The sequence below is a fragment of the Pseudomonas delhiensis genome (assembly GCF_900187975.1).
In the GTDB taxonomy this organism is placed as follows: Bacteria; Pseudomonadota; Gammaproteobacteria; order Pseudomonadales; family Pseudomonadaceae; genus Pseudomonas; species Pseudomonas delhiensis.
The window spans coordinates 109703-166820 of the sequence record NZ_FZPC01000007.1 but is presented as its reverse complement, the minus strand read 5'-3'; the positions used below and the strand labels follow the sequence as shown (position 1 = coordinate 166820).

Here is a 57118-nt window from a genome sequence, read left to right as displayed (position 1 = left end):
CGCGATATCCCTCATCACCGTAGGTTAGAGCTTGAATTTGAAGACGGCAGGACGCTGAAGGTCAGGTTCGACCAGGGGGTCGCCTATTGGCAGGTTCGCTTCAGTTCGCATAGCGACATGTGGTTTGACTTTAACTTGGCTGTCCAAGATCAGCTAATGCACATGGCCAGAGTGGTTGAAACGGCTCGGATACAAAACTCTGAGCAGAAGTGGGCGACGGACGTGCTGGTGGAGCTAAAGGCCTGATAAGAATATTATTTTAGGATGTCAGCTAGTTTACGGTGAGGAAGTAGGCTTGCTGCCTAGATTTGTTCGCCTGAATAGCCTCGTCTGGTGGGAGCTGGTCAGATGGTTGCTGAACGAAGAGAGCTCTGTGTCTTGGGCGGTCGAGCCATCTCTAATCGATATCTTGGACATTAGCCTGGGTTCAAGTGGGGGCGCTTTCAGAAGGTATCTTCTTAGCTGCCTGCTCAGCCAGAACCTCTCGAGCCTGCTCCTCGATGAAATCAAACACCTCTTCCGGGACGCTGTACTGGAACTGCTTGCGGCGATTGCGCGAGACGATGCCGTTGTTGCTCAGGCACATCATCACCAGTTGCGCCAGGTCGCTGCCACGGACGTCGTAGTGTGCGTCGACGGCCTTGAATACCAGGTCGTAGGCCTGGAGGCATTCGGTTTCTTCATGGAGTTCGACTTCCAGCGCCTGCCTGGCCATCTCCAGGGTGAAAGCTACGCACGGTGTCGCGTCCCAGTAGCGGTAAATCCCCTCATTTCCGGTGAACTCGAAGCTCAGGTCATCCGCATCGAGCCACAGTACCCGCCAGAATTCGCGGGCGGGGCGCGAGAAGCTTTGCAGTGCTTCGAGATAGCGCTGTTCCTCGCGCTTCATCGCCACCGAGACGGGTAGCAGCAGGCCGTGGCTCATGGCGCCGCTTCGGCATAGCGCCTGATGGATCAGGAAGCGGGACAGGCGTCCGTTGCCATCCATGAAGGGGTGCAGGAAGACGAAGCCGAACGAGATGATGCCGGCAGCGACCAGTGGATCGATTCGCATGGGGGCTTCGTTGGCGAACTGCATCAGTTCGCCCATCAGGTCTCGGCAGAGCTCGGGAGGTGGGGGAACATAGGTCACGCCTGCAGCGCCACGCAGACCGTTGCTCAGGTGGTTCTGTTCGTGGCGAAAGGCGGCCGCCCGGTTGAAGGGATTGCTGATCGTGCTGTTCTGCAGAGCGACCAGGTAGTCCTCGGTCAGCGGTTGACGCTCATGGGCTTGCCGCAGGAGCTGGACGAAGCGCTCGGCCTTGTCCGCGTTGGGGGCTTCGCGCTCGATGGCGAACGAGTCCTGGGTTTCGTACAGGTAGGCCCAGCTCAGGACCCTGTCCATCATGCCTGCCGGCAGCGATCCGATGAACTCCCGCGACTTGCCGAGAATGTCCAGTTCCAGCAGCGCCTTGATCTCGGGTGTGCGCTCGACCGTTGCGCAGTAATGGAGTGTACCGAGGCCATTGAAGTCCACCCGCCAGCGGGCATTGCGCTGCGCAGGGCCGGTGACGTAGCGGGCTGGGTCGAACAACGGGGTTGTTGCACCTTTCGGACTCGCATCATGGGGTAGCCGGGTTCCGCTGAAGGCCTCCCAGAGGTAGCAGGCCTTGCGGATATAGGCGCCGCTGGGAGCCTTGCGAAGCTCGGCCAGCATGGTGGCGGCTTAAGGCCTGGGCCAGTACGCCCAGGTTGATTCCCTCGTGCTTCAGGGCGAACAGTACGTGGGCACAGCAATCGCCTGGCGGCGGAGCGAGGCGTTGGGGAACTGCGAGTTCGCGGCCCAACGGTTCGATCCGTGTGACAGGCCTGATCGCCGCGGGACGCTGAATCGGGAAGACTTTCAGCTTCAGGGCTTCGACCAGAAAGGCATAGCCGACGAACTGGCTCTCCATTCTGTGCTCCTGGCTAGAGATTTTTTAACTGCATGAACATTATTTGAAATGCAGGTGCCTGGATAGACAAAATTTTACGAATGCCAGGGGGGAGGCTTCCAGGCAGGCCCGACCATTTCAGCACAGCCCAAAACGAAAAGGCCCAGGTATTCACCTGGGCCTTCGTATATGGCGCATCCGGCGGGATTCGAACCCACGACCCCTGCCTTCGGAGGGCAGTACTCTATCCAGCTGAGCTACGGATGCGTATGGCCGCGCCTGGCGCGGCAGGCGGCAATCATACGCATCTGATCGGGCGGCGTCCATCGCTTGGCAGGTGCGCCGGCGATTTCGCGAATGGCCTGCCGCCCGTCGGCCGGGGCTGGCCTGGAGGCGCCGGGTGGCATGTACTTTCGTTGGTTTTTTCGAACGACCCCTTGCCCTTTGGGGGATGGGGCCCTAGGATGCGTTTGACATTTCAAACGCCCACCACAACAACAGGAGACAGGGGAATTGGCGTCACAGTACCCGGCCTCGTGCCAGTGGGATGACCGACTTCCGTACTGCCTGGCGAATGCACGCGATGCCGTGCAGCAGCCGACTCCTGCAGTGGTGGCGTTTCCGCAGCGTATCCCGTCCATGGACCTCCCGGTTGACCCGACCGGCTACGGCTACCGCCGTGGTCCGTTTTCGCGCGCCCGTGCGCGACGATCGGTGACCGTGCGCTAGCGCCGGTGCCGTCCGCCAGGCGGGCGGCGCGGCGGGACGATGGAACGGGTGGGGCGAGCGCCCCTCCAATGCTTCCCGGACAACAAGAGCAGGCGGGTGTAGTCGAGGTAGACCCGCTGCTTATGGCTTTCCTCGAAGGAGACTGGTCATGCAACTCAATGATGCCAAGCTGTTCCGCCAACAGGCCTATATCGACGGTTCCTGGGTGGACGCCGACAGCGGTCAGACCATCAAGGTCAACAACCCGGCCACCAACGAGATCATCGGCACCGTGCCGAAGATGGGCGCCGCCGAAACCCGCCGCGCCATCGAGGCTGCCGAGAAGGCCCTGCCGGCCTGGCGTGCGCTGACCGCCAAGGAGCGCGCCAACAAGCTGCGCCGCTGGTTCGAGCTGATGATCCAGAACCAGGACGACCTGGCCCGCCTGATGACCATCGAGCAGGGCAAGCCGCTGGCCGAAGCCAAGGGCGAGATCGCCTACGCCGCCTCCTTCCTCGAGTGGTTCGGCGAGGAAGCCAAGCGCATCTATGGCGACACCATTCCCGGCCACCAGCCGGACAAGCGCATCATCGTGATCAAGCAGCCGATCGGCGTCACCGCGGCCATCACCCCGTGGAACTTCCCCTCGGCGATGATCACCCGCAAGGCCGGCCCGGCCCTGGCCGCCGGCTGCACCATGGTGCTGAAGCCCGCTTCGCAGACACCGTACTCCGCCCTGGCCCTGGCCGAGCTGGCCGAGCGCGCCGGCATTCCGAAAGGCGTGTTCAGTGTGGTCACCGGCAGCGCCGGCGAAGTTGGCGGCGAGCTGACCAGCAACCCGATCGTGCGCAAGCTGACCTTCACCGGTTCGACCGAGATCGGCCGCCAACTGATGGCCGAATGCGCCAAGGACATCAAGAAGGTCTCCCTGGAGCTGGGCGGCAACGCGCCCTTCATCGTCTTCGACGATGCCGACCTGGACGCCGCCGTCGAAGGCGCGCTGATCTCCAAGTACCGCAACAACGGCCAGACCTGCGTGTGCGCCAACCGCCTGTACGTGCAGGACGGCGTGTACGACGCCTTCGTCGAGAAGCTCAAGGCCGCCGTGGCCAAGCTGAACATCGGCAACGGCCTGGAAAGCGGCGTGACCACCGGCCCGCTGATCGATTCCAAGGCCGTGGCCAAGGTCGAAGAACACATCGCCGATGCCGTGGGCAAGGGCGCCAAGGTCGTCGCCGGCGGCAAGCCGCATGCCCTGGGCGGCACCTTCTTCGAGCCGACCATCCTGGTCGACGTGCCGAAGAACGCCCTGGTGTCCAAGGACGAGACCTTCGGCCCGCTAGCGCCGGTGTTCCGCTTCAAGGACGAGGCCGACGTCATCGCCATGTCCAACGACACCGAGTTCGGCCTGGCCTCCTACTTCTACGCCCGTGACCTGGGCCGCGTGTTCCGCGTGGCCGAGGCCCTGGAATACGGTATGGTGGGCATCAACACCGGCCTGATCTCCAACGAGGTCGCCCCCTTCGGCGGCATCAAGGCCTCGGGCCTGGGGCGCGAGGGTTCGAAGTACGGCATCGAGGACTACCTCGAGGTCAAGTACCTCTGCCTGGGCGGCATCTGATTTCCCGTGGACGCGCGGGTGGCAGGCAAGAGCCGGCAGCCACCCACGCGTCGGCGTTTTCCGGTGGTGGCACCGGACAACCCACCCGGCGGGCCGCAAGTGCCGCGACAGTCGATCATCGTATGCTGTCGCGAGTGGCTTCTCCCCGTCTTCATCCTTTGACCCGGCCGCCCGATGAGCGGCCACTGAGGAAGCTATGAGCAAAACCAACGAATCCCTGCTGCAACGCCGTCAGGCCGCCGTTCCGCGCGGCGTGGGCCAGATCCACCCGGTCGTCGCCGAGCGCGCCGAGAACGCCACCGTGTGGGACGTCGAGGGTCGCGAATACATCGACTTCGCCGGCGGCATCGCAGTACTGAACACCGGCCACCTGCACCCGAAAGTGGTCGCCGCCGTTCAGGAGCAACTGACCAAGCTGTCCCACACCTGCTTCCAGGTGCTGGCCTACGAGCCCTACATCGAGCTGGCCGAAGAGATCGCCAAGCGCGTGCCGGGCAACTTCCCGAAGAAGACCCTGCTGGTCACCTCCGGCTCCGAAGCGGTCGAGAACGCCGTGAAGATCGCCCGCGCCGCCACCGGCCGTGCCGGCGTGATCGCCTTCACCGGCGCCTACCACGGCCGCACCATGATGACCCTGGGCCTGACCGGCAAGGTGGTTCCGTACTCCGCCGGCATGGGCCTGATGCCGGGCGGCATCTTCCGCGCCCTGGCGCCGTGCGAACTGCACGGCATCAGCGAAGACGAGTCGATCGCCAGCATCGAGCGCATCTTCAAGAACGACGCGCAGCCGCGTGACATCGCCGCCATCATCATCGAGCCGGTACAGGGCGAGGGTGGCTTCTACGTCAACTCCAAGCCGTTCATGCAGCGCCTGCGCGCCCTGTGCGACGAGCACGGCATCCTGCTGATCGCCGACGAAGTGCAGACCGGCGCCGGCCGCACCGGCACCTTCTTCGCCACCGAGCAGCTGGGCATCGTCCCGGACCTGACCACCTTCGCCAAGTCCGTCGGCGGCGGCTTCCCGATCTCCGGCGTTGTCGGCAAGGCCGAGATCATGGACGCCATCGCCCCCGGTGGCCTGGGCGGCACCTACGCCGGCAGCCCGATCGCCTGCGCAGCGGCCCTGGCCGTGCTGAAGGTGTTCGACGAAGAGAAGCTGCTGGAGCGTTCGCAAGCCGTTGGCGAAACCCTGAAGGCCGGCCTGCGCGACATCCAGGCCAAGCACAAGGTGATCGGCGACGTCCGTGGCCTGGGTTCGATGGTCGCCATCGAGCTGTTCGAAGGCGGTGACGTGAACAAGCCGGCTGCCGAGCTGGTCAGCAAGATCGTCGTGCGTGCTCGCGAGAAGGGCCTGATCCTGCTCTCCTGCGGCACCTACTACAACGTGATCCGCTTCCTGATGCCGGTAACCATCCCGGACGCCCAGCTGCAGAAAGGCCTGGCCATCCTGGCCGAGTGCTTCGACGAACTGGCCTGACAGGCTCGTTCGGCAGTACCGGAGAGGGCCCGCGCAAGCGGGCCCTTTCTTTTATCCGGGCCTGCGCCGCGGCTGCGTCGCCGTGCCGCATCTACCCCCTTGGTCGTATCGGAGAGCGCCGCGGCGTCAGCTATCCTGTCCTGCGCGCGATGCCGTCCGGCCCGCCCTCTGGCAGGCGCCTTGCGACTCGGTTAAGGTGCGCGCGCATCTGCGAGAGGATCTCCATGACAGCACTCAGCGCAGCGCCGGCCGTTCTGGTCGCCGCCGCCGACCCCTGGAACCGCGAACTGCTCGGCCAACTGGTACTGAGCGTGCGTTGCGACGCGGCCGTCGAATACTGCGAGGACGGCGACCAGGCCGTCCAGGCCTGCCGGCTGCGCGCCTTCGGCCTGGTGCTGGCCGAGCAGGAACTGGCCGGCACCGATGGCATCGACCTGCTCCGCCACCTGCGCCGCAGCCGCCGTGGGGCGGGTGCGCCGGACTTCATCCTGATCAGCGCCAAGGCCGATGCGGCCAGCGTGCGCGCGGTGCTGCCGCTGGCGCCCAGCGCCTACTTGGTCAAGCCGTTCAATGCCGAGGACCTGCGCCAGCGCCTGCGCAGCCTGCTGCTGGAGCCGGGGCAGGAAGTCAGTTGCGCCGTGCCCCGGGGGCTTACCGGCAGCCTGGCCGAGTTCCTCGCCGAGGCGCGCGACGCCGCCGAGGGCGCGCCTCTGCTGGCTGCGGTGGGCGAGGCGGCGAGCCGCTGCCTGAGCTGCGAAGGGGCCAGCCTGGAGCAGATGGAGGAAGAATTCGGCCGCGACCCGCAGATCACCGCCTGCCTGATCGCCGCGGCCAACAGCGCCGCGCGGCACGTCGGCATGCCCTGCCTGACCCTCGCCCAGGCGCTGGCCCGCCTCGGCCTGGCCCAGGCCTGCAACCTGGTGCTGGGGCTCAGCCTGGAGCACGCCGCGCAACTCGCCGAGCCGCGCCTGAAGGAGCGCGCCGCGGCATTCTGGGCGCTTTCCCAGCGCACCGCCGATGCTGCCCAGGCTCTGGCCGAGAGCCTCGACGTCGACGCGCCGCGCTGCTACACCGCCGGCCTGCTGCATTGCCTGGGCGACCTCGCGGTGCTGCGCACCCTGGAGGAATGGTGCCGGCGCGGCGGGGCGCTGGAGGACCAGGAGATCGACGACAGCCTCAAGGCCTTCGGCGCCAGCTTCGGCTCCACGCTGCGTGCACGCTGGCGCCTGCCGCTGGAGCTGCGCGGGCTGGTCGCCGCCTGCTACGGCATGGGCAGCGGGGTGTTCTCGCGCAAGGCGCTGGTGCTCAACCTGGCGGCCAGGGCGGCACGCCTGCCGGCGTCCCAGTCCGGGCTGCTGAAGGAGGAGAAGGCGCTGCGGATGCTCGGGCTGGGGCCGATGGAGCTGCAGTTGCTGCAGAAGTTCTGTGGGGCCGAGGAGCCAAGCGCTTCGTAGGATCAGCCGTTTCCGGCTGCACGAGGTGCTCTTCGTAGGAGCGGAACTTTTCCGCGATAGCCGGAGGTTTCGGCGCGATTCGCGGATGAGATCCGCTCCTACGCTGCCCCACCCACGCCATTTCCTTGTAGGAGCGCGCCCTGCGCGCGAAATCGCGGGCAGGGCCCGCTCCTACAGGCTGCCCCGAGGCATGGCGTTCCTACTCGTAGGAGCGGAACTTTTCCGCGATAGCCGGAGGTTTCGGCGCGATTCGCGGATGAGATCCGCTCCTACGCTGCCCCACCCACGCCATTTCCTTGTAGGAGCGCGCCCTGCGCGCGAAATCGCGGGCAGGGCCCGCTCCTACAGGCTGCCCCGAGGCATGGCGTTCCTACTCGTAGGAGCGGAACTTTTCCGCGATAGCCGGAGGTTCCGGCGCTATTCGCGGATGAAATCCGCTCCTACGCTGCCCCACCCGCACCATTTCCTTGTAGGAGCGCGCCCTGCGCGCGAAATCGCGGGCAGGGCCCGCCTACCGTTCACAGCAAGGCATGGACCGCGCGCGGACAATAAAAAACGCCGCTTCCCCTCGCGGGAAGCGGCGTTCCTTTGTGGCTGACGCGCTAACGCCTCAGCGCTTGGCCAGCAGCTCCCTGCCACGCGCCACGGCGGCGCGGACCTGGGCCGGGGCGGTGCCGCCGATGTGGTCGCGGGCGTTCACCGAGCCTTCCAGGGTCAGCACGGCAAACACGTCGTCGTCGATCTGGTCGCTGAACCGGCGCAGCTCGTCCAGGCTCATTTCGGCCAGGTCCTTGCCGCTGTCCACGCCGTATTTCACCGCGTGGCCGACGATCTCGTGGCAGTCGCGGAAGGGCAGGCCCTTGCGCACCAGGTAGTCGGCCAGGTCCGTGGCGGTGGAGAAGCCGCGGCGGGCCGCCTCGCGCATGATCTCGCGCTTGGGCTTGATGGCCGGGACCATGTCGGCGAAGGCGCGCAGGCTGTCGCGCAGGGTGTCGGCGGCGTCGAACAGCGGTTCCTTGTCTTCCTGGTTGTCCTTGTTGTACGCCAGCGGCTGGCCCTTCATCAGCGTCAGCAGGCCGGTGAGGTGGCCGAACACCCGGCCGGACTTGCCGCGCACCAGTTCCGGCACGTCGGGGTTCTTCTTCTGCGGCATGATCGAGGAGCCGGTGCAGAAGCGGTCGGGCAGGTCGATGAACTGGAACTGCGCGCTGGTCCAGAGCACCAGCTCCTCGGAGAAGCGCGACAGGTGCATCATCGCCAGGGAGGCGGCGGCGCAGAATTCGATGGCGAAGTCACGGTCGGACACGCCATCCAGCGAGTTGCCGGAGATCGCTTCGAATCCCAGCAGTTCGCAGGTGATTTCCCGCTGGATCGGGTAGGTGGTGCCGGCCAGCGCGGCGCTGCCCAGGGGCATGCGGTTGGTGCGCTTGCGGCAGTCCACCAGGCGCTCGTAGTCGCGGCTGAGCATCTCGAACCAGGCCAGCAGGTGGTGGCCGAAGGTCACCGGCTGGGCGGTCTGCAGGTGGGTGAAGCCGGGCATGATGGTGTCCGCCTCGGCTTCGGCCAGGCCCAGCAGGCCCTGCTGCAGGCGGGTGATCTCGGCGAGGATGGTGTCGATCTCGTCGCGCAGCCACAGGCGGATGTCGGTGGCCACCTGGTCGTTGCGGCTGCGGCCGGTGTGCAGCTTCTTGCCGGTGACGCCGATGCGGTCGGTCAGGCGCGCCTCGATGTTCATGTGCACGTCTTCCAGGTCGACGCGCCAGTCGAAGCTGCCGGCCTCGATCTCGACCTGGATCTGCTTCAGGCCGTCGATGATGGCGTCACGCTCGGCGTCGGTCAGCACGCCGGCCCGGGCCAGCATGGTGGCGTGGGCGATGGAGCCCATGATGTCGTGGCGGTAGAGTCGCTTGTCGAAGTCGACGGAGGCGGTGAAGCGGGCGACGAAGGCGTCGACGGGTTCGCTGAAGCGGCCGCCCCAGGACTGGTTGGTCTTCTCTACGCTCATGGATCTCTCTCGCGGAAACAGGGAGGCGCGTGCGGCGCCTGCAGGAAGGGCAAAGTCCGACGATAATAGCAGGCTGAAGGTCAAAAACGGCGTGCGCTTCGACGGGTGTGGCGGGGGGAGCCAGGGTGGCCGCCCCAGCCGGGCGCGGCGCAGTCGACATTTCGGTGCTCGAATTCGCCCGGCGGGCTGCGATCCGCTTGCCGAGGCGCGGAGGCTTGCGGAAACTTCGGCGATGCCAAACCAAGCCAAGACCGGCGCCCAGCCGGCAACCCACGACGATTTCTTCATCCCCGAACTGTGCCAGAGCGAGGCGCTGTTCAGCCTGGTCCTGCTGGCCGAGCTGCTGGTGCTGGTGCTGGTGCTGGCCGAGCCGATGACGCCCAGCTTCAACTGGGTGCGCCTGGCCCTGGCCTCGCTGTTCGTGCAGTGGATAGTGCTGCTCTCGGCCGGCCTGCTGTGCCGCCTGCGGCCGCTGTTGGCGCGCTGGCCGGCGTGGGGTGCGGGGCTGGCCAGCTGCCTGCTGGTGGTGCTGCTCACCCTCGGCTGCACCGCGGTGGCCGACTACTACGCCCTGGGCGGGCCGTTGTCGATCAAGGGCGAGGTCAACCTGTACCTGCGCCATGCCTTGATCGCCCTCATCATGTCGGCCTTGTTGCTACGCTACTTTTACTTGCAGAGCCAATGGCGCAGGCAGGAACAGGCCGAGCTGCGCGCGCGCATCGAGTCGTTGCAGGCGCGCATCCGCCCGCACTTCCTGTTCAACAGCCTGAATAGCATCGCCAGCCTGATCGAGCTGGACCCGGGCAAGGCCGAGCAGGCGGTGCTGAACCTGTCGGACCTGTTCCGCGCCAGCCTGGCCAAGCCGGGGACTTTAATTTCCTGGGGGGAGGAACTGGAGTTGGCCAGGCGCTATCTTTCCATAGAGCAGTATCGCCTGGGCGACCGGCTGCAACTGGACTGGCAGGTGAGCGGCGTGCCCGACGGCGTGCCCATCCCGCAGTTGACCCTGCAGCCACTGTTGGAGAATTCATTGATCTACGGTATCCAGCCGCGCATCGAAGGCGGCCTGGTGAAGGTTGAGGCGGACTATCGTGACGGTGTGTTCCAGTTGTGCGTGAGCAACCCTTACGACGAGTCGACGCAGACGCTGCCCACGAAGGGGACCAAGCAGGCGCTGCAGAATATCGCAGCGAGAATTGCGGCACTTTTCGGGCCAAAAGCGAGTCTCAGCGTCGAACGCCGTGACGGACGGCACTACACCTGTCTACGCTATCCATGTGCGCGTCTCATGCAGGAAGCCTGAGCTTATGAATGTCCTGATCGTCGATGACGAACCCCTGGCGCGCGAGCGCCTGGCCCGACTGGTGGGGCAACTGGACGGCTACCGCGTCCTCGAACCCTCCGCCAGCAACGGCGAAGAAGCGCTGGCGCTGATCGACAGCCTGAAGCCGGATATCGTCCTGCTGGATATCCGCATGCCCGGCCTGGACGGGCTCCAGGTCGCCGCCAAGCTGTGCGAGCGCGAAGCCCCCCCGGCGGTGATCTTCTGCACCGCCCACGATGAATTCGCCCTGGAGGCCTTCCAGGTCAGCGCGGTCGGCTACCTGGTCAAGCCGGTGCGCGCCGAGGACCTGGCCGAGGCCCTGAAGAAGGCCTCCAGGCCCAACCGCGTCCAGCTGGCGGCGTTGACCAGGCCGCCGGCCGCCGGCGGCCCCGGCCCGCGCAGCCACATCAGCGCGCGGACGCGCAAGGGCATCGAGCTGATCCCCCTGGAGGACGTGATCTTCTTCATCGCCGACCACAAGTACGTGACCCTGCGCCACGCCGGCGGCGAAGTGCTGCTGGACGAACCGCTGAAGGCCCTGGAGGACGAGTTCGGCGAGCGCTTCGTGCGCATCCACCGCAACGCCCTGGTCTCGCGCGAGCGCATCGAGCGCCTGCAGCGCACCCCGCTGGGGCATTTTCAGCTTTACCTCAAGGGCCTGGACGGCGACGCCCTGACCGTGAGCCGGCGGCATGTCGCCGGGGTGCGGCGGTTGATGCATAACTTGTGAGGCTGCAGGCTTCAGGCGGCAGGCTGCAGGCATAGGCGCAGCTGGTTTGCAGGCTGCGCCGAGTTGCTTTTCGTAGGAGCGAGCTTGCTCGCGAACCGCATGGCGCCGTTTGTTCGCGAGCAAGCTCGCTCCTACAGCGGTGATGTAGGCGCGGGCTTGCCAGTGAACCCTGATCCCGGGGATGGCCCGAGCGGGGTGGGCTGAAAGCCTGCCTTGGCGTCGCAGGGGGGAAAGCCTGGGGGCCGAAGCCTGTTATCATCCCCCGCAGTCCCTTGTCCCGGAATTGCCCATGTCGTCCCGCGAAATCCGAATCGCCACCCGTCAGAGCGCATTGGCCCTGTGGCAGGCCGAGTACGTCAAGAGCCGCCTTGAGCAGGCCCACCCCGGCCTGCGCGTGAGCCTGCTGCCGATGACCAGCCGCGGCGACAAGCTGCTCGATGCCCCGCTGGCGAAGATCGGCGGCAAGGGCCTGTTCGTGAAGGAACTGGAGACCGCCCTGCTGGAGGGCGCGGCCGACATCGCCGTGCACTCCATGAAGGACGTGCCCATGGACTTCCCCGAGGGCCTGGGCCTGTACTGCATCTGCGAGCGCGAGGATCCGCGCGACGCCTTCGTCTCCAACACCTACGCCAGCCTCGCCGAGCTGCCCGCCGGCAGCGTGGTCGGCACCTCCAGCCTGCGCCGCCAGGCGCAGCTGCTGGCCAGCCGCCCGGACCTGCAGATCCGCTTCCTGCGCGGCAACGTCAACACCCGTCTGGCCAAGCTCGACGCCGGCGAGTACGACGCCATCATCCTCGCCGCCGCCGGGCTGATCCGCCTCGGCTTCGAGGCGCGCATCCGCTCCGCCATCGGCGTGGAGGACAGCCTGCCGGCCGGTGGCCAGGGTGCCGTGGGCATCGAATGCCGCAGCGCCGATACCGAGATCCACGCGCTGCTGGCGCCGCTGCATCACGCCGACACCGCGCTGCGGGTGACCGCCGAGCGCGCGTTGAACAAGCGCCTCAATGGCGGCTGCCAGGTGCCCATCGCCTGCTACGCCGTGCGCGAGGGCGAGCAGCTGTGGCTGCGCGGCCTGGTCGGCCAGCCCGACGGCGCGCAGCTGCTGCGCGCCGAAGCCCGCGCGCCGCTGGCCGAGGCCGAGGCGCTGGGCGTGAAGGTCGCCGAAGACCTGCTGGGGCAAGGCGCGGCCGACATCCTCGCCGCTGTCTATGGCGAGGCCGGCCCGCAGTGAGCCACTGGCGCCTGCTGCTGACGCGGCCGCAGGAAGAGTGCGTGGCCCTGGCCGCCAGCCTGGCCGAGCACGGCGTGGCCAGCGCCAGCCTGCCGTTGCTGGCCATCGAGCCCCTGGAAGAAACCCCCGAGCAGCGCAGCCTGCTGCTCGACCTGGACCGCTACTGCGCCGTGGTGGTGGTCAGCAAGCCCGCCGCGCGCCTGGGCGTGGAGCGCATCGACCGCTTCTGGCCGCAGCCGCCGGCGCGCCAGGACTGGTTCGCGGTCGGCGCGGCCACCGCGGCTATCCTCGATGACTACGGCCTGCGCGTGCACTACCCGGAGCACGGCGACGACAGCGAGGCGCTGCTGGCGCTGCCGGCCCTGGCGCGGGCCCTGGAGGTGCCGGGGCCGCGGGTGCTGATACTGCGCGGCGAAGGTGGCCGAGAATTCCTCGCCGAGCGCCTGCGCGGCCAAGGTGTGGCCGTGGATTATCTGGAACTCTACCGCCGCGTCCTGCCGGCCTACCCGGCGGGCGAACTGGCGCGGCGGGTGCGTGACGAAACGCTGAACGGCCTGGTGGTGAGCAGTGGCCAGGGCCTGGAGCACCTGCTGCGCGTGGCCGGGGAGGACTGGCCGCAACTGGCCGGGCTACCCTTGTTCGTGCCCAGCCCGCGGGTTGCCGAACTGGCCCGCGACGCCGGTGCGCGACGCGTGATCGATTGCCGCGGGGCGAATGCCGCGGCCTTGCTGGAGGCGCTCAGGGGCGCCGACGAAGAATAATTTCCGAGCGAAGGATGGACCTGTGAGCGAAGCCGTCACTCCCCAAGACACCCCGCAAGATACCCCCGTCGAGCCGACCCCGCCCGCTCCGGCCCGGTCTGGCAACGGCCTGGCCCTGCTCGCCCTGCTGGTCGGCGTCGCCGGCCTCGGCGTCGGTGGCTGGGGGCTGTGGCAGACGCAGCAGCTGCAGGCCCGCGACCAGGCCCGCGCGCAGCAGCTGGAAGAGGCCCGCAGCCAGGCCCAGAGCCTGCTGAACCACAACGGCGCGCTGGACAAGCGCCTGGACGCGCTGCCCAGCGCGGACGAGCTGGAAGCCCGCCGGCGCCTGGTGGTCGAGCTGCAGGGCGACCAGCAGCAGCTGGCCCAGCAGTTCAAGCAGGTCCTCGGGCAGAGCCGCCAGCAGTGGCGCCTGGCCGAGGCCGAGCACCTGATGCGCCTCGCCTCGCTGCGCCTCTCCGCGCTGCAGGACATCGACAGCGCCACCCAGCTGGTGCAGGGCGCCGACGACATCCTCCGCGCGCAGAACGACCCGGGCGCCTTCGCTGCCCGCGCACAACTGGCCAAGAGCCTGGAGGCACTGCGCAGCCTGCCGCAGCCGGACCGCACCGGGCTGTTCCTGCAGCTCGGCGCGCTGCGCGAACAGGCCGCCCAGCTGCAACCGCTGGAGCCGAGCTTCAAGGAAGGCCCGGGCAAGGTCTCGACCACCGCCTGGGGCGATGGCAGCAGCACTCTGGACCAGTGGTGGGAGCGCATCTCGCGCTACGTGCGCATCGACTTCAACGCCGGCCAGGACGTGCGCCCGCTGCTTTCCGGGCAACAGCTGACGCGGGTGCGCCTGGCCCTCAGCCTGGCCCTGGAGCAGGCGCAGTGGGCCGCGCTCAACGGGCGCCAGGAAGTCTACGAGCAGGCGCTGAAGCAGGCGCGGCAGATCCTTGGCGACTTCTTCAACGCCGACCTCGCCGACAGCCGCGCCCTGGGCCTGCGCATCGACGAACTGGCGCAGCAGCCGGTGGCCGTCCAGGCGCCGGACCTGAACCCGGCGCTGAGCGCCCTGCAGGCCTACGTGGTGCGCCGCGACCAGGCCGCCGCCGACCAGCAGCAGGCGCCCGCCGCGCCCCAGGCGGAGGGCAGCCAATGAGCCGCGTCTACCTGCTGGTCCTGGCCCTGGTGGTGGCCGCCACCCTGGTCGGCCTGGCCATCGCCGAGCAGTCGGGCTACGTGCTGATCGCCTACAAGAGCTTCCGCTACGAATCCAGCCTATGGACCTTCCTCGCCCTGCTGGCGCTGGTGTGGCTGCTGTACCTGGCGGTACGCCTGGTGCTGCGCCTGCTCGGCGTGTCCGGGCGGGTGGTCAACCCCTGGTCGCGCTTCAACCGCCGGCGCCGCGCCGAGATGGCCGAGGAGCACGGCCAGCGCGACCTCGCCGAGGGCCACTGGGCCCCGGCCCTGCGCCACCTGCGGCGCGCCGCCGAACTGAGCGAGCGCAGCCTGCCCAGCTACCTGGGCGCGGCCCGCGCGGCCAACGAACTGGGGCGCTTCGAGGAGTGCGACCAGGTACTCGACCGCGCCCTCGAACGCCAGCCCGGCACGGCCCTGGCCGTGGGCCTGACGCGCGCGCAACTGCTGATCAACCGCGGCGCCTTCGAGCCGGCCCGCGCGGTGCTGGTGAAGCTGCACGAGGAACACCCGCGCCACCCCACGGTGCTGCGCCTGCTCCAGCAGCTCTACGTCAGCCTGCAGGACTGGCGCCCGCTGCTGGCCCTGCTGCCGGAACTGCGCAAGGAGCGGGTGCTGGAGAACGCCCAGCTCAGCGATCTGGAGCGCCGCGCCTGGATCGCCGCCCTGGAAGCCGCCGGCGAGCAGGGCCTGGGGCAGGGCGAGACGGCCCTGCAGCCGCTCACCCAGACCTGGCAGAACCTGCCGGCCAACCTGCGCGCCCAGCCACTGCTGGTCGCCGCCTATGCCCAGCAGTTGCTGCGCCTGGGCGCGCCCGAGGAGGCGGAGAAGGTCCTGCGCCAGGCCCTCAAGGAAGGCTACGACGAGCGCCTGATGCTGCTCTACGGCAAGGCCCGCGGCAGCGACCCGGCGCGCCAGTTGCAGAACGCCGAGGCCTGGCTGAAGAAATACCCCGACGACCCCGTCCTGCTCCTGTCCCTGGGCCGCCTGTGCCTGGCCGACAAGCTCTGGGGCAAGGCCCGCGACTACCTGGAGGCCAGCCTGGCCCGCCAGCACAGCGCCGAGACCTGCGCCGAGCTGGCGCGGCTGCTGGCGCACCTGGGGGAGACCGAACGCAGCAACAGGCTGTTCCAGGAAGGCCTGGGCCTGTTCGGCGCGCCCGTGGGCAGTGCCGTCCAGTTGCCTGCGAAGGTGTAGGAAGGTTCGGATGAAACGCGGCGCCCTGGGGCGCCGCTTTCGTTTGTAACTGACAGCGACCGCCTACTTGCCGACGTAGCGGATGCGGTAGATCGCCCCGGCCATGTCGTCGCTCACCAGCAGCGAACCGTCCCTGGCCACCAGCACGTCGGCGGGCCGCCCGAGCACTTCCTCGCCGGGCTGCAGCCAGCCCTCGGCGAACAGGCTCTGGCGCTTGAGCGAGCCGTCGGCGTTCAGCTCCACCCGCACCACCCGGTAGCCGACCTTGCGGCTGCGGTTCCACGAGCCGTGCTCGGCGATGAAGACGTTGCCGCGGTACTCGGCGGGGAACTGCCCGCCGCTGTAGAAGCGCATGCCCAGGGCCGCCACGTGGGCGCCGAGGCCGGCCACCGGCGCCACGAAGGCCGAGCAGGGGCGCTGGGCGAATTCCGCGTCGGCGATGCGCCCGGCATGGCAGTCCGGGTAGCCGAAGTCGTCGCCGGCCCTGGTCACGCGGTTCAGTTCGTCGTCGGGCTGGTCGTCGCCGAGCAGGTCGCGGCCGTTGTCGGTGAACCACAGCCGGCCCCGGGCATCCCAGTCGAAGCCCACGGTATTGCGCACGCCGTAGGCCACCACCTCGCGCTGGCTGCCGTCCACCGCCATGCGTTGCAGGTTGGCGTAGCGCTCGCGGTCCGGACGGCAGATGTTGCAGGGCGCGCCCACCGGCACGTAGAGCTTGCCGTCGGGGCCGAAGGCGATGAACTTCCAGCCGTGGTGGGTTTCCGTGGGGAACTCGGGGGGCAGCGCCTCGGGTGCCGGCGGCGCGTCCAGGTGCGTCTCGATGTCGCGCAGCACGTAGAGGCGGCTGACGGCCGATACGTACAGGTCGCCCCGGTGGAAGGCCACGCCGCTGGGCATCTTCAGGCCGCTGGCGATCACTTGCGGACGCCGCTCGCCGGGGCGCAGGGCGTACACCTTGCCGGCTTCGCGGCTGCCGATGAAGAGCGTGCCCCCGTCGCCCAGGGCCATGGCGCGGGCGTTGGGGACCTGGTCGCTGAGCACCTCGATGCGGAACCCCTCGGGTACCTTGAGTCGCTCCACCACCGAGGCGGCGAATGCGCCGGGGAGGGGGACGAGCAACAGCGCGGCGAGTAGGATCAACTGTCGACGCATGGTAGGAATTCCCTGATGGCTGTCCGGCCCAGTCTAGCCCGCCGCCTTGAAAGCCCCGCGGAATTTCCTCTACCGTAGCGGCCTTTCCGAAAATGCCGTGCCACTGGAGCCGCCATGAACCTGGCCAGCCCGCGTTCCCTGTTCTTCCTCGCCTTCCTCGCCTGCGCCGCCATGCTCGGCGCCGGCTTCTACCTGCAGTACGTGGTCGGCCTGGAGCCCTGCCCGCTGTGCATCGTGCAGCGCATCTTCTTCGCCGGCGCCGGGCTGTTCTCGCTGATCGCCGCCCTGCACGGCCGCGGCCGGCGCACCTACGCGGTGCTGGTGCTGCTCTGCTCGCTGGCCGGCGCCGGTACCGCGGGCCGGCAGATCTGGCTGCAGACCCTGCCGCCGGACCAGTTGCCGTCGTGCCTGCCGCCGCTGGACTACATGATGCAGACCATGCCCTACGCGGACATCCTCTGGACCATGTTCCACGGCTCGGCCGACTGCGCCGAGGTGACCTGGACGCTGCTGAGCCTGAGCATCCCGGAGTGGAGCCTGCTGGCCTTCGTCGGCTTCGCCCTGTTCGCCGTCTACCAGTTCCTGCGTCGCGGCTGATTGCCGCGGGGCGCCACGACCCACCGCGGCGCGAAGCCAGCGCCGCCGCGGCCTGCCGATTAAACGCTCGTATGAATTTTCCCGCGAAAGGTGTCTTGAAGCCGACATCCCACGGGCATACTCTGGTCTTCCGCACCGCCGGAATCCCGCCATCAGAGCGCTAGAAGGCCGGCGAGTGCATGCATTCGACAGAGAATTGTCCCGGGGTGGAACCCGCCGGGACAGGCCGAGGGAAGCGAGGACAAGATGCTCGAGAGCTGCCGCAATGCCCAGGAACGTTGGGGAGGCGTCCACCAGCTGATCGACCGCTGGTTGCGTGACCGCCAGGAACTCATCCAGGCCTTCGATTCGCTATCCGGCACCCAGGCGCCCGCGGTCAATGGCGAGGGGCTGGAGAACTTCTGCCAGCGCCTGGTCGACTACGTCTCCGCCGGCCACTTCGAGGTCTACGAACAGCTGATGGACGAGGCCAAGGCCTTTGGCGATGCGCGCGGCCTGGAACTGGCCAAGCAGATCTACCCGCGCCTGGAAGCCATCACCGCCGCCGCGCTGAACTTCAACGACCGCTGCGACAACGGCGATTGCCGCGAAGGCACTTGCCTGACCAGCGCATTGAAGACCCTGCGCCAGGAATTGCACGAGCGTTTCGAGCTTGAGGATTGCCTGATCGAGGTGCTGCACAACGCCCACGAGCAGCGCACGGTCAACGCCTGATTCCCGCGGGCGAACGAAGGGGCGCGGTCCTTGCAGACGCGCCCTTTTTTCATGCCTGGAAAAAACCGTTGGAGCGGCTGAAAGCCCCGTGCCATGCGGCTTACGGCTCTTCTGGAGTTCGCCTCCGGGGGCTTCGCGGCGGCGGCATGCGGCGGCGTTGACGAGGGTGTCGATGGGGGAGGCGCGCCCGAGGCGGGTTGCCCAGCCTGTGGAAAAACGGCTGCAGATTGTGCCTGGCGCGGGTTTCAGCTTTATGGGGGCGTTGGCGAGAGGGGCTGTGCGGGTCTAGTATGGGCGCAACCACGTACGCCAGGAGGCACGTCATGTCGGCCAACAAGAAACCTGTCACTACTCCCTTGCATCTGCTGCAGCAACTTTCCCACAGTCTGATCGAGCATCTGGAGACCGCCTGCAAGCAGGCCCTGGTGGACTCCGAGAAACTGCACGCCAAGCTGGAAAAACAACGCGCCAAGGCGCAGGACAAACTGCACAAGGCACGCACCAAGCTGCAGGAAGCGGGCAAGTCCGGGAAGGCCAAGGCACAAGCCAAGGCCAAGGCCGGTATCGCGGAGCTGGAAGAGGTGCTGGAAACCCTGAAGGGCCGCCAGGCGGAAACCCGTGCCTACATCGCCAGCCTCAAGCGCGACGTCCAGGAAAGCCTGAAGCTGGCCCAGGGCGTGAGCAAGGTGAAGGAAGCGGTCGGCAAGTCCCTGGCCGCCCGCAAGCCGGTTGCCGCCGCCAAGCCCGTCGCCGCCAAGCCGGTGGCCAAGGCTGCCGCTGCGAAGCCCGCTGCCAAGGCCGTTGCCGCCAAGCCGGCTGCCAAAGCTGCTGCTGCGAAGCCCGCCGCCAAGCCGGCTGCCAAAGCTGCTGCTGCGAAGCCCGCCGCCAAGCCGGCTGCTAAAGCTGCCGCTGCCAAGCCCGCCGCTAAACCGGTCGCCAAGGCTGCTGCTGCCAAGCCTGCCGCTAAACCGGTTGCCAAGGCTGCCGCTGCCAAGCCGGCTGCCAAAGCTGCTGCCAAGCCCGCCGCCAAACCGGCTGCCAAAGCTGCTGCTGCCAAGCCTGCCGCTAAACCGGCTGCCAAGGCTGCTGCTGCCAAGCCTGCCGCTAAACCGGTTGCCAAGGCTGCCGCTGCCAAGCCGGCTGCCAAAACTGCTGCCGCCAAGCCCGCCGCGAAGCCGGCTGCCAAAGCTGCTGCCAAGCCCGCCGCCAAACCGGCCGCCAAGCCCGCCGCTGCCAAGCCTGCCGCCAAACCGGCTGCCAAGCCCGCCGCTGCGAAGCCCGCCGCGAAACCGGCTGCCAAGCCTGCTGCTGCGAAGCCCGCCGCCAAACCGGCCGCCAAGCCCGCCGCTGCGAAGCCTGCCGCGAAACCGGCCGCCAAGCCCGCCGCTGCGAAGCCTGCCGCGAAACCGGCCGCCAAGCCCGCCGCTGCGAAGCCCGCTGCCAAACCGGCCGCCAAGCCCGCCGCTGCGAAACCCGCCGCAGCCAAGCCTGCAGTGCCCGCTGCCGCCCCGGCTGCTGCTCCCGCAGCCCCGGCCGCGTCGACCGCTCCGGTCGCCAGCGCAGCACCGGCTCCGGTAGCGCCGAGCGCTCCGGCCGCCACGCCGAGCAGCGCTTCCTAAGGCGCCGCTCGCGAAGCCGCCGCGGTGCGCAGCTGTTGCAGCGCGCCGCGGCGTGCCTTCCCCGCTTCGCCGGCGCAGCCCTGCAGCCAGGCGTCCAGTTCGTCCCTGTCTTCTTCGGCCCAGTCCCGTCCCGCTTCCGCCAACCGCTCCAGTTGCAGGCGTTCGGCGCGCAGCTCCAGGGTTTTCAGGGTTTCCCGCAATTCTTCCAGATGGGCGTCGTTCCTCGCTCTGGCCTTCCATTGCTGGCGCAAGGTACGCAGGGGCCTGACCACCTCGTTCTGCCAGCCGGCGGAGGCCTTCGCCAGGGCGTCCAGGCGTTGTTCGCCGCAGGCCACGCCACGGGCGCCGAACCAGGCCCCGGCCAGCAGCAGGCAGACGTCGGCGCCGGCCTCCTGCAATGCCAGGCAGGCCGCCTCGCAGTCCGGTTGCGCATAGAGGTCCAGGGCGAACGACCAGATATCTTCTGTCATAGGGCTCCCACAGCGGTTGCGCGGCGAAGCTGATAAACTCCGCCGCCATGATTCGACTACAAAATCTTACGCTACAGCGTGGCCCCCAGCGCTTGCTGGAAGGTGCCGAACTGACCTTGCATGCCGGCCAGAAGGTCGGCCTGATCGGCGCCAACGGCGCCGGCAAGTCGAGCCTGTTCGCGCTGCTGCGCGGCCAGCTCGGCCAGGACGCCGGCGACTGCCGCATCCCCGCCGACTGGCGCATCGCGCACATGCGCCAGGAGGTGGACAACCTCGAGCGCCAGGCCGTGGACTACGTCCTCGACGGCGACGTGCGCCTGCGCGAGATCCAGGCGCAGCTGGCCACCGCCGAGCACGCCCACGATGGCGCCGCCGTGGCGCGCCTGCACACCGAGCTGGACAACGCCGACGGCTACACCGCCGACGCGCGGGCGCGCAAGCTGCTGGCCGGCCTGGGCTTCTCCGCCGAGCAGATGGAGCGCCGCGTCGGCGACTTCTCCGGTGGCTGGCGGATGCGCCTGAACCTGGCCCAGGCGCTGATGTGCCCGTCCGAGCTGCTGCTGCTCGACGAACCCACCAACCACCTCGACCTCGACGCCATCCTCTGGCTCGAGGAGTGGCTCAAGGGCTACCCGGGCACGCTCGTCCTCATCTCCCACGACCGCGACTTCCTCGACGCCGTGGTCGACCACGTGGCGCACCTGGAGCAGCGCAAGCTGACCCTCTACCGCGGCGGCTACTCGGCCTTCGAGCGCACCCGCGCCGAACGCCTGGCGCAGCAGCAGCAGGCCTACGAGAAGCAGCAGGCGCAACGCGCCCACATGGAAAAGTACATCGCCCGCTTCCGCGCCCAGGCCACCAAGGCGCGCCAGGCGCAGAGCCGCATCAAGGCCCTGGAGCGCCTGGAGGAGCTGGCCCCGGCCCACGTCGACTCGCCCTTCGACTTCGTCTTCCGCGAGTCGGACAGGATCTCCAGCCCCCTGCTCGACCTCGCCGAGGCGCGCCTGGGCTATGGCGACAAGACGGTGCTGGAGAAGGTCAAGCTGCAACTGGTGCCCGGCGCGCGCATCGGCCTGCTGGGTCCCAACGGCGCCGGCAAGTCGACGCTGATCAAGACCCTTTCCGGCGACCTGCCGCTGCTGGCCGGGCACCTGGCGCGCGGCGAGAACCTCGCCATCGGCTACTTCGCCCAGCACCAGCTCGACTCGCTGGACGCCAAGGCCAGCCCGCTGCTGCACCTGCAGCGCATCGCCCCCGGCGAGCGCGAGCAGACCCTGCGCGACTTCCTCGGCGGCTTCGACTTCCGCGGCGCGCGCTGCGACGAGCCGGTGCTGAACTTCTCCGGCGGCGAGAAGGCGCGCCTGGCGCTGGCCCTGATCGCCTGGCAGAAGCCCAACCTGCTGCTGCTCGACGAGCCGACCAACCACCTCGACCTGGAGATGCGCCTGGCCCTGACCATGGCCCTGCAGGAGTTCTCCGGGGCGGTGGTGGTGGTGTCCCACGATCGCCACCTGCTCAAGAGCACCACCGACCAGTTCCTGCTGGTGGCCGACGGCCGCGTGCAGGACTTCGACGGCGACCTCGACGACTACGCCCGCTGGCTGGTGGACTTCCGCGCGCGCCAGGCACCGGCCGTCAACGCCGGCGCGGCGCCCGCCGAGAAGACCGACAGGCGCGCCCAGCGCCAGGCCGCCGCCGCGCTGCGCCAGCAGCTGGCGCCGCACAAGCGCGAGGCGGACAAGCTGGAGAAGGAGCTCGGCGGCCTGCACGAGAAGCTCGCCGCGCTCGAGGAGACGCTCGGCGACAGCGCCCTCTACGAAGCCGCGCGCAAGGACGAGCTGCGTGACCTGCTGGCCCGGCAGGCGGCGCTGAAGACGCGCGAGGCCGAGGTCGAGGAAGCCTGGCTGGTGGCCCTGGAAACCCTGGAGAACCTCCAGGCCCAGCTCGAAGGGGCCGAGTGATGGAGGACCTGCCGCTGCTCGTCGCCTGGAGCGATCCGTTGCTGCGCGGCCTGCAGATCATCCTCATCCTGCTCCTGGCCTGGGTGCTGCAGCGCCTGGTGGCGCGCGGCCTCAACCGCCTGGCCCAGCGCTACCCGCTGCCCCACGAGCTGCTGCTGCCGCTGCGCGGCGGCCTGCGCTGGCTGATCATGGGCTCGGCGCTGATGATGGTGCTGGAGCGCCTGGGGGTGTCCGCCCAGGTGCTGTGGACCGCGCTGACCGGTTTCGTCGCGGTCGCCGCGGTGGCCTTCTTCGCCATCTGGAGCGTGCTCTCCAACCTGTTCTGCGCGGTGCTGATCTTCACCGTCGGCCCGTTCCGCCTGGGCGACCTGGTGGAGGTCATCGAGTCGGCCGACAAGGTCGGCGTGAAGGGCCGCGTCATCGCCATCAACCTGCTCTACACCACCCTCGAGGAAACCTTCGAGGACGGCACCAGCGCCCTGCTGCAGGTGCCCAACAGCCTGTTCTTCCAGAAGGCCATCCGCCGCTGGCGGGGGCCCGGGCTGAGCAACGGAAGATAACCACAACCCCTCCACACGGATACCCACGCACTATGGAATGGCTCGCTAGCCCCGAAATCTGGGTTGCCTTTCTGACCCTGACCGCCCTGGAGATCGTCCTGGGCATCGACAACATCATCTTCATCTCCATCCTGGTCAGCCGCCTGCCGGCGGCGCAGCAGCCCAAGGCAAGGTTCTTCGGCCTGGCCCTGGCGATGGGCACGCGGATCCTCCTGCTGCTGTCGATCACCTGGGTGATGCGCCTGACCGCCGACCTCTTCGAGGTGTTCGGCCAGGGCGTATCCGGGCGCGACCTGATCCTGTTCTTCGGCGGCCTGTTCCTGCTGTTCAAGAGCACCATGGAGATCTACCACAGCCTGGAAGGCGCCGAGGAAGGCGGGCAGGGCAGCGCCAAGAGCCGCGGCTTCATGGCAGTGATCATCCAGATCGCGATCATCGACATCATCTTCTCCCTGGACTCGGTGATCACCGCCGTGGGCCTGGTGCAGAACGTGCCGGTGATGATCGCCGCGATCGTCATCTCGGTCGGCGTGATGATGCTCGCCGCCGGCACCATCAGCGCCTTCATCGACCAGCACCCGTCGCTGAAGATGCTGGCGCTGTCCTTCCTCATCGTGGTCGGCACCGTGCTGGTGGCCGAGGCCTTCGAGGTCCACGTGCCCAAGGGCTACGTCTACTTCGCCATGGCCTTCTCGCTGGCGGTGGAAGCGCTCAACATCCGCCTGCGCGGCGCCCTGGCGCGCAAGCGCGGCGAAGAGCCGGTGAAGCTGCGCAAGGACCTGCCGAGCTGATTGGCCGGCCCGCGCCGGGCTTCCTCCGCACCTGTAGGAGCGGGCCCTGCCCGCGATTCGCGCGCAGGGCGCGCTCCTACAGGGGAACGCCGGAGTCACGTCGATGGGTATCGCTTCGCTCAACCCATCCTACGGGCGCGGAGTACCCGGAAAGAGGTTCTCTGTGACCAGGCCCGAAGCGCGCCTGGGATCAAGGTCAAACGGCGGATAACCGCGAACGGTTTCCGCCCTACACGGCAACGCGCGACTAGGGCACACTGGCCATCCGTAACAAGATCTTTCGCCACGAGGTCCACCATGCTCGCCAGTACCTGGTTCGCCTTCTTCATCGCCTGCTGGGTGATCAGCCTGTCGCCCGGCGCCGGGGCCATCGCCTCGATGTCCTGCGGCCTGCAGTACGGCTTCTGGCGCGGCTACTGGAACGCCCTGGGCCTGCAGATCGGCCTGGCCCTGCAGATCGCCGTGGTCGCCGCCGGCGTCGGCGCGCTGCTGGCCACCTCGGCGCTGGCCTTCAGCGTCATCAAGTGGTTCGGCGTGGTCTACCTGGCCTACCTCGCCTGGCGCCAGTGGAGCGCCGCGCCGCAGGTGATGCAGGCCGACGCCGAGCGCCCCATCGGCCGCCCGCTGAGCCTGGTGCTGCGCGGCTTTCTGGTCAACGCCAGCAACCCCAAGGCGGTGATCTTCATGCTCGCCGTGCTGCCGCAGTTCGTCGACCTGCACCGGCCGATGGCCATCCAGTACGTGATCATGGGCGCCACCATGATCTGCGTCGACCTGATCGTCATGGCCGGCTACACCGGGCTGGCCGCGCGGGTCCTGCGCGCGCTGCGCTCGCCGCGCCAGCAGCGGCTGATGAACCGCACCTTCGCCAGCCTGTTCCTCGGCGCCGCCGCGCTGCTGGCCACCGTCCGCCGCGCCCCGGTCTGATGCCGACGGGCGCCGCCTAGGCGGGGCCATGGTGGCGGAGTAGTATTGGCGCCCTCCATTCTCATTCGCCTTTCGCCATGCGCCTTCCAACGCTTCTCATTTGGCTGCTGCCGCTGCTTTGCGGCGCCAGCCTCACGGCTCTGGCCGACGCCCCGGTCGACCCTTCCCAGGCCCTGCACCTGCTGAGCTACCTGGCTGCCGACTACCCGCCGACGGTGAACGCCGGGCAGGTGGTCGACGCCACCGAATACCAGGAACAGCTGGAGTTCGCCGGCCAGTTGCAGGCGCTGCTGCTGGCCCTGCCGGCGCGCCCCGAGCGGGCCGACCTTGAGCGCGAGGTGGCCGGCCTGCGCCGCGCCATCGAGCAGCGCCAGCCCGGCGCCCTGGTGGCGCAGCAGGCGCGGCACCTGGAAGCGCGCCTGGCGGACGTCTACCAGGTGGTGCAGACCCCGGCCATCACCCCCGATCCGGCCCGCGGCGCGCCCCTCTTCGCCCAGCAGTGCTCGATCTGCCATGGCGACGCCGGCAAGGGCGACGGCCCGGCGGGCATCGGCCTGCAGCCGCCGCCGGCCGACCTCACCGCCCGCGCGCGCCTGGACCAGCTGAGCCTCTACGACCTGCGCACGGTCATCGGCCTGGGCGTCGCCGGCACCGACATGCCGGCCTTCGCCGACCAGTTGGACGAGCGCCAGCGCTGGGACCTGGCGGCCTACGTCGCCGGCCTGAGCGCCACCGCCGCCCAGCCCGACGGCGCCCACGCCTACCCGCTGGCCAGCCTGGCCACCCAGACCCCGGCAGAAGTGGCCGCCCGCGATGGCGACGCCGCCGCGCAGAGCTTCCGGGCCCTGCGTGCGCACCCGCCGCTGGAGCACCGCGGCCCTGCGCAACTGATCGACTACACCGCCGCCACCCTGGACAAGAGCTTCGCCATCTACCGCCAGGGCGACCACGACCAGGCCTACGACCTGTCCGTGGCGGCCTACCTGGAAGGCTTCGAGCTGGTGGAAAGCTCGTTGGACAACGTCGACGCCACCCTGCGCAAGGCCACCGAGAAAGAGCTCATGGCCTACCGCCAGACGCTCCGCGACGGCCTGCCGGAAGCCCAGGTGGCGCAGCAGCTGGAGCGCGCCAAGGGCAAGCTGGGCGAAGCCGCCAAGGCGCTGAGCGGCGACTCCCTGAGCAGCACCATCAGCTTCGTCTCGGCCCTGCTGATCCTGCTGCGCGAGGGCGTGGAGGCGATCCTGGTGCTCGCCGCCATCCTCGCCTTCCTGCGCAACACCGGCCAGGAAGCCGCCACCCGCGGCGTGCACGTCGGCTGGGGCCTGGCCTTCGTCGCCGGCTTCGCCACCTGGGCGCTGGCGGCCTACGTGATCGACATCGGCGGCGCCCAGCGCGAGCTGATGGAGGGCTTCACCTCGCTGTTCGCCTGCGTGATGGTGCTCTGGCTCGGCGTGTGGATGCACGACCGCCGCCACGCCGCGGCCTGGCAGGACTACATCCGCAGCAGCCTGGTGGGCGGCGGCGGGCGCTTCGGCTTCGCCGTGCTGGCGTTCTTCTCGGTGTACCGCGAACTGTTCGAGGTCATCCTGTTCTACGAAACCCTCTGGCTGCAGGCCGGCCCGGCCGGGCACAGCGCGGTGATCGCCGGCGCCGGGTGCGCGGTGGTGCTGCTGATCGGCCTGGCCTGGGTGATCCTGCGCGGCTCGGCGAAACTGCCGCTGAAGCTGTTCTTCACCGTCAACGCCGCGCTGCTCTGCGCGCTCTCGGTGGTGTTCGCCGGGCATGGCGTGGTGGCCCTGCAGGAAGCCGGGGTGATCGGCACCCGCCCGGTGCCCTTCTTCGACTTCGACTGGCTGGGCATCAAGGCCGACGCCTATTCGCTGTCGGCCCAGGCCCTGGCGCTGCTGGCGGTGGCCGTGCTCTACGGGCGCAGCCTGCTGGCGGAGAGACGCAAGGCCGCCACGCTGCCCTGAGGCGGCGCGCGGCAAACCCCGACGGCCAGTGCGATACTGGCCGTCGTCATGTTCGGGAAACGAGTCCGATGCGTATCTGGATCGATGCCGACGCCTGCCCCCGCGCGGCGAAGGAACTGGTGGCGAAGTTCGCCTTGAAGCGCAAGCTGGAAGTGGTGATGGTCGCCGGCCAGCCGGTGGCCAAGCCGCCGTTCGCCTGCGTCAGCCTGGTGGTGGTGCCCAGCGGCATGGATGCCGCCGACGACTACCTGGTGGAGCAGGCCGAGCCGGGCGACCTGGTGATCTGCAGCGACGTGCCGCTGGCCGACCGCCTGGTGAAGAAGGGCGTGGACGCCCTGGACCCGCGCGGGCGCGAGTTCGATGCGAAGAACATGGGCGAGCGCCTGGCCATGCGCAACCTGCTCACCGACCTGCGCGACCAGGGCCAGATGGGCGGCGGCCAGGCGCCCTATGGCGACAAGGACCGCCAGGCTTTCGCCAATGCGCTGGATCGGTTGCTGACGAAGCTGAACAAGGGATAGGGGCGGCAGGCTACAGGCTGTAGGCTGCAGGCGAAAAGCACGGAGCGCTCGGCCCTTCGCTCTTGCCTGTAGCCTGCCGCCTGCAGCCGCCTCAGGCCAGTTCAAGCACCCGATCGACCAGCTTGTTGATCCCGCTGGCCGCCTCGGCGATGTTCTGCGCCAGCATGTAGGCCGGGGTGGTCACCAGCTTGTGGCGGCTGTCCTCGACTATCTCGTCCACCGGGCATTCGACGTGCCTGGCGCCCATGCGGGTCAGCGCGGCGGCGGTGTCGGCGTCGCAGCCGATGGTGCACTCGATGCCCGGGCCGTAGATGCGCTCGGCCATGGCCGGGGCGATGCAGATCAGGCCCACCGGCTTGTGCGCGGCGGCGAAGGCCTTGGCCAGGGCCAGCACGTCCGACTCGACCTCGCACCGGTCGCCCTCGAAGGCGAAGTTGCTGAGGTTCTTCGCCGCGCCGAAGCCGCCGGGAACGATGAGTGCGTCGAAGTCCTCGGCCTTCGCCTCGCGCACGTCCCTGATGGCGCCACGGGCGATGCGCGCGGACTCCACCAGCACGTTGCGGCTCTCGGGCATTTCCTCGCCGGTCAGGTGGTTGACCACGTGGTGCTGGGCGATGTCCGGGGCGAAGCACTGCACCTGCGCGCCGCGCTGGGCCAGGCGCAGCAGGGTGATCACGCTTTCGTGGATCTCGGCGCCGTCGTAGACGCCGCAGCCGGAGAGGATGACGGCAACTTTCTTGTGCATGCAGGTACTCCTGGTTCGGGGTGGCCGGCGTGGCGACGTGCCTGTCGCCATATGCCGGCCGGGTTGTCACCGGCGGCCGTTGTACCCGGGCGCCAGAGGACTAGGATCGGTATCCATAAGCATAACGATTCGGTCGCGCCATGAACTACATCCTCTTCGCGGTGCCGTTCTTCTTTCTGCTGATCGCGCTGGAACTGCTCGCCGACCGCTGGCGCGGCACCTCCACCTACCGCCTGGGCGACGCCCTGAACAGCCTCAGCGCCGGGGTGCTGTCCACCACCAGCGGCCTGCTGACCAAGGGCATCGGCCTGGTCACCTACGTGTTCGCCTGGCAGCACCTGGCGCTCTTCGAACTGCCGGCGCACAGCGCCTGGGTCTGGGTGTTCGCCTTCGTCTTCTACGACTTCTGCTACTACTGGAACCACCGCCTGGGCCACGAGCGCAGCATCCTCTGGGCGGCCCACGCGGTGCACCACCAGAGCGAGGAGTACAACCTCAGCACGGCGCTGCGGCAGACCAGCACGGGCTTCCTGTTCGGCTGGATCTTCTATCTGCCGATGGCGGTGGCCGGGGTGCCGCCGCTGGTGTTCCTCACGGTGGCGGCGCTGAACCTGCTCTACCAGTTCTGGGTGCACACCCGGCACATTCCCAAGCTGGGCTGGTTCGAATGGGTCTTCATCAGCCCTTCGAACCACCGGGTGCACCATGCGCAGAACCCTGTCTACATGGACCGCAACTACGGTGGCGTGTTCATCCTCTGGGACCGCCTGTTCGGCACCTTCCAGGAAGAGCTGGACGAGGAGCCGGTGGTGTTCGGCGTGACCGTGCCGCTGGCCAGCTGGAACCCGCTGTGGGCCAACCTGCAGGTGTATGCCGCGCTGTGGAACGATGCGCGGCGGGCGGGCAGCTGGTGGGACAAGCTGCGCATCTGGTTCATGCGCACCGGCTGGCGCCCGGCCGACGTGGCGGCGCGCTACCCGCTGCAGAAGCCCGACCTGGCCACCTTCCGCAAGTTCGAGGTGCCGCTCTCCCGCGGCCGCCAGTGGTACGCGGCGCTGCAGTTCGCCGGCTACGTGGTCGGCGGCACCTTGTTGCTGGGATTGGGGGAGGGCTGGCCGCTGCCGGCGCTACTGCTGGGGTGGGCGTGGATGGCCTGCGGCCTGTTCGCCATCGGCGCCTGGCTGGAGAGCCGCGCCTGGGCGCCGAGGCTGGAAGTGCTGCGCCTGCTGTTGAACCCGCCCTGGGTGGCGGTTACCGCCGCAGCGGCCGGCCTGGCGCTGCCGGGGTGGGCGTTGGCGTTGCTGGGCGCCCATGCCGGCCTTAGCCTTCTGGCGCTGTGGGGCCTGCGCCACGAGGGGCGGCAGGCGCAGCCGGCCTGATCAGCCGCCGTTGCGGCTGTTCCTGATGCGCCGGTGCAGCCACAGCAGCAGGCCCACGGCGAGCAGGCCGCCGAGGACCATGAGTTCGTACTTCTTGATGTTGCCCAGCACGCCTTCGAGCACGCTGCCGAAGTAGTACGCCGCCGAGCCGAGCACGCTGGCCCAGACGATGGCGCCTAGGCCGTTGAGCAGCAGGTAGCGGCCCGGCGGATAGCCGGACAGGCCGATGGCCACCGGCATCACCGTGCGCAGGCCGTAGACGAAGCGGAAGCTCAGCACCCACAGGTCCGGGCGCCGCCGCACGTGCTCCAGGGCGCGGTCGCCGAGCTTCTGCCAGCGTGGCTTGCGCGCCAGCAGCTTGCGCCCGTGGCGGCGACCGAGGAAGTACCAGAGCTGGTCGCCCGCGTAGCTGCCGAGGAAGGCCACGGCGATCACGTATTCGAGCTGCATGTAGCCACGGAAGGCAAGGAAGCCGGCCAGCACCAGAATCGTCTCGCCCTCGAAGAAGGTGCCGAGGAACAGGGCCACATAGCCGAAATCCTGCAGGAATTGTTGGAGCATTATCGAGGCAACGCAGCGAAATGAACGCGCAGCCTAACGCGGTTGTCGTCCGGGGGGAAGGCACCTGCTGGCGGCTTGCTGGCCTTTGCATGGCCCAGGCCGCCTACTTTGGTCGTATGCTGCGGCTTCGGGCCCCTGCGACCGGTTGCCGCGACCCCGGGTCACTGTTACCCCTTGTTACCAATCGGTCATAATCACGGACTATAACTGTCACACTGTGCCTGCTGCCCGGGCCCTGGAGTACGCCGTGAGCTTCATTTCCGCCGAACGCGCCTTCCCCTTCACCCGCCTGCGCCGTAACCGCCGCGACGAGTTTTCCCGTCGCCTGGTGCGCGAGAACGTGCTGAGCGTCGACGACCTCATCCTTCCGGTGTTCGTCCTCGACGGCAAGAACCAGCGCGAGGCCATCGCCTCGATGCCGGGCGTCGAGCGCCTGTCCATCGACCTGCTGCTGCAGGAAGCCGAGCAACTGGTGGAGCTGGGCATCCCGGCGCTGGCGCTGTTCCCGGTCACCCCGCTGGAGAAGAAGTCCCTCGACGGCGCCGAGGCCTACAACCCCGAGGGCATCGCCCAGCGCGCCACCCGCGCCCTGCGCGAGCGCTTCCCGGAACTGGGCATCATCACCGACGTGGCCCTGGACCCGTTCACCAGCCATGGCCAGGACGGCATCCTCGACGAGAACGGCTACGTGATGAACGACGAGTCGGTGGACGTGCTGGTCAGGCAGGCGCTGTCCCACGCCGAGGCCGGCGCCCAGGTGGTGGCCCCCTCGGACATGATGGACGGCCGCGTCGGCGCCATCCGCGAGGCGCTGGAATCCACCGGGCACAGCAACGTGCGCATCATGGCCTACTCGGCCAAGTACGCCAGCGCCTACTACGGCCCGTTCCGCGACGCGGTCGGCTCCGCCGCCAACCTCGGCAAGGGCAGCAAGGCCACCTACCAGATGGACCCGGGCAACAGCGACGAGGCGCTGCACGAGATCGCCGCCGACCTCGCCGAAGGCGCCGACATGATCATGGTCAAGCCGGGCATGCCCTACCTGGACATCGTCCGCCGGGCCAAGGACGAATTCCGCGCGCCGACCTTCGTCTACCAGGTCAGCGGCGAATACGCGATGCACATGGCGGCCATCGAGAATGGCTGGCTCAGCGAGGCGGTGATTCTCGAATCGCTGCTGGCCTTCAAGCGCGCCGGCGCTGATGGCATCCTGACCTACTTCGCCAAACGTGCGGCAGAACAACTGAAAAGGGGGCGCTGACGCCCCCGCGACGAGACTTGCGATGAATACCGAAGGCCAGAACGCTACCGACCTGATCGAAACCGAAGTGACTGTCAGCGAGACCCTGGAGACCGTCGAGGTCCCCGTGGTCGCCGAACCCCCCGTGGAGGCGCCCGCCGCCCCGGCGGTGGCGGTGAACGTCGACGACAGCGCCCTCTACATTCATCGCGAGCTGTCGCAGCTGCAGTTCAACATCCGCGTGCTGGAGCAGGCGCTGGACGAGTCCTACCCGCTGCTCGAGCGCCTGAAGTTCCTGCTGATCTTCTCCAGCAACCTCGACGAGTTCTTCGAGATCCGCGTCGCCGGGCTGAAGAAGCAGATCACCTTCGCCCGCGAGCAGGCCGGCGCCGACGGCCTGCTGCCGCACCAGGCCCTGGCGCGGATCAGCGAGCAGGTGCACGAGCAGGTCGGCCGGCAGTACGCCATCCTCAACGACATCCTGCTGCCGGAGCTGGCCAAGCACGGCGTGCGCTTCATCCGCCGGCGCTACTGGACGCCGAAGATCAAGGCCTGGGTGCGACGCTTCTTCCGCGACGAGATCGCCCCGATCATCACCCCCATCGGCCTCGACCCGACCCACCCGTTCCCGCTGCTGGTGAACAAGAGCCTGAACTTCGTGGTGGAGCTCGAGGGGATGGACGCCTTCGGCCGCGACTCCGGCCTTGCGATCATCCCGGCGCCGCGCTCGCTGCCGCGGATCATCCGCCTGCCCGAGGACGTGGCCGGGGAGGGCGACAACTACGTGTTCCTCTCCTCGATGATCCATGCCCACGCCGACGACCTGTTCTCCGGCATGAAGGTCAAGGGCTGCTACCAGTTCCGCCTGACGCGCAACGCCGACCTCTCGGTGGACGCCGAGGACGTCGAGGACCTGGCCCGCGCGCTGCGCGGCGAGCTGTTCTCGCGGCGCTACGGCGACGCCGTGCGCCTGGAAGTGGTGGACACCTGCCCGGCGAACCTGTCCAACTACCTGCTCAAGCAGTTCGGCCTGGCCGAGAGCGAGCTGTACAAGGTCAGCGGCCCGGTCAACCTGACCCGCCTGTTCAGCGTCACCGGCCTTGCCAGCCACCCGGAGCTGCAGTACCCGCCGTTCACCCCGACCATCCCGAAGCTGCTGCAGAAGAAGGAGAACATGTTCGGCGTGCTGGCCAAGCTGGACGTGTTGCTGATGCACCCCTTCGAGTCCTTCACCCCGGTGGTCGACCTGCTGCGCCAGGCCGCCAAGGACCCGAACGTGCTGGCCATCAAGCAGACCCTGTACCGCTCCGGGGCCAACTCGGAGATCGTCGACGCCCTGGTGGAAGCGGCGCGCAACGGCAAGGAGGTCACCGCGGTGATCGAGCTGCGCGCGCGCTTCGACGAGGAGTCCAACCTGCAGTTGGCCAGTCGCCTGCAGCAGGCCGGCGCGGTGGTGATCTACGGCGTGGTCGGCTTCAAGACCCACGCCAAGATGATGCTCATCCTCCGCCGCGAGGACGGCGAGCTGCGCCGCTATGCGCACCTGGGCACCGGCAACTACCACGCCGGCAACGCCCGCCTGTACACCGACTACAGCCTGCTCACCGCCGACGTGGCGCTGTGCGAGGACCTGCACAAGCTGTTCAACCAGTTGATCGGCATGGGCAAGACGCTGCGCATGAAGAAGCTGCTGCACGCGCCCTTCACGCTGAAGAAGAACCTGCTGGAGATGATCAACCGCGAGGCGGCCCAGGCCGCCGAGGGCAAGCCGGCGCACATCATGGCCAAGGTCAACTCGCTGACCGACCCGAAGGTCATCCGCGCGCTGTACAAGGCCAGCCAGGCGGGGGTGAAGATCGACCTGGTGGTGCGCGGCATGTGCTGCCTGCGCCCGGGCGTGCCGGGGGTCTCGCACAATATCCACGTGCGCTCCATCATCGGCCGCTTCCTCGAGCACAGCCGCATCTACTACTTCCTCAACGGCGGCGACGAGAAGCTGTACCTCTCCAGCGCCGACTGGATGGAGCGCAACCTCGACATGCGCGTGGAGACCTGCTTCCCGGTGGAAGGCAAGAAGCTGGTGCAGCGGGTGAAGAAGGAGCTGGAGCTGTACCTGGCCGACAACACCCAGGCCTGGGTGCTGCAGCCCGACGGCAGCTACCAGCGCCTGAGCCCCACCGGCAACCAGAACCCGCGCAATGCCCAGGCCATGCTGCTGGAGCGGCTGTGCACGCCGGTGATCAACGGACGCTGAGCGGTTGCCGAAAGACGAAAGCCCCGTCGCGTAAGCGCCGGGGCTTTTTGCTGCGGGCATGTTTCTCGTAGGAGCGGATCTCATCCGCGAATCGCGCCGGGGGGGGCGGCTATCGCGGAGAAGCTCCGCTCCTACGGTCCAGGCTGGTATGGCTTCCTGGGAGCGGGCCCTGCCCGCGATTCGCGCGCAGGGCGCGCTCCTACAGGGGAATGGCGTGGATGGGGCAGCGTAGGAGCGGATCTCATCCGCGAATCGCGCCGGGGGGCGGCTATCGCGGAGAAGCTCCGCTCCTACGGTCCAGGCTGGTATGGCTTCTTGTAGGAGCGGGCCCTGCCCGCGAATCGCGCGCAGGGCGCGCTCCTACAGGGGAATGGTGCGGTGGGGCGGCGTAGGAGCGGATCTCATCCGCGAATCGCGCCGGGGGCGGCTATCGCGGAGAAGCTCCGCTCCTACGGTCCAGGCTGGTATGGCTTCTTGTGAGCGGGCCCTGCCCGCGATTCGCGCGCAGGGCGCGCTCCTACAGGGGAATGGCGTTCAGCTCACGCTCAGCTGGTACCCCACGCGCTGCAGCCAGCCGGCTTCCTGCTCGAAGTCGGCCTGGGTCAGCGGGTTGGCTTCCAGCCAGCCCTTGGGGAAGCGCACTTCCAGGCTCTTCGGACCCACCTTGAGGGTGACGTCCGGCATCTGCTGGGTGCCGCGGATGTGGTGGAAGAGGATGGCGAAGCGCAGCACGATGCACAGGCGGATCAGCTTGTCGCCCTGCGCGCCCTGCTCGTTGAACCTGTCCGCCGGGATGTTGCGGCGGTGGCCGCGCACCAGCAGCGCCAGCACCTGCTGGTCCTCGCGGGAGAAACCGGCCAGGTCCGAGTGCTCGACCAGGTAGGCGCCGTGCTTGTGGTAGTGGTAGTGGGCGATGTCCAGGCCCAGCTCGTGGACCCGCGCGGCCCAGCCGAGCAGTTCGCGGTGCCAGTCGTCCTGCAGGCCCCAGGCCTCGGCGACCTGCTCCAGCGCCTGCAGCGCCTTGGCCTCGACCCGCGCGGCCTGGTCGAGGTCGACGTGGTAGCGCTCGATCAGCGCGCTGATGGTGCGCTCGCGCACGTCCTCGTGGTGGTGGCGGCCGAGCAGGTCGTAGAGCACGCCTTCGCGCAGCGCGCCCTCGGAGTGCGACATCTGCTTGAGTTCGAGGGCGTCGAACAGCGCTTCGACTATGGCCAGGCCGGCCGGGAAGATCGGCCGGCGGTCGGGCTTGATGCCGTCCAGGTCGAGCTTGTCCACGTCGCCCAGCTTGAGCACCTTGCGCTTGAGCCAGGCCAGGCCCTCGGGGTTGATCTCGCCGTTGCCGTGGCCGCCGGACTGGATCGCCAGGCCCACCGCGCGGATGGTGCCGGAGGCGCCCAGGGCCTCGTCCCAGCCCAGGCGGCGCAGGCTGTTCTCGATGCCCATCAGCTCCAGGCGCGCCGAGGTGTAGGCCTGGGCGTAGCGGGCCGGGGTGATCTTGCCGTCCTTGAAGTAGCGCTGGGTGTAGCTGACGCAGCCCATCTGCAGGCTCTCGCGCAGCTGCGACTCGAAGCGCTGGCCGATGATGAACTCGGTGCTGCCGCCGCCGATGTCGGCCACCAGGCGGCGCCCGGCGGTGTCCGGCAGGGTGTGCGACACGCCCAGGTAGATCAGGCGCGCTTCCTCGCGGCCGGAGATGACCTCCACCGGGTGGCCGAGGATTTCCTCGGCGCGGCGGGTGAAGTCGTTGCGGTTGCGCGCCTCGCGCAGGGCGTTGGTGCCGACCACCCGCACCGAGCCGGGCGGCATGCCGTTGATCAGTTGGGCGAAGCGCCGCAGGCAGTCCAGGCCGCGCTGCATGGATTCTTCGTTGAGCTGGCGGTCCTCGCCGATGCCGGCGGCCAGCTGGACCTTCTCGCCGAGCCGCTCGAGGATGCGGATCTCGCCATGATCGGCCTTGGCCAGGACCATGTGGAAGCTGTTGGAACCCAGGTCCAGGGCGGCTATCAGCGGGAAGGTCTTGGCGGGGGTATGGGGCATCTTGGAAAGGTCCGTTCGTTAACCCCGACATCCTGCCACGATAGCCCTCCGGTGCCAACGAACGCCGGGCCGTCGATCGGTTCCGCCGGGGCCGGCGATAGCGACACTCAATCGCCTGCGCCTTTCGGAAGGCGGCCAAGGCGGGCTATGATGGGCCCACTTTTTTTCGCATCCGATTCCCACGGAGAGATTTCATGAGCGAACATATCGTCAGCGTTACCGATGCCAGCTTCGAGCAGGACGTGCTGAAGGCCGATGGTCCTGTGCTGGTGGACTACTGGGCCGAGTGGTGCGGCCCGTGCAAGATGATCGCGCCGGTACTGGACGAGATCGCCAAGGACTATCAGGGCAAGCTGAAAGTCTGCAAGCTGAACATCGACGAGAACCAGGAAACCCCGCCGAAGTACGGCGTGCGCGGCATTCCGACGCTGATGCTGTTCAAGGGCGGCAACGTCGAGGCCACCAAGGTCGGCGCGCTGTCCAAGTCGCAGCTGGCGGCCTTCCTCGACAGCAACATCTGAGTCGAGACAGCCCCCGGAAAAGCCCCGCGCGATGCGGGGCTTTTTTCATTCCATCCCCTAGACGCCCCTTGGCCCGGGTGTTACATTCGGGCCTGCAACGTTGTTTTACGTTGTCCCCTGCAAGCCGTCGCCGACGCACTTCCTATTCGAATTTCCAAGCGATCCTGTCGTCACTCTGCGGCACGGCATTAACGAGCTCACATGCTTGTTTCCCCTTTTCTCATATCTATCTAACACCTCCTTCTTATGAATCTGACCGAACTCAAGCAAAAGCCGATTGCCGAATTGCTGGAAATGTCCGATGCCATGGGCCTGGAAAACATGGCCCGTTCGCGCAAGCAGGACATCATCTTCGCGCTGCTGAAGAAGCACGCGAAAAGCGGCGAGGAAATCTCCGGCGACGGCGTGCTGGAGATTCTCCAGGACGGCTTCGGCTTCCTGCGCTCCGCCGACTCCTCGTACCTGGCCGGCCCCGATGACATCTACGTCTCGCCCAGCCAGATCCGCCGCTTCAACCTGCGCACCGGGGACACCATCGTCGGCAAGATTCGCCCGCCGAAGGAAGGTGAGCGCTACTTCGCCCTGCTCAAGGTCGACTCGATCAACTTCGATCGTCCGGAGAACGCGAAGAACAAGATCCTGTTCGAGAACCTGACCCCGCTGTTCCCGACCAAGCGCCTGACCATGGAGGCCGGCAACGGCTCCACCGAGGACCTCACCGGCCGGGTGATCGACCTCTGCGCGCCGATCGGCAAGGGTCAGCGCGGCCTGATCGTCGCCCCGCCGAAGGCCGGCAAGACCATCATGCTGCAGAACATCGCGGCGAACATCACCCGCAATAACCCCGAGTGCCACCTGATCGTCCTGCTGATCGACGAGCGCCCGGAAGAAGTGACCGAGATGCAGCGCACCGTGCGCGGCGAAGTGGTCGCCTCGACCTTCGACGAACCGCCGACCCGCCACGTGCAGGTCGCCGAGATGGTGATCGAGAAGGCCAAGCGCCTGGTCGAGCACAAGAAGGACGTGATCATCCTGCTCGACTCCATCACCCGCCTGGCGCGTGCCTACAACACCGTGATTCCCAGCTCCGGCAAGGTGCTCACCGGTGGTGTCGACGCCCACGCCCTGGAGAAGCCCAAGCGCTTCTTCGGCGCCGCGCGCAACATCGAGGAAGGCGGTTCGCTGACCATCCTCGCCACCGCGCTGATCGAGACCGGCTCGAAGATGGACGAGGTGATCTACGAGGAATTCAAGGGTACCGGCAACTCGGAACTCATCCTCGACCGCCGCATCTCCGAGAAGCGCGTGTTCCCGGCGATCAACATCAACCGCTCGGGCACCCGCCGCGAAGAGCTGCTGACCGGCGAGGAAGAGCTGCAGCGCATGTGGATCCTGCGCAAGATCCTGCACCCCATGGACGAGATCGCCGCGGTGGAATTCCTGCTGGACAAGCTCAAGCAGACCAAGACCAACGACGAGTTCTTCGACTCGATGAAGCGCAGCAAGTAAGCGCCGCTGGTTGATCGCTGCAAGCCACGAGGCCGGGGAAACCCGGCCTTCGTGTTTCTGCGAAGTGGTGTTAAAGGCTAAACTGTCGCATCTTCGCCTACGCCATCGAGACTTCCATGCAGTATCGCGACCTGCGCGAGTTCATCGCCGCCCTGGAGCAGCGCGGCCAGCTCAAGCGCATCCAGGTGCCGGTGTCCCCGGTGCTGGAAATGACCGAGGTGTGCGACCGCACCCTGCGCGCCAAGGGCCCGGCCCTGCTGTTCGAGAACCCCACCGGCTTCGACGTGCCCGTGCTCGGCAACCTGTTCGGCACCCCCGGGCGCGTGGCCCTGGGCATGGGCGCCGAGGACGTTTCCGAACTGCGCGAGATCGGCAAGCTGCTGGCCTTCCTCAAGGAGCCGGAGCCGCCCAGGGGCCTGAAGGATGCCTGGAGCAAGCTGCCGATCTTCAGGAAGGTCATCAGCATGGCGCCCAAGGTGCTCAAGGACGCGCCCTGCCAGGAAGTCATCGAGGAAGGCGAGGCCGTCGACCTGGGCAGGCTGCCGGTGCAGACCTGCTGGCCCGGCGACGTCGCGCCGCTGATCACCTGGGGCCTGACCGTCACCCGCGGGCCGAACAAGGAACGGCAGAACCTGGGCATCTACCGCCAGCAGGTGATCGGCCGCAACAAGGTGATCATGCGCTGGCTCAGCCACCGCGGCGGCGCCCTGGACTACCGCGAGTGGTGCCAGAAGCACCCCGGCCAGCCCTACCCGGTGGCCGTGGCCCTGGGCGCGGACCCGGCGACCATCCTCGGCGCCGTGACGCCGGTGCCCGACACCCTCTCCGAATACGCCTTCGCCGGCCTGCTGCGCGGCCACCGCACCGAGCTGGTGAAGTGCATCGGCAGCGACCTGCAGGTGCCGGCCAGCGCCGAGATCGTCCTGGAAGGGGTGATCCACCCCGGCGAGATGGCCGACGAGGGCCCCTACGGCGACCACACCGGCTACTACAACGAGGTGGACCGCTTCCCGGTGTTCACCGTCGAGCGCATCACCCGCCGCCGCAAGCCCATCTACCACAGCACCTACACCGGCCGCCCGCCGGACGAGCCGGCGATCCTCGGGGTGGCGCTGAACGAAGTCTTCGTGCCCATCCTGCAGAAGCAGTTCCCCGAGATCACCGACTTCTACCTGCCGCCCGAAGGCTGCTCGTACCGCATGGCGGTGGTGACCATGAAGAAGCAGTACCCCGGCCACGCCAAGCGCGTAATGCTGGGCGTGTGGTCGTTCCTGCGACAGTTCATGTACACCAAGTTCGTCATAGTCACGGACGATGACATCGATGCGCGGGACTGGAACGACGTGATCTGGGCGATAACCACGCGCATGGACCCCAAGCGCGACACCGTGATGATCGACAATACGCCGATCGACTACCTCGACTTCGCCTCGCCGATCTCCGGCCTGGGCTCGAAGATGGGCCTGGACGCCACCCACAAGTGGCCCGGCGAGACCAGCCGCGAGTGGGGCCGCGCCATCGTCAAGGACGAGGCGGTGACGCGCCGCGTCGACGAAATCTGGGCCAGCCTGGGGATCGATTGATGCGCACGGCCCTTCGTAGGAGCGAGCCTGCTCGCGAATGTCCGGCCGCGCAGGTTCGCGACAGGGAGGCGAAGCCGTGCGTGTGACCCTGCAACCCTCCGGCGCCCAGCTCGAACTGCGCCCGGGCGAGCGCATCCTCGACGGCGCGCGGCGCCTGGGCTTCGACTGCCCGCAGAGCTGCCGCAACGGCAACTGCCACATCTGCGCCGCCCTGCTGGTGGAAGGCCGCGTGCGCCAGGACGGCGAGGTGCGCGACCACGGCGAGCTGTTCACCTGCCTGGCCGAGCCGCTGGAAGACTGCGTGCTGCTCTGGGATGGCGTGCTCGCCCCCGGCGAGCTGCCGGTGCGCAAGCTGGCCTGCCAGCTGACCCTCTGCGAGGCGGTGGGCGGCGACGTCTGGCGCGTGCGCCTGCGCGCCCCGGCCGGCAAGCCGCCGCGCTACCACGCCGGGCAGTACCTGCTGGTGGAGCGGGGCGACGGCAACGGCTCGGCCTTCTCCCTGGCCTCGGCGCCCCACGAGGGGCGCGACCTGGAGCTGCACATCCTGGCGCGGGAGAACAGCGCCATCGAACTGCTCGGGCAACTGCAGCGCGAGCGCATCGCCCGCGTGCAACTGCCCTTCGGCGACGCCCACCTGGCCGAGCTGCCCGACGGCCCGCTGGTGCTGATCGCCGCCGGCACCGGCATGGCGCAGATGCACAGCCTGATCGAGCACTGCCGCGCCCAGGGCTTCGCCCACCCGGTGCACCTGTACTGGGGCGTGCGCCGGCCCGAGGACTTCTACGCGCTGCCGCACTGGGACGAATGGAAGGGCCTGGCCAACCTGCACCTGCACAAGGTGGTCAGCGACCTGTGCGGCTGGCAGGGCCGCTGCGGCCTGCTGCACGAGGCGGTGTGCGAGGACTTCCCCGACCTGGGCCGCCTGACGGTCTATGCCAGCGGCTCGCCGGCGATGGTCTACGCCACCCTCGACGCCCTGGTGGCCGCCGGCATGGACGCCCACCAGATGCGCGCCGACGTGTTCGCCTACGCGCCGCGGGATTAAGGCAAGCGGGCCCTGCCCGCGGAATCGCGCGCAGGGCGCGCTCCTACATGGGGCACGGTGCTGGGGCAATCCGTAGGGGCGGATCTCATCCGCGAATCGCGCCGGAGATGGCGGTTATCGCGGAGAAGCTCCGCTCCTACGGGTGGGAATGCCATGCCTCACAGCAACCTGTAGGAGCGGGCCCTGCCCGCGATTCGCGCGCAGGGCGCGCTCCTACATGGGGCACGGTGCTGGGGCAATCCGTAGGATCTCATCCGCGAATGGCGCCGGATATGACGGTTATCGCGGAGAAGCTCCGCTCCTACGGGTGGGAATGCCATGCCTCACAGCAACCTGTAGGAGCGGGCCCTGCCCGCGATTCCGCGCGCAAGGCGCGCTCCTGCATGGGGCACGGTGCTGGGGCAATCCGTAGGAGCGGATCTCATCCGCGAATGGCGCAGGAGATGACGGTTATCGCGGAGAAGCTCCGCTCCTACGGGTGGGAATGCCATGCCTCACAGCAACCTGTAGGAGCGGGCCCTGCCCGCGATTCGCGCGCAGGGCGCGCTCCTACATGGGGCACGGTGCTGGGGCAATCCGTAGGAGCGGATCTCATCCGCGAATGGCGCCGGAGATGACGGTTATCGCGGAGAAGCTCCGCTCCTATGGGTGGGAATGCCATGCCTCACAGCAACCTGTAGGAGCGGGCCCTGCCCGCGATTCGCGCGCAGGGCGCGCCTACAACGGCAGCGCCGAGGGAAACTCCGCGGCAAGGGTTTGCGCCAGCCACTCGCCGAACCACTCGATGTCGGCGCTGCTCGGCCCCGTCGGGATCAGCAACTGGTAGCTCTCCAGGCGCACCTGGTTCGGCAGCGGCCGCACCAGCGCGCCGGACTCCAGCTCCCTGCGCACCAGCACGTCGTTGGCCAGGGCGATGCCGGCGCCGGCCTCGGCCATGGACAGCGCGTGGTCGTTGCTGACGTAGAGCACGTCGGGGCTGACGCGGATGTCCAGCTGGTTGGCGGCGAACCAGGCGTTCCACCATTCGCCGTCGTGGACGTGGATCAGTTCGTGGCGCACCAGCTCTTCGGCGCTGCCCAGCGGGCCGTGGGCCGCCAGGTAGGCCGGCGAGCACACCGGGAATACCTGCGGGTGGAGCAGGGTGGCGCAGCTCTGCGGGTACTGCCCGGGCATGCCGTAGACGATGCCCAGGTCGGCGCTGTTGCCGTCCACCTCGGTGAAGGTCGGGTTCGGCTCGATCGCCACCTTCAGCCCCGGACGCTGCTGGCGCAGGGCTTCCAGGTGCGGCATCAGCCAGCGCTTGGCGAAGGCCGGCACCACCAGGATCTTCAGCCAGCGCGCCGAGCCGCCGGGGGCCAGTTCGCGGCTGGCCTCGGCGATCTGCTGCAGCGCCGTGGCTATCTTCGCGTAGTAGCGCTGGCCGGCGGGCGTCAGGCTGACCCCCCGCGGCGTGCGCTCCAGCAGCTGCACGCCCAGCCAGTCCTCCAGCAGGCGCACGTGGCGGCCGATGGCCGGCTGGGTGACGTGCAGCGCCTTCGAGGCGGCGACGTAGCTGCCCAGGCGCGCCGCCGCCTCGAAGGCACGCACGGCGTTGAGCGGCGGCAGACGGGGCAGGGACATGGGCGGCTCGCAGGCTGTTAATTTATTTAATAGCGAATGTAAGAAAATTGAGCTTTTTGCTCAACTGCAATCTGGCCACACTCGGCCCCAGCAGCCTCACCACAAAACCAGCCGGTCACCGGCACACGCTGCAGCGCTTTCCCCATTCCTGCCACAACAAGTACAAGCCTCCGCGCGCACCGCGCCAGCGGGGGAGGGAACCGGAGGTACATCCATGAGTGCCCTGCACGGCCTGCAGACGGCCGCCGTCTCCATTCGATCGGTGCGCAAGGTCTACGGCGACCCGGACAGCGGCCCGGTGGCGCTGAAGAGCGTCGACCTGGACATCCGCGACAACGAATTCTTCACCCTGCTCGGGCCCTCCGGCTGCGGCAAGACCACCCTGCTGCGGATGATCGCCGGCTTCGAGTTCCCCACCGCCGGCGAGATCCTCCTCTACGGCGAGAACATCGCCGACCGCGCGCCCTACGATCGCCCGGTCAACACGGTGTTCCAGCACTACGCGCTGTTCCCGCACATGACCATCGCGCAGAACCTGGCCTTCGGCCTGGAATCGCACCCCATGGGCCAGCGCCTGGGCAAGGCGGCGGTCGCCGGGCGGGTGCGCGAGATGCTCGCCCTGGTGCAGATGGAGCGCTTCGCCGAACGCCGCCCCACCCAGCTTTCCGGCGGCCAGCAGCAACGCGTGGCCCTGGCCCGCGCGCTGGCCCCGCACCCCAAGGTGCTGCTGCTCGACGAGCCGCTCTCGGCCCTGGACCTGAAGCTGCGCCAGGCCATGCGCGAGGAACTCAAGGCGATCCAGGCCAAGACCGGGATCACCTTCATCTTCGTCACCCACGACCAGGAAGAAGCCCTGACCATGTCCGACCGCATCGCCGTGCTGGCCGAGGGCGAGGTGCAGCAGGTCGGGCGCCCGGCGGACATCTACGAGCAGCCGCGCAACCGCTTCGTCGCCGACTTCATCGGCGAGACCAACTTCCTCCCGGCGCAGGTCGACGAGATCGCCGGCGGCCAGGCGCTGTTCCGCATCCCCGGCGGCCGCACGCTGCGCGCGGCGAGCCGCGAGGGCCTGCGCCCGGGCGCCGAGGTGACGCTGTCGATCCGCCCCGAGCGCCTGCGCCTGGTCGGCGCCGAGGACCCGCAGGCCACGCCCTGCACCCTCGCCGAGCAGATCTACCTGGGCACCGACCTGCAGTACCAGGTCAGCCTCGCCGATGGCACCCGCCTGCGCGTGCGCACGCCCAACAGCGCCGGGCAGAGCCAGCGCTTCGCCCCGGGCGAGCGCCTGGGCCTGCAGTTCGACCGCGACAGCGCCAGCGTCCTGCTGGACTGAGCCGAGGAGCGCGCCATGTCTTCCCTCACCGTACGCCCCGGCAACGCCCTGGAGCGGCGCCGGGCCCTGGGCAACCTGCTCGGCGTATCGCCGGCGCTGCTGGCCATCGGCCTGTTCCTGGTGGTGCCGATCCTCATCGTCGTCGCCTACTCGCTGATGCAGGCCAACCCCTATGGCGGCGTCAACCACGTGTTCAGCAGCGACGCCTACGTCTCGCTGCTGTTCGAGCGCCAGTTGGACGACAGCCTGGCCTTCGCCGATTCCTACCTGGTCATCGCCCTGCGCTCGCTGGGCATCGCCGCGGCCACCACCGCCATCACCCTGCTGGTGGGCTTCCCGGTGGCGGTGTGGCTGGCCATGCAGCCGGCCAGCCGGCGCGGCCTGCTGATCTTCCTGATCACCGTGCCGTTCTGGGCCAACCTGCTGATCCGAACCTACGCCTGGATCCTCCTGCTGCGCGGCACCGGGGTGATCAACAACGGCCTCATGGGCCTGGGCCTGATCCACCAGCCGCTGCCGCTGCTGTACAGCGACGGCGCGGTGCTGCTGGGCCTGGTCTACACCTACGCGCCCTTCGTGGTGCTGCCGATCTATTCGACCCTGGAGAAGATGGACATGCGCCTGCTGGAAGCCGCCCAGGACCTCTACGCCGGGCGCCTGCGCACCCTGCGCAAGGTGGTCCTGCCGATCGCCCGGCCGGGCATCCTGGCCGGCGCCATCCTCACCTTCGTGCCCTGCCTGGGCGCGATGATCGCCCCCGAGCTGCTCGGCGGCGGCACCAAGATGATGCTCGGCAACCTGATCTTCCGGCAGTTCGCCGACGCCCGTAACTGGCCCTTCGGCGCCGCCCTGTCGCTGGTGCTGATGGCAGCGGTGATGCTCGCCCTGACCTTCTACGCCATGCGCGCCGAGCGCCTGCGCGTGGCCCGGGGAGGTGTGTGATGCTGGCCCTGTTGCGCAAGCGCCGTCTCGGCGTGCAGGACTTCCCCGGCTTCGGCGGTTTCAGCCTGCTGTTCTACCTGTACCTCTACGCGCCCATCGTGGTGCTGGTGATCTACTCGTTCAACGCCAACCAGTCCGCCACCGTGTGGACCGGCTTCAGCCTCGACTGGTACCGCGCCGCCTTCGCCAACCAGGCGCTGCGCAGCGCGGCCGGCAACAGCCTGCTGATCGCCGTGTGCGCCAGCGCGATCGCCACCGCCATCGCCACCCTGGCCGCGCTGGGCACCTCGCGCGGGGCGAAGTTCAAGGGCATGCGCCTGTCCATGGGCACCATCATGCTGCCGCTGGTGCTGCCGGAGATCGTGGTCGGCGTCGCCACCCTGGCGCTGTTCTCCAGCCTCGGTGTGTCGCTGGGCTATGGCAACCTGATCATCGCCCACACGGTGTTCTGCATCCCCTTCGCCTACCTGCCGATCCGCGCCCGCCTGGAGGACATGGACCTGTCCCTGGAGCAGGCCGCCGCCGACCTCTACGCCGGGCCCTGGCGGACCTTCCGCAAGGTCACCCTGCCGCTGCTGATGCCGGGGATCTTCTCCGGGCTGATGCTGGCCTTCATCGTCTCGCTGGATAACTTCGTGATCTCGATGATGGTCTCCCAGGCCGGCACCACCACCTTGCCGATCTTCATCTTCGGCCTGCTGCGGATGGGCGTCACCCCCGACGTCAACGCGGTGTCGACGCTGATCCTCGGGGTATCCGTGTTCTTCGTCAGCCTTTCCTACCTGCTCGGCAAAGCCAAGGCCTGAGCGCCACGCCACTACGGGAGTCAACATGAGCAAGTCGATCGCAGTCATCGCCGCCACCCTGTCGCTGGGCCTGGCCGGCGCGGCCAACGCCGCCGGCCAGGTCAACGTCATCAGCTGGAGCGGCTACTTCTCGCCGCAGATCCTGGAGAAGTTCGAGAAGCAGACCGGCATCAAGGTCACGGTGGATTCCTACGATTCCAACGAGACCCTGCTGGCCAAGCTCAAGCAGGGCGGCAGCGGCTACGACGTGGCCATCCCCTCGCACCAGTTCGTGCCCATCCTGGTCCACGAGAACCTGCTGGAGCGCTTCGACCCGATCAAGCAGCCGTACTACGCGAACATCGAGGACAACCTGCGCAAACCCACCTGGGACCCGCAGGGCGGCTACTCGGTGCCCTTCATCTGGGGCACCACCAGCGTGGTCTACGACACCGCCACCTACAAGGGCCCGGCCGACAGCTACTCGCTACTGTTCCAGCCGCCGCAGGAGCTGCAGGGCAAGATCAACATGCTCGACTCGGTCAACGAGGTGATGGACACCGCCAGCCTGTACCTGGGCGTGCCGCTGTGCAGCGAGGACCCGAAACAGGTGCAGCAGGTGCTGAACCTGCTCAAGGCGCAGAAGCCCTTCGTCAAGACGTACAGCTCCAAGGCCGGCTCGGTGCGCGAGAACCTCGCTTCTGGCGAGACCTCCATGTCGCTGTTCTGGGGCGGTTCCTCGCTGCGCGCCCGGGAAATGAAACCGAGCCTGAAGTACCTGTACCCCAAGGAAGGCGTGATGGCCTGGGTGGACAACCTGGTGATCCCCAAGGGCAGCAAGAACCCCGAGGCGGCCCGGCAGTTCATCGCCTTCATGAGCCAGCCGGAGAACTCGGCGATCACCCAGAACTTCCTCAAGCACCAGAGCCCGATCAAGGGCACCGACGCCTTCCTCGACCCGAGCCTGAAGGATGCGCCCGAGCTACACATCCCCGAGGGCACCAAGGTGGTCTTCAGCAAGACCTGCGGCGAGGGCGCCATCCGCCTGGCCGACCGCCTGTGGACCAACCTGATGCGCTGACCGAAGGCGCTGGGCCCCCGCGTCCGCGGGGGTGACGGGGTGGGGCAGGGCGCCGCGAGGCGCCGTGGCTTCGCTCACCCCGTCGAAAGCGATATCCCCTGAACTGTTCCGTCATTCCCGCGAACGCGGGAACCCAGAGAAAGGCCGCGTCACATGAGCCAGAACCCGAATATCAGCCCCCTCGTCCAGCTCCAGGCCCACGAACTGGCGCAGCTCATCCGCCTGCGCCAGGTCTCCTGCCGCGAGGTGATGGGCGACTACCTGGCGCACATCGAGCGCTTCAACCCGGCGGTCAACGCCCTGGTCAGCCTGCAGCCGGCCGAAGCGCTGCTGGCCCAGGCCGACGCGCGCGACGCCGAGCTGGCCCGCGGCGAATACCGCGGCTGGATGCACGGCATGCCCCACGCCATCAAGGACCTGTCGCTGACCCGCGGCATCCGCACCACCCTGGGTTCGCCGCTGTACCGCGACTACGTGCCCGAGCGCGACGGCATCATGGTCGAGCGCATCCGCGCCGCCGGCGCCATCCTCATCGGCAAGAGCAACACCCCGGAATTCGGCCTCGGCTCGCAGAGCTACAACCCGCTGTTCGGCGCCACCGGCTGCGCCTACGACCCGGCCCGCACCGCCGGCGGCAGCAGCGGCGGCGCGGCGGCGGCCCTGGCCCTGCAACTGGTGCCGGTGGCCGACGGCAGCGACATGATGGGCTCGCTGCGCAACCCGGCGGCGTTCAACAACATCGTCGGCTTCCGTCCGTCCCAGGGCCGCGTGCCCTTCGACGACGCCGCCGACCTGTTCTGCGACCAGCTCGGCTACGAAGGCCCCATGGGCCGCAGCGTGCGCGACGTGGCCCTGCTGCTGTCGGTGCAGGCCGGGGCGGACGCCCGTGCGCCGCTGTCCATCGCCGAATCCGGCAAGGCCTTCGCCGGCCCGCTGGAGCGCGACTTCAAGGGCGCGCGCCTGGGCTGGCTGGGCGACCTCGGCGGCCACCTGGCCATGCAGCGCGGCGTGCTGGAGCTGTGCCAGCGCTCGTTCGCCGACTTCCAGGCCATCGGCTGCGAGGTCGAGCCCTGCGAGCTGGGCTTCCCCGCCGAACGCCTGTGGGACTGCTGGCGCACCCTGCGCCACTGGTTCGTCGCCGGCTCCCTGGGCGCCGCCTACGCCGACCCGGCCAAGCGCGCGCTGCTCAAGGAAGAGGCCTGCTGGGAAGTGGAGAACGGCCTGCGCCTGTCGGCCATGGAGGTGTTCCAGGCCACGGTGGCGCGCAGCGACTGGTACCGCGCCATCCAGCGCTTGTTCGAGCGCTACGACTACCTGCTGTTGCCCAGCGCCCAGGTGTTCCCCTTCGACAAGCACCTGCACTGGCCGAAGGAAGTCGCCGGCCGCGCCATGGACACCTATCACCGCTGGATGGAAGTGGTGATCCCCGGCACCCTGTCCGGATGCCCCGTCGCCAACGTGCCGGTAGGCTTCAATGAACAGGGCCTGCCCATGGGCCTGCAGATCATCGGCCGGCACCAGGCCGACATGGCCGTGCTGCAACTGGCCCATGCCTACGAGCAGGCCACCCAATGGTACCGGCGCTGCCCGCCGCCGCTGCTGGCGCAGTGAGGCGCGCCGAAGAAGGAGGTTCGATGAACGTCAGCTTCTTCCAGGAACTGCTGCAGAGCATCAGCGAACGCGGCCGCCAGCTGCTGGAGTCCCGCGAGCCGGTGCCGATCAGCGCGGCGTCGCTGGTGGAGGCCAGCCGCCGCCTGCTCTCCGGCCACGGCGAGGCCTCCGGCGTGGCCCTGGCGCGGCAGGTGCTGTGCGCCTACCGCGACTGCCCGCCGGAGCAGCAGAAGGCCTTCTTCGACAACCTGCTCAACGATTTCGCACCGCCCGCCGAGGCCCTGGCCGACGCCTGCCGGCGCTACCTGGAAAACCCCGGCGCGGAGCAGGTCACCGCGCTGTTCGAGGCCTGCGAGCCGCCGCGCCAGGAGCTGTTCCGTCGCCTCAACCAGGCCCCCGGCGGCACCGCCGAACTGATCGCCATGCGCCGCCTGCTGCTGCAGGAGCTCAAGGCGCGGCCGCAACTGGCGGCGGTGGACCACGACCTGCAGCACCTGCTGGCCTCCTGGTTCAACCGCGGCTTCCTGGTTCTGCGGCGCATCGACTGGTCGACCCCGGCGGCGATCCTGGAAAAGATCATCCGCTACGAAGCGGTGCACGCCATCAAGGACTGGGACGACCTGCGCAGCCGCCTGCAGCCGGCCGACCGCCGCTGCTTCGCGTTCTTCCACCCGGCGCTGCCGGAGGAGCCGCTGATCTTCGTCGAGGTGGCGCTGACCCGGCAGATGCCCGCCGCCATCGCCGAAATCCTCGAACAACCCGGCGAGGCCGCCGATGCGCCGGACACCGCGGTGTTCTACTCCATCAGCAACTGCCAGGAAGGCCTGCGCGGCATCTCCTTCGGCAACTTCCTGATCAAGCAGGTGGTGGAGGAACTGGCCCGCGAAGTGCCCGGCCTCAAGCAGTACGTCACCCTCTCGCCGGTGCCCGGTTTCCGCCGCTGGCTCGACAGCCAGGCCGGGCGCCCCGAGGTCGCCGAATGCCTGAAGGCGCTCAAGCCCGACGCGTCGCCGGCCCCGCGCCTTGAACAGCCGCTGCTGGCGCTGGCCGCCGAATACTTCCTGCAGGCCAAGAACGACCAGGGCCTGCCGCCGGACCCGGTGGCGCGCTTCCACCTGGGCAACGGCGCCCGCCTGGAGCGCCTGAACTGGCGCGGCGACCTCTCCGCCGGCGGCCTGCGCCAGGCCGCCGGGCTGATGGTCAACTACCGCTACGAATTGCGTCAGATCGAGAAAAACCACGAAGCCTACGCCAACCAGGGCACGGTGATCGCCGCCAACGAGGTCAAGCGACATCTCGCCCCACCGGCCAAGCCCCGCCGCTAGGAACCGCCATGAACCAGAGCCTTTTCGCCGCCGTCGGCGAGCACCTGCCCGAAGACCTCAACAAGCCCTTCCTCCGCACCCCGGATGGCGGCGGCTACAGCTATGCCGAGATGCTGCGCAGCAGCGCGCAGTTCGCCCACGCCCTGGTGGAACTGGGCGTGCAGCCGGGCGACCGCGTCGCCGTGCAGGTGGACAAGAGCCCCGAGGCGATCATGCTCTACCTCGGCACCCTGCGCGCCGGCGCCGTCTACCTGCCGCTGAACAGCGGCTACACCAGCGACGAGCTGAGCTACTTCCTCGGCGACGCCGAACCCTCGCTGTTCGTCTGCACCCCGGCCTTCGAGGAGCAGGCCAAGGCACTGGCCGAACAGTGCGGCGTGGCCCGCGTGGCGACCCTCGGGCAGCACTGCGAAGGCAGCCTGATGCGCCACGTGGAAGGCAAGCCGGCGCGCTTCGCCGACGTCGCGCGCAGCCGCGACGACCTCGCCGCCATCCTCTACACCTCCGGTACCACCGGGCGCTCCAAGGGCGCCATGATCAGCCACGGCAACCTGGTCTCCAACGCCCGCGCGCTGGTCGAGGCCTGGGGCATCACCCGCGCCGACTGGCTGCTGCACGCGCTGCCGATCTTCCACATCCACGGCCTGTTCGTGGCCATCAACAGCCTGCTGATGGCCGGCGGTTCGCTGCTCTACGTGGACAAGTTCGACGCCGCGCAAGTGCTGGGCCTGCTGCCCCAGGTGAACCTGCTGATGGGCGTGCCGACCTTCTACACCCGCCTGCTCGACCAACCGGGGCTGACCCGCGAGGCGGTGGCGCACATGCGCCTGTTCGTCTCCGGCTCGGCGCCGCTCACCGCCGAGACCCACAAGGCCTTCCGCGAGCGCACCGGGGTGGCCATCCTCGAGCGCTACGGCATGACCGAAACCGGCATGAACACCTCCAACCCGCTTGATGGCGAGCGCATCGCCGGCACCGTCGGCTTCCCGCTGCCGGGCGTGGAGTTGCGCATCACCGACCCGGCCGAGAAGGAGGCGAAGCTGCTGCCGCAAGGCGAGCCGGGGATGATCGAGGTGCGCGGCCCCAACGTGTTCCGCGGCTACTGGCGCATGCCGGAGAAGACCGCCGAGGAACTGCGCGGCGACGGCTTCTTCATGACCGGCGACATCGGCTTCATCGATGACAAGGGCTACGTGCAGATCGTCGGGCGCAGCAAGGACATGATCATCAGCGGCGGCTACAACGTGTACCCGAAGGAGCTGGAACAGATCATCGACACCCTGCCCGGCGTGGCCGAGTCGGCAGTGATAGGTCTGCCGCACCGCGACTTCGGCGAAGGCGTGACGGCGGTGGTGGTGGCCAGGCCCGGCGAGGCGCCGAGCGAGGCGGATATCCTCGCCGGCCTGGACGGTCATCTGGCGCGCTACAAGCAACCCAAGCGGGTGGTGTTCGTGGACGCGCTGCCGCGCAACGTGATGGGCAAGGTGCAGAAGAACCAGCTGCGCGAGCGCTTCAAGCAGCTGTACGCCTGAGCGCAGGGCGCATAGCCGTTCGCGATTATCCACCGTTGGCCGCGGCGCCGAGGCCGACGGCGGATAACGGCTCTTCGTAGGAGCGAGCTTGCTCGCGAACGGGGGCCTGTCGGTGGCGCCGAAAAGCACCCTCTCCCCAGCCCTCGGCTGCGCGCCCCGCCCTGAAGGGAGAGGGGGCTAGTTCGTGCCGAGAGAAGTAATGGCTTCAGCCGGAACCTGCCGGGCTAACCAGCTAACTCCAAAACACCCGCATCTGCCCAACGGTCCCCTCTCCCTTCAGGGAGAGGGTTAGGGAGAGGGAGCGGATTCTCCCCAAACACCATCACATCAGGCGCGCACCTGCACCACCACCTTCCCGACAGCCCTACGCTGCCCCAGGTGATCGATCGCCTCCCCAGCCTTCTCCAACGGATAGGTCTGCGAAACCAACGGCTTCAACTTGCCCTCCGCGAACCACTGGAACAGCTGCTGGAAGTTGGCCGCGTTGTCCTGCGGCTGGCGCTGGGCGAAGGCGCCCCAGAACACGCCTACCAGGGAAGCGCCCTTGAGCAGCGGCAGGTTGGCCGGCAGCGAGGGGATGGTCCCGCTGGCGAAGCCGACCACCAGCAGGCGGCCGTTCCAGGCGATGCTGCGGAAGGCTTCCTCGAACAGCTCGCCGCCCACCGGGTCGTAGATCACGTCCACGCCCTGGCCGCCGGTGATTTCCTTGAGCTTGTCCTTCAGGCTGCCCTCGCTGTAGTTGACCAGCACGTCGGCTCCCGCAGTCCTGGCCACTTCCAGCTTGGCGTCGCTGCTGGCCGCGGCTATCACCCTGGCGCCCATCGCCTTGCCGATCTCCACCGCCGCCAGGCCCACGCCGCCGGAGGCGCCGAGCACCAGCAGGGTCTCGCCCGGCTGCAGGTTGCCGCGCTGCTTCAGCGCGTGCATCGAGGTGCCGTAGGTCATGCCGAAGGCGGCGGCGGTGGTGAAGTCCATGCCCGCCGGGATCGGCAGCACGTTGTAGGCGCCCACCGCCACCTGCTCGGCGAAGCTGCCCCAGCCGGTCAGGGCGATGACGCGGTCGCCGGGCTTGACGTGGGAAACCTTCTCGCCCACCGCGGCGACCACGCCGGCGGCCTCGCCGCCCGGGGCGAAGGGGAAGGGCGGCTTGAACTGGTACTTGCCCTCGATGATCAGGGTGTCGGGGAAGTTCACCCCGGCGGCGTGGACGTCCAGCAGCACCTCGTTCTTCGCAGGCGTGGGGCTGGCGATTTCTTCCAGCACCAGGGTTTCGGCGGGGCCGAAGGCTTTGCACAGCACGGCTTTCATCGGGGGTGTACTCCTTTCGTGTAATGCCCGGCAGTGTAGGAGTGGTAGGGCGGAGGGCAAATCAGTATGGTCCCGGCTTATGCCGCTGCATAACCGCCGGGCTTGGGCCGCGCGCCCGGTATGGCTATGCTTGCCGGCATCGTGCATGGAGAAGTCGCCTTGAAAGCCCTGATCGCCCTGACCCTGATGCTGTTCCTCGCCCCCGTGATGGCCTCGGAAGAGGAAGCCAAGCCGGAAGACGCCAACAAGCCGTTGTTCGTCGACCTCACCCCGGCCCTGGTCGGCAACTACGGCAGCGGGCCGAAGCTGAAGTACTACAAGGCCGATATCGCCCTGAAGGTCACCGGCAAGGAGGCCGAGGAGAAGGTCGAGCACCACGAGCCGCTGATCCGCAACCAGTTGATCATGCTGTTCGCCCAGCAGACCGACGAGACCCTCGGCAGCGTCGAGGCCAAGGAGAAACTGCGCCAGGAGGCGCTCAAGCAGGTACAGACGGTCCTCAAAGAAGAGGAAGGGAAGCCACTGGTGGACGATCTGCTGTTCAACAACCTGATCGTGCAGCCCTGAGACGGAGCAGGTTTCGCGCGTTTTCGCCCGTTATCCAGGTCTTTTCGGGCGGCTCTGACCTGTATCAAGGCCTTTTCCCCTCCCTTCGCTGAAGATCCCTACAAGATCGCTCGGAATGAGCGTTGATCAGGGGGTACGATGAAGGGTAATTCGAAACGCTGGCTGTTCCGTGGCGGCGTGCTCGCCGCCTGCGCGGTGGTCGCCGCCCTGGCCTGGCAGACGCTCAAGCCCAACGGCCTGGGCGAGGGCTTCGCCAGCGGCAACGGGCGCATCGAGGCCACCGAGGTGGACGTGGCCACCAAGCTGCCCGGCCGCGTGGCCGAGATCAAGGTGGACGAGGGCGACTTCGTCCAGACCGGCGAAGTGGTCGCGCGCATGGACACCCAGGTGCTGCAAGCGCAGCTGGCCCAGGCCCAGGCCGAGGTGCGCCAGGCGCAGAACGCCAAGCTCACCGCCGAATCCGTGGTGACCCAGCGCAACAGCGAGAAGAGCACCGCCGAGGCGGTGGTGGCGCAGCGCCAGGCCGAGCTCACCGCCGCGCAGAAGCGCTTTGCCCGCACCGAGCAGTTGGTCAAACGCAACGCTCTGCCGCAGCAGCAACTGGACGACGACCGCGCCGTGCTGCAGAGCGCCCAGGCCGCGCTGTCCGCCGCGCGTTCCCAGGTGATCTCGGCCCAGGCCGCCATCGAGGCCGGGCGTTCCCAGGTGATCGAGGCGCAGTCGGCCATCGAGGCCGCCACCGCCAGCGTCGCCCGGCTGCAGGCCGACATCGACGACAGCCTGCTGCGCGCTCCCCGCGACGGCCGCGTGCAGTACCGCGTGGCGCAGCCCGGCGAGGTGCTGGCCGCCGGCGGCAAGCTGCTCAACATGGTCGACCTGACCGACGTCTACATGACCTTCTTCCTGCCCTCCGCCCAGGCCGGCCGCGTGGAGCTGGGCCAGGAGGTGCGCCTGGTGATAGACGCGGTGCCGCAGTACGTGATCCCGGCCAAGGTCTCCTACGTCGCCAGCGTCGCCCAGTTCACCCCCAAGACCGTGGAGACCGCCAACGAGCGCGAGAAGCTGATGTTCCGCGTCAAGGCGCGGCTGGACCCGGCGCTGCTGGAGAAATACATCACCTACGTGAAGACCGGCGTGCCCGGCATGGCCTACCTGCGCCTGGACCCTGAGGCACAATGGCCGGAGCACCTGCAGATCAAGGTCCCGCAATGAGCGCCCGGCACGGCGCGGTGGCCAGCCTGGCCGGCGTCTCGCTGCGCTACGGGCAGACCCGCGCGGTGGACGACGTCAGCCTGGAGATCCCGGCCAACCGCATGGTCGGCCTGATCGGCCCGGACGGCGTCGGCAAGTCCAGCCTGCTGGCGCTGATCGCCGGCGCGCGCAAGCTGCAGGACGGCCAGGTGCACGTCCTCGGCGGCGACATGCGCGACGCCCGCCACCGCCGCGCGGTGTGCCCGCGCATCGCCTACATGCCCCAGGGCCTGGGCAAGAACCTCTACCCGACGCTCTCGGTGTTCGAGAACGTCGACTTCTTCGGCCGCCTGTTCGGCCACGACAAGGCCGAGCGCGAGCGGCGCATCGCCGACCTGCTGCACAGCACCGGCCTCGCGCCCTTCGCCGAGCGCCCGGCGGGCAAGCTCTCCGGCGGCATGAAGCAGAAGCTCGGGCTGTGCTGCGCGCTGATCCACGACCCCGACCTGCTGATCCTCGACGAGCCCACCACCGGCGTCGACCCGCTGTCGCGCAACCAGTTCTGGGAACTGATCGGGCGCATCCGCGCCGGCCGCGAGGGCATGAGCGTGCTGGTGGCCACCGCCTACATGGAGGAGGCCGAGCGCTTCGACACCCTGGTGGCGATGGACGAGGGCAAGGTGCTGGCCACCGGCACCCCCGCCGAGCTGCGCGAGCGGACCGGCACCCATAACCTGGAGGCGGCCTTCGTCGCCCTGCTGCCCGAGCGCAAGCGCGCCGGCCACCACGCCCTGGTGATCCCGCCGCGCCAGAGCAGCGAAGGCGCGCCGCAGATCGCCATCGAGGCCGAGGGCCTGACCTGCCGCTTCGGCGACTTCGTCGCCGTGGACCACGTCAGCTTCCGCATCGAGCGCGGGGAAATCTTCGGCTTCCTCGGCTCCAACGGCTGCGGCAAGTCCACCACCATGAAGATGCTCACCGGCCTGCTGCCGGCCAGCGAGGGTAGCTGCGCACTGTTCGGCCAGCCGGTGAACGCCAGGGACATGGACACTCGCCGCCGCGTCGGCTACATGTCCCAGGCCTTCTCGCTGTACGCCGAGCTGACGGTGCTGCAGAACCTGGAACTGCACGCCAGGCTGTTCCACCTGCCGGCCGAGGCGATAGGCCCGCGGGTGGAGGAGATGCTCGCGCGCTTCGACCTCGGCAAGGTCCGCGACGAGTTGCCGGACAGCCTGCCGCTGGGCATCCGCCAGCGCCTGTCGCTGGCCGTGGCGGTCATCCACAAGCCGGAGATCCTCATCCTCGACGAGCCCACCTCGGGCGTCGACCCGGTGGCCCGCGACGGCTTCTGGCAGCTGATGGTCGAGCTGTCGCGGCGCGACGGGGTGACCATCTTCATCTCCACCCACTTCATGAACGAGGCCCAGCGCTGCGACCGCATCTCGCTGATGCACGCCGGCAAGGTGCTCGACAGCGACACCCCGCAGGGCCTGATGGACAAGCGCGGGCTGCCGACCCTGGAGGCGACCTTCATCGCCTACCTGGAAGAGGCCGCCGGCAGCGCCGCGCCGCCGCCCGAGCCGACGGAGCCGGCCAGCGTCGGGCAGGCGCCGCACAAGCCGCAGCGCCAGCGCTTCAGCCCGCTGCGCCTGTTCAGCTATGCGCGGCGCGAATCCATGGAGCTGCGCCGCGACCCCATCCGCCTGACCCTGGCGCTGCTGGGCACGGCGCTGCTGATGTTCATCATCGGCTACGGCATCAACATGGACGTCGAGGACCTCTCCTACGCCGTGCTCGACCGCGACCAGACCACCACCAGCCAGGCCTATGCGCTGAACATCGCCGGCTCGCGCTACTTCATCGAGCACCCGGCGATCCGCGACCCCGACGACCTCGACCGGCGCCTGCGCAGCGGCGAGCTGAGCCTGGCAGTGGAAATCCCGCCGCACTTCGGCCGCGACCTCAAGCGCGGCGACGACCCGGCCATCGGCGTGTGGATCGACGGCGCCATGCCCACCCGCGCCAACACCGTGCAGGGCTACGTGCAGGGCCTGCACGGCAGCTACCTGGCCGACCTGGCCCGGCAGAGCGGCAACGCCGAGGCCAGCGCGGCGGCCAGCACCGAGGTGCGCTACCGCTACAACCCCGACGTGGAGAGCCTCAAGGCCATGGTCCCGGCGGTGATCCCGCTGCTGCTGATCATGATCCCGGCGATGCTCACCGCCCTGGGCGTGGTGCGCGAGAAGGAGCTGGGCTCGATCACCAACCTCTACGTCACCCCGGTGACGCGCCTGGAGTTCCTGCTCGGCAAGCAACTGCCGTACATCGGCATGGGCATGGTCAACTTCGTGCTGATGCTGGCCATGGCGGTGCTTTTGTTCCGTGTGCCGCTCAAGGGCAGCCTGCTGGCCCTGAGCCTCGGCGCGCTGCTGTACGTGATCACCAGCACCGGCCTCGGCCTGCTGCTGTCGACCTTCATGAAGAGCCAGATCGCCGCGGTGTTCGGCACCGCCATCGCCACCATGATCCCGGCCATCCAGTTCGCCGGGCTGATCCACCCGGTGTCCTCGCTGGAGGGCGCGGCGGCGCTGATCGGCAGGCTCTACCCGACCAGCCACTTCCTGGTCATCAGCCGCGGCGCCTTCTCCAAGGCCCTGGGCCTGGCCGATCTGTGGCCGTACTACCTGCCGCTGCTGGCGGCCATCGGCGTGCTGACGCTGTTCAGCGTGCTCCTGTTGAAGAAGCAGGAGGACTGAGATGCGCAAGCTGGCCAACATCTTCAACCTGGGCATCAAGGAGTTCCGCAGCCTCGGCCGCGACTACGCGATGCTGATCCTGATCGCCTGGGCCTTCACCCTGGGCGTCTACAGCTCCGCCACCGGCGTGCCGGAGACGCTGCACCACGCGCCCATCGCGGTGGTCGACGAGGACCAGTCGCAGCTCTCCTCGCGCATCGTCAACGCCTTCCAGCCCCCGTACTTCCGCCCGCCGGAAATGATCGGCCACGCGCAGATGGACCGCGGCATGGACACCGGCCTGTACACCTTCACCCTGGACATCCCGCCGGACTTCCAGCGCGACGTGCTGGCCGGCCGGCAGCCGGCGATCCAGGTCAACGTCGACGCCACCCAGACCGCCCAGGCCTTCTCCGGCGCCGGCTACATCCAGAACATCGTCGCCACCGAGGTGCGCGAGTTCGTCAGCCGCTACCGCGCCGAGCCGAGCATGCCGGCGGAGCTGGCGGTGCGCATGGAGTTCAACCCGAACCTGACCCAGGCCTGGTTCGGCGCGGTGATGGAGGTGATCAACCAGATCACCATGCTGTCGATCATCCTCACCGGCGCGGCGCTGATCCGCGAGCGCGAGCACGGCACCGTCGAGCACCTGCTGGTGATGCCGCTGACCGCCTTCGAGATCATGCTGGCCAAGGTCTGGTCCATGGGCGTGGTGGTGCTGGCGGCGGCCGCGCTGTCGCTGCAGCTGGTGGTGCGCGGCTGGCTGGACGTGCCGATCAGCGGCTCGGTGGCGCTGTTCCTGCTGGGCGCGGCGCTGCACCTGTTCGCCACCACCTCGATGGGCATCTTCCTCGGCACGGTGGCGCGCTCGATGCCGCAGCTGGGCCTGCTGGTGATCCTCACCCTGATGCCGCTGCAGATCCTCTCCGGCGGCACCACGCCGCGCGAGAGCATGCCGGAGCTGGTGCAGAACATCATGCTGTTCGCCCCGACCACCCACTTCGTCAGCCTGGCCCAGGCCATCCTGTTCCGCGGCGCCGGGCTGGCCATCGTCTGGCCGCAGCTGCTGGCGATCATCGGCATAGGCGCGGCATTTTTCTGTGGGGCGTTGTGGCGGTTCCGCAGGACCATTTCGCAGATGGCTTGATGTTCGTGAACGGGGGTCTGCCGGTCGCTTCGGTGCGAGGTTGAGCTCCGTTCCCTCTCCCTGAAGGGAGAGGGCTGGGGAGAGGGCGCTCTTGGGGATGAACACCAAGTGCCACCGGCAAACCACCATTCGCGAGCAAGCTCGCTCCTACGAAAAGCATCTCTGCCCAATTGAGCGCCCCACCC

Annotated in this window: 45 protein-coding genes, 1 tRNA gene and 1 pseudogene (1 of these 47 only partly in view); 37 read left to right on the top strand and 10 right to left on the bottom strand. The window is 68.4% G+C overall.

All coding sequences use genetic code 11. From position 1 onward, the window contains the following. Positions 1-246, top strand: partial view of a DEAD/DEAH box helicase gene (locus tag CHC02_RS08560; RefSeq protein WP_244161001.1) — the end only. Its footprint begins 5931 nt before the window's first position; the window shows 246 of its 6177 coding nt (coding positions 5932-6177); its start codon lies beyond the left edge, outside the window; its stop codon occupies positions 244-246. A 181-nt stretch (positions 247-427) separates the two neighbouring features. On the opposite strand, the pseudogene CHC02_RS08555 reads toward CHC02_RS08560, so the two are convergent. Both CHC02_RS08555 and CHC02_RS08550 read right to left on the bottom strand, forming a co-directional pair. After that, positions 428-1934 (bottom strand): annotated as a pseudogene (locus CHC02_RS08555) (Fic family protein). Between the two features lie 169 nt (positions 1935-2103). Further along, positions 2104-2180 (bottom strand) — tRNA-Arg (locus tag CHC02_RS08550). Positions 2181-2790: 610 nt separating this feature from the next. On the opposite strand from CHC02_RS08550, the gene gabD reads away from it, so the two are divergent. From gabD to CHC02_RS08535, 3 genes are all read left to right on the top strand, one after another. Further along, complete coding sequence (gene gabD / locus CHC02_RS08545) at positions 2791-4242, top strand: NADP-dependent succinate-semialdehyde dehydrogenase (protein ID WP_089391057.1); 1452 nt, start codon at positions 2791-2793, stop codon at positions 4240-4242. 196 nt (positions 4243-4438) lie between these two features. Then, complete coding sequence (gene gabT / locus CHC02_RS08540) at positions 4439-5719, top strand: 4-aminobutyrate--2-oxoglutarate transaminase (RefSeq protein ID WP_089391056.1); 1281 nt, start codon at positions 4439-4441, stop codon at positions 5717-5719. Between the two features lie 224 nt (positions 5720-5943). Next, on the top strand, positions 5944-7173 hold the full coding sequence (locus CHC02_RS08535) for an HDOD domain-containing protein (RefSeq protein ID WP_089391055.1): 1230 nt from the start codon (positions 5944-5946) through the stop codon (positions 7171-7173). Positions 7174-7783: 610 nt separating this feature from the next. Here CHC02_RS08535 and argH read toward each other — a convergent pair. Continuing rightward, positions 7784-9178 (bottom strand): argininosuccinate lyase, encoded by a 1395-nt coding sequence (gene argH, locus CHC02_RS08530; RefSeq protein ID WP_089391054.1) that lies wholly within the window; start codon positions 9176-9178, stop codon positions 7784-7786. A 232-nt stretch (positions 9179-9410) separates the two neighbouring features. Between argH and CHC02_RS08525 the strand changes: the two genes are divergently transcribed. The 6 genes from CHC02_RS08525 to CHC02_RS08500 all read left to right on the top strand — a co-directional run bounded on the left by CHC02_RS08525 (position 9411) and on the right by CHC02_RS08500 (position 15597). Then, on the top strand, positions 9411-10481 hold the full coding sequence (locus tag CHC02_RS08525) for a sensor histidine kinase (RefSeq protein ID WP_089391053.1): 1071 nt from the start codon (positions 9411-9413) through the stop codon (positions 10479-10481). Positions 10482-10485: 4 nt separating this feature from the next. Beyond that, complete coding sequence (gene algR / locus CHC02_RS08520) at positions 10486-11232, top strand: alginate biosynthesis regulator AlgR (RefSeq protein WP_089391052.1); 747 nt, start codon at positions 10486-10488, stop codon at positions 11230-11232. Between the two features lie 289 nt (positions 11233-11521). After that, positions 11522-12463 (top strand): hydroxymethylbilane synthase, encoded by a 942-nt coding sequence (gene hemC / locus CHC02_RS08515; protein ID WP_089391051.1) that lies wholly within the window; start codon positions 11522-11524, stop codon positions 12461-12463. Further along, the gene (locus tag CHC02_RS08510; RefSeq protein ID WP_089391050.1) at positions 12460-13224 is read left to right on the top strand and encodes a uroporphyrinogen-III synthase; all 765 of its coding nucleotides are present in this window, start codon (positions 12460-12462) and stop codon (positions 13222-13224) included. Before hemC ends, CHC02_RS08510 begins: the two co-directional genes overlap by 4 nt. 22 nt (positions 13225-13246) lie before the next feature. Then, a complete protein-coding gene (locus CHC02_RS08505; protein ID WP_089391049.1) occupies positions 13247-14362 on the top strand; it encodes a uroporphyrinogen-III C-methyltransferase in 1116 nt (371 codons plus the stop codon). Then, positions 14359-15597 (top strand): heme biosynthesis HemY N-terminal domain-containing protein, encoded by a 1239-nt coding sequence (locus CHC02_RS08500; protein ID WP_089391048.1) that lies wholly within the window; start codon positions 14359-14361, stop codon positions 15595-15597. Before CHC02_RS08505 ends, CHC02_RS08500 begins: the two co-directional genes overlap by 4 nt. Positions 15598-15660: 63 nt before the next feature. Here the strand turns inward: CHC02_RS08500 and CHC02_RS08495 are convergent, their stop codons facing one another. Then, positions 15661-16749, bottom strand: a complete 1089-nt coding sequence (locus CHC02_RS08495; RefSeq protein ID WP_089391047.1) for a PQQ-dependent sugar dehydrogenase — start codon at positions 16747-16749, stop codon at positions 15661-15663. 114 nt (positions 16750-16863) lie between these two features. On the opposite strand from CHC02_RS08495, the gene CHC02_RS08490 reads away from it, so the two are divergent. The 3 genes from CHC02_RS08490 to CHC02_RS08480 all read left to right on the top strand — a co-directional run bounded on the left by CHC02_RS08490 (position 16864) and on the right by CHC02_RS08480 (position 19679). Then, positions 16864-17346 carry a disulfide bond formation protein B gene (locus CHC02_RS08490; RefSeq protein ID WP_089391046.1) on the top strand — a complete coding sequence of 161 codons (483 nt, stop codon included), beginning with the start codon at positions 16864-16866 and terminating at the stop codon, positions 17344-17346. A gap of 246 nt (positions 17347-17592) precedes the next feature. Beyond that, positions 17593-18060, top strand: a complete 468-nt coding sequence (gene rsd, locus CHC02_RS08485) for a sigma D regulator (protein ID WP_089391045.1) — start codon at positions 17593-17595, stop codon at positions 18058-18060. Between the two features lie 323 nt (positions 18061-18383). Beyond that, positions 18384-19679 (top strand): AlgP family protein, encoded by a 1296-nt coding sequence (locus CHC02_RS08480; RefSeq protein ID WP_089391044.1) that lies wholly within the window; start codon positions 18384-18386, stop codon positions 19677-19679. Here the strand turns inward: CHC02_RS08480 and CHC02_RS08475 are convergent. Next, on the bottom strand, positions 19676-20149 hold the full coding sequence (locus CHC02_RS08475) for a TIGR02444 family protein (RefSeq protein WP_089391043.1): 474 nt from the start codon (positions 20147-20149) through the stop codon (positions 19676-19678). The two genes, CHC02_RS08480 and CHC02_RS08475, sit on opposite strands and share 4 nt — an antisense overlap. Before the next feature lie 47 nt (positions 20150-20196). Here CHC02_RS08475 and CHC02_RS08470 point away from each other — a divergent pair, with 47 nt between their 5' ends. The 6 genes from CHC02_RS08470 to CHC02_RS08445 all read left to right on the top strand — a co-directional run bounded on the left by CHC02_RS08470 (position 20197) and on the right by CHC02_RS08445 (position 26882). Next, on the top strand, positions 20197-22110 hold the full coding sequence (locus CHC02_RS08470; RefSeq protein WP_089391042.1) for an ATP-binding cassette domain-containing protein: 1914 nt from the start codon (positions 20197-20199) through the stop codon (positions 22108-22110). Next, on the top strand, positions 22110-22670 hold the full coding sequence (locus CHC02_RS08465) for a mechanosensitive ion channel family protein (protein WP_089391041.1): 561 nt from the start codon (positions 22110-22112) through the stop codon (positions 22668-22670). Before CHC02_RS08470 ends, CHC02_RS08465 begins: the two co-directional genes overlap by 1 nt. A gap of 32 nt (positions 22671-22702) precedes the next feature. Then, complete coding sequence (locus CHC02_RS08460) at positions 22703-23461, top strand: TerC family protein (protein WP_089391040.1); 759 nt, start codon at positions 22703-22705, stop codon at positions 23459-23461. 297 nt (positions 23462-23758) lie between these two features. Then, a complete protein-coding gene (locus CHC02_RS08455) occupies positions 23759-24388 on the top strand; it encodes a LysE family transporter (RefSeq protein ID WP_089391039.1) in 630 nt (209 codons plus the stop codon). A gap of 77 nt (positions 24389-24465) precedes the next feature. Next, a complete protein-coding gene (locus tag CHC02_RS08450) occupies positions 24466-26361 on the top strand; it encodes a cytochrome c/FTR1 family iron permease (protein ID WP_089391038.1) in 1896 nt (631 codons plus the stop codon). Between the two features lie 68 nt (positions 26362-26429). Next, complete coding sequence (locus tag CHC02_RS08445; protein ID WP_089391037.1) at positions 26430-26882, top strand: YaiI/YqxD family protein; 453 nt, start codon at positions 26430-26432, stop codon at positions 26880-26882. 91 nt (positions 26883-26973) lie between these two features. Here the strand turns inward: CHC02_RS08445 and elbB are convergent, their stop codons facing one another. Further along, positions 26974-27627: an isoprenoid biosynthesis glyoxalase ElbB gene (gene elbB / locus CHC02_RS08440; RefSeq protein ID WP_089391036.1), complete on the bottom strand. Its 654-nt coding sequence runs from the start codon at positions 27625-27627 to the stop codon at positions 26974-26976. Positions 27628-27767: 140 nt separating this feature from the next. Between elbB and CHC02_RS08435 the strand changes: the two genes are divergently transcribed. After that, on the top strand, positions 27768-29006 hold the full coding sequence (locus tag CHC02_RS08435) for a sterol desaturase family protein (RefSeq protein ID WP_089391035.1): 1239 nt from the start codon (positions 27768-27770) through the stop codon (positions 29004-29006). Here the strand turns inward: CHC02_RS08435 and CHC02_RS08430 are convergent, their stop codons facing one another. Continuing rightward, the gene (locus CHC02_RS08430; protein WP_089391034.1) at positions 29007-29570 is read right to left on the bottom strand and encodes a DedA family protein; all 564 of its coding nucleotides are present in this window, start codon (positions 29568-29570) and stop codon (positions 29007-29009) included. Positions 29571-29814: 244 nt separating this feature from the next. Here CHC02_RS08430 and hemB point away from each other — a divergent pair, with 244 nt between their 5' ends. Both hemB and ppk1 read left to right on the top strand, forming a co-directional pair. Continuing rightward, on the top strand, positions 29815-30828 hold the full coding sequence (gene hemB, locus CHC02_RS08425; RefSeq protein ID WP_089391033.1) for a porphobilinogen synthase: 1014 nt from the start codon (positions 29815-29817) through the stop codon (positions 30826-30828). Positions 30829-30850: 22 nt separating this feature from the next. Continuing rightward, on the top strand, positions 30851-33061 hold the full coding sequence (ppk1, locus tag CHC02_RS08420) for a polyphosphate kinase 1 (RefSeq protein WP_089391032.1): 2211 nt from the start codon (positions 30851-30853) through the stop codon (positions 33059-33061). 534 nt (positions 33062-33595) lie between these two features. On the opposite strand, the gene ppx is transcribed toward ppk1, so the two are convergent. Beyond that, positions 33596-35098, bottom strand: a complete 1503-nt coding sequence (ppx, locus tag CHC02_RS08415) for an exopolyphosphatase (RefSeq protein ID WP_089391031.1) — start codon at positions 35096-35098, stop codon at positions 33596-33598. A 194-nt stretch (positions 35099-35292) separates the two neighbouring features. Here ppx and trxA point away from each other — a divergent pair, with 194 nt between their 5' ends. The 4 genes from trxA (at position 35293) to CHC02_RS08395 (ending at position 39756) form a co-directional block, all read left to right on the top strand. After that, positions 35293-35619 carry a thioredoxin TrxA gene (gene trxA, locus CHC02_RS08410; protein ID WP_009615069.1) on the top strand — a complete coding sequence of 109 codons (327 nt, stop codon included), beginning with the start codon at positions 35293-35295 and terminating at the stop codon, positions 35617-35619. A 246-nt stretch (positions 35620-35865) separates the two neighbouring features. Continuing rightward, the gene (rho, locus tag CHC02_RS08405; RefSeq protein WP_089391030.1) at positions 35866-37128 is read left to right on the top strand and encodes a transcription termination factor Rho; all 1263 of its coding nucleotides are present in this window, start codon (positions 35866-35868) and stop codon (positions 37126-37128) included. A 116-nt stretch (positions 37129-37244) separates the two neighbouring features. Next, a complete protein-coding gene (gene ubiD, locus CHC02_RS08400; RefSeq protein ID WP_089391029.1) occupies positions 37245-38711 on the top strand; it encodes a 4-hydroxy-3-polyprenylbenzoate decarboxylase in 1467 nt (488 codons plus the stop codon). Positions 38712-38787: 76 nt separating this feature from the next. Continuing rightward, positions 38788-39756 (top strand): CDP-6-deoxy-delta-3,4-glucoseen reductase, encoded by a 969-nt coding sequence (locus tag CHC02_RS08395; RefSeq protein WP_089391028.1) that lies wholly within the window; start codon positions 38788-38790, stop codon positions 39754-39756. A 717-nt stretch (positions 39757-40473) separates the two neighbouring features. Here CHC02_RS08395 and CHC02_RS08390 read toward each other — a convergent pair. After that, positions 40474-41376: a LysR substrate-binding domain-containing protein gene (locus CHC02_RS08390; RefSeq protein ID WP_089391027.1), complete on the bottom strand. Its 903-nt coding sequence runs from the start codon at positions 41374-41376 to the stop codon at positions 40474-40476. Between the two features lie 214 nt (positions 41377-41590). On the opposite strand from CHC02_RS08390, the gene CHC02_RS08385 reads away from it, so the two are divergent. The 7 genes from CHC02_RS08385 (at position 41591) to CHC02_RS08355 (ending at position 49985) form a co-directional block, all read left to right on the top strand. Then, positions 41591-42709, top strand: coding sequence for an ABC transporter ATP-binding protein (locus CHC02_RS08385; protein ID WP_089391026.1), 1119 nt, complete (start codon positions 41591-41593; stop codon positions 42707-42709). Between the two features lie 15 nt (positions 42710-42724). Then, a complete protein-coding gene (locus tag CHC02_RS08380; RefSeq protein ID WP_089391025.1) occupies positions 42725-43651 on the top strand; it encodes an ABC transporter permease in 927 nt (308 codons plus the stop codon). Further along, on the top strand, positions 43651-44457 hold the full coding sequence (locus CHC02_RS08375; RefSeq protein ID WP_089391024.1) for an ABC transporter permease: 807 nt from the start codon (positions 43651-43653) through the stop codon (positions 44455-44457). Before CHC02_RS08380 ends, CHC02_RS08375 begins: the two co-directional genes overlap by 1 nt. Before the next feature lie 25 nt (positions 44458-44482). Then, positions 44483-45517 (top strand): ABC transporter substrate-binding protein, encoded by a 1035-nt coding sequence (locus CHC02_RS08370; protein WP_089391023.1) that lies wholly within the window; start codon positions 44483-44485, stop codon positions 45515-45517. 153 nt (positions 45518-45670) lie between these two features. Next, complete coding sequence (locus CHC02_RS08365) at positions 45671-47128, top strand: amidase (protein WP_089391022.1); 1458 nt, start codon at positions 45671-45673, stop codon at positions 47126-47128. A gap of 23 nt (positions 47129-47151) precedes the next feature. Then, positions 47152-48453 (top strand): malonyl-CoA decarboxylase, encoded by a 1302-nt coding sequence (locus tag CHC02_RS08360; RefSeq protein WP_089391021.1) that lies wholly within the window; start codon positions 47152-47154, stop codon positions 48451-48453. An 8-nt stretch (positions 48454-48461) separates the two neighbouring features. Further along, on the top strand, positions 48462-49985 hold the full coding sequence (locus CHC02_RS08355; RefSeq protein WP_089391020.1) for a malonate--CoA ligase: 1524 nt from the start codon (positions 48462-48464) through the stop codon (positions 49983-49985). A 327-nt stretch (positions 49986-50312) separates the two neighbouring features. Here the strand turns inward: CHC02_RS08355 and CHC02_RS08350 are convergent, their stop codons facing one another. Next, positions 50313-51293 (bottom strand): NADPH:quinone oxidoreductase family protein, encoded by a 981-nt coding sequence (locus CHC02_RS08350; RefSeq protein WP_089391019.1) that lies wholly within the window; start codon positions 51291-51293, stop codon positions 50313-50315. A 159-nt stretch (positions 51294-51452) separates the two neighbouring features. Between CHC02_RS08350 and CHC02_RS08345 the strand changes: the two genes are divergently transcribed. From CHC02_RS08345 to CHC02_RS08330, 4 genes are all read left to right on the top strand, one after another. After that, entirely contained in the window at positions 51453-51860 is a 408-nt protein-coding gene (locus tag CHC02_RS08345; RefSeq protein ID WP_089391018.1) for a flagellar basal body-associated protein FliL, read from the top strand. Positions 51861-51998: 138 nt separating this feature from the next. Continuing rightward, positions 51999-53072 carry an HlyD family secretion protein gene (locus CHC02_RS08340; RefSeq protein WP_089391017.1) on the top strand — a complete coding sequence of 358 codons (1074 nt, stop codon included), beginning with the start codon at positions 51999-52001 and terminating at the stop codon, positions 53070-53072. Further along, complete coding sequence (rbbA, locus tag CHC02_RS08335; protein ID WP_089391016.1) at positions 53069-55807, top strand: ribosome-associated ATPase/putative transporter RbbA; 2739 nt, start codon at positions 53069-53071, stop codon at positions 55805-55807. Before CHC02_RS08340 ends, rbbA begins: the two co-directional genes overlap by 4 nt. 1 nt (position 55808) lies before the next feature. After that, a complete protein-coding gene (locus CHC02_RS08330) occupies positions 55809-56933 on the top strand; it encodes an ABC transporter permease (protein ID WP_089391015.1) in 1125 nt (374 codons plus the stop codon). Positions 56934-57118: the final 185 nt, after the last annotated feature.

What these genes read in the sequence shown, in the direction of transcription:
- CHC02_RS08375 (WP_089391024.1), top strand. Translation starts at nt 43,651, where the DNA reads ATGCTGGCCCTGTTGCGCAAGCGCCGTCTCGGCGTGCAGGACTTCCCC.
- CHC02_RS08360 (WP_089391021.1), top strand. Translation starts at nt 47,152, where the DNA reads ATGAACGTCAGCTTCTTCCAGGAACTGCTGCAGAGCATCAGCGAACGC.
- argH (WP_089391054.1), bottom strand. Translation starts at nt 9,178, where the DNA reads ATGAGCGTAGAGAAGACCAACCAGTCCTGGGGCGGCCGCTTCAGCGAA.
- CHC02_RS08380 (WP_089391025.1), top strand. Translation starts at nt 42,725, where the DNA reads ATGTCTTCCCTCACCGTACGCCCCGGCAACGCCCTGGAGCGGCGCCGG.
- CHC02_RS08340 (WP_089391017.1), top strand. Translation starts at nt 51,999, where the DNA reads ATGAAGGGTAATTCGAAACGCTGGCTGTTCCGTGGCGGCGTGCTCGCC.
- CHC02_RS08330 (WP_089391015.1), top strand. Translation starts at nt 55,809, where the DNA reads ATGCGCAAGCTGGCCAACATCTTCAACCTGGGCATCAAGGAGTTCCGC.
- CHC02_RS08350 (WP_089391019.1), bottom strand. Translation starts at nt 51,293, where the DNA reads ATGAAAGCCGTGCTGTGCAAAGCCTTCGGCCCCGCCGAAACCCTGGTG.
- CHC02_RS08365 (WP_089391022.1), top strand. Translation starts at nt 45,671, where the DNA reads ATGAGCCAGAACCCGAATATCAGCCCCCTCGTCCAGCTCCAGGCCCAC.
- CHC02_RS08445 (WP_089391037.1), top strand. Translation starts at nt 26,430, where the DNA reads ATGCGTATCTGGATCGATGCCGACGCCTGCCCCCGCGCGGCGAAGGAA.
- CHC02_RS08495 (WP_089391047.1), bottom strand. Translation starts at nt 16,749, where the DNA reads ATGCGTCGACAGTTGATCCTACTCGCCGCGCTGTTGCTCGTCCCCCTC.
- gabT (WP_089391056.1), top strand. Translation starts at nt 4,439, where the DNA reads ATGAGCAAAACCAACGAATCCCTGCTGCAACGCCGTCAGGCCGCCGTT.
- ubiD (WP_089391029.1), top strand. Translation starts at nt 37,245, where the DNA reads ATGCAGTATCGCGACCTGCGCGAGTTCATCGCCGCCCTGGAGCAGCGC.
- rsd (WP_089391045.1), top strand. Translation starts at nt 17,593, where the DNA reads ATGCTCGAGAGCTGCCGCAATGCCCAGGAACGTTGGGGAGGCGTCCAC.
- CHC02_RS08480 (WP_089391044.1), top strand. Translation starts at nt 18,384, where the DNA reads ATGTCGGCCAACAAGAAACCTGTCACTACTCCCTTGCATCTGCTGCAG.
- CHC02_RS08465 (WP_089391041.1), top strand. Translation starts at nt 22,110, where the DNA reads ATGGAGGACCTGCCGCTGCTCGTCGCCTGGAGCGATCCGTTGCTGCGC.
- CHC02_RS08475 (WP_089391043.1), bottom strand. Translation starts at nt 20,149, where the DNA reads ATGACAGAAGATATCTGGTCGTTCGCCCTGGACCTCTATGCGCAACCG.
- CHC02_RS08450 (WP_089391038.1), top strand. Translation starts at nt 24,466, where the DNA reads ATGCGCCTTCCAACGCTTCTCATTTGGCTGCTGCCGCTGCTTTGCGGC.
- elbB (WP_089391036.1), bottom strand. Translation starts at nt 27,627, where the DNA reads ATGCACAAGAAAGTTGCCGTCATCCTCTCCGGCTGCGGCGTCTACGAC.
- CHC02_RS08390 (WP_089391027.1), bottom strand. Translation starts at nt 41,376, where the DNA reads ATGTCCCTGCCCCGTCTGCCGCCGCTCAACGCCGTGCGTGCCTTCGAG.
- CHC02_RS08525 (WP_089391053.1), top strand. Translation starts at nt 9,411, where the DNA reads ATGCCAAACCAAGCCAAGACCGGCGCCCAGCCGGCAACCCACGACGAT.
- algR (WP_089391052.1), top strand. Translation starts at nt 10,486, where the DNA reads ATGAATGTCCTGATCGTCGATGACGAACCCCTGGCGCGCGAGCGCCTG.
- CHC02_RS08355 (WP_089391020.1), top strand. Translation starts at nt 48,462, where the DNA reads ATGAACCAGAGCCTTTTCGCCGCCGTCGGCGAGCACCTGCCCGAAGAC.
- rbbA (WP_089391016.1), top strand. Translation starts at nt 53,069, where the DNA reads ATGAGCGCCCGGCACGGCGCGGTGGCCAGCCTGGCCGGCGTCTCGCTG.
- CHC02_RS08370 (WP_089391023.1), top strand. Translation starts at nt 44,483, where the DNA reads ATGAGCAAGTCGATCGCAGTCATCGCCGCCACCCTGTCGCTGGGCCTG.
- CHC02_RS08470 (WP_089391042.1), top strand. Translation starts at nt 20,197, where the DNA reads ATGATTCGACTACAAAATCTTACGCTACAGCGTGGCCCCCAGCGCTTG.
- hemC (WP_089391051.1), top strand. Translation starts at nt 11,522, where the DNA reads ATGTCGTCCCGCGAAATCCGAATCGCCACCCGTCAGAGCGCATTGGCC.
- ppk1 (WP_089391032.1), top strand. Translation starts at nt 30,851, where the DNA reads ATGAATACCGAAGGCCAGAACGCTACCGACCTGATCGAAACCGAAGTG.
- gabD (WP_089391057.1), top strand. Translation starts at nt 2,791, where the DNA reads ATGCAACTCAATGATGCCAAGCTGTTCCGCCAACAGGCCTATATCGAC.
- CHC02_RS08455 (WP_089391039.1), top strand. Translation starts at nt 23,759, where the DNA reads ATGCTCGCCAGTACCTGGTTCGCCTTCTTCATCGCCTGCTGGGTGATC.
- CHC02_RS08435 (WP_089391035.1), top strand. Translation starts at nt 27,768, where the DNA reads ATGAACTACATCCTCTTCGCGGTGCCGTTCTTCTTTCTGCTGATCGCG.
- CHC02_RS08460 (WP_089391040.1), top strand. Translation starts at nt 22,703, where the DNA reads ATGGAATGGCTCGCTAGCCCCGAAATCTGGGTTGCCTTTCTGACCCTG.
- CHC02_RS08490 (WP_089391046.1), top strand. Translation starts at nt 16,864, where the DNA reads ATGAACCTGGCCAGCCCGCGTTCCCTGTTCTTCCTCGCCTTCCTCGCC.
- CHC02_RS08385 (WP_089391026.1), top strand. Translation starts at nt 41,591, where the DNA reads ATGAGTGCCCTGCACGGCCTGCAGACGGCCGCCGTCTCCATTCGATCG.
- trxA (WP_009615069.1), top strand. Translation starts at nt 35,293, where the DNA reads ATGAGCGAACATATCGTCAGCGTTACCGATGCCAGCTTCGAGCAGGAC.
- ppx (WP_089391031.1), bottom strand. Translation starts at nt 35,098, where the DNA reads ATGCCCCATACCCCCGCCAAGACCTTCCCGCTGATAGCCGCCCTGGAC.
- rho (WP_089391030.1), top strand. Translation starts at nt 35,866, where the DNA reads ATGAATCTGACCGAACTCAAGCAAAAGCCGATTGCCGAATTGCTGGAA.
- CHC02_RS08535 (WP_089391055.1), top strand. Translation starts at nt 5,944, where the DNA reads ATGACAGCACTCAGCGCAGCGCCGGCCGTTCTGGTCGCCGCCGCCGAC.
- CHC02_RS08500 (WP_089391048.1), top strand. Translation starts at nt 14,359, where the DNA reads ATGAGCCGCGTCTACCTGCTGGTCCTGGCCCTGGTGGTGGCCGCCACC.